Here is a 53,404-nt window from a genome sequence, read left to right as displayed (position 1 = left end):
TGGGCCAGCGGCGCGCCCTGCTCGGCCAGCGCGCCCGCCATCTTCTCCACGAACACCGTCGCCCCGGTGCCGCGGCGGCCCGCCGTGTAGAGGGAGTCCTGCACGGCCACGTCGTCGTCGACCAGCACGCTCACCACCTCGACGTCCTCGACGAGCTCGGCGGCCATCTCGAAGTTGAGCACGTCGCCGGTGTAGTTCTTGACGATGTGCAGGACCCCCGCACCGCCGTCGACCGCCCTGGTCGCGTCGATGATCTGGTCGGGGACCGGGGAGGTGAAGATCTCACCTGGGCAGGCGGCGTCGAGCATGCCGTACCCGACGAAACCGGCGTGCAGCGGCTCGTGCCCCGAGCCCCCGCCCGAGACCAGGCCGACCTTCCCGGCCCGCGGGCCCTCGGCCCGGTAGACCACCCGGTCGCGCACCCGCAGCGAGGGATGGGCCGCGGCCATGCCGTTCAGTGCGTCGTCAACGACGGAGTCGGCCGTGTTGATGAGCTTCTTCATGGTCAGAAGATCTGCCCATTTTCACGAGGGCGCAAGCGTCGTAGCGTGGTCGGGGTGGATGTCGCCTACAACCCCTACGATCCGGCGATCAACGCCGATCCGTACCCCGTCTACGCCCGCTTACGCAGGGAAGCACCGATCTATCACAACGCCGAACTCGGCTTCTGGGCACTGTCGCGGCACGCCGACGTGTCCGCCGCGCTCGGCGACAGCGCCCTGCTCTCCAGCGACCACGGCCCGATGCTCGACCCGGGCGCGTGGGGGCCGCAGGCGCGTACGTACCTGTCGCTCGTGGCCATGGACCCGCCGGAGCACACCCGCATGCGGGCCATCGTCTCCCGTGCCTTCACCCCGCGCCGGGTGGCCGCGATCGAGCCCATGATCCGGCAGATCGCCCGCGGCTACATCGCCGAGGGTCTCGAGCGCGGGACGTTCGACTTCGCCGGTGACTTCGCGGTCAAGCTGCCCCTCGACGTGATCTCCGAGCTGATGGGCGTGCCGCCGTCCGACCGGGCCGAGGTGCGCCGCAGGTCCAAGGGGCTGGTCGACTACGACCAGGACGGGAAGATGACGGACAACGGGCTCAAGAGCGTCCGGTCCCTCGGCGCCTACTACGCCTCGCTCGTCGTCGACCGCCGTGCCACCCCCCGCGACGACCTCGTCTCGGCGCTCGTCGCCGACGGCGGGCTGAGCGTCGAGGAGATCGTGGCGTTCCTGTTCCTGCTGATCGGGGCGGGCTCGGAGACCACCACCCACCTGCTCAGCGCCGCCTGGTACTGGGCGTGGCGCAACCCCGGCCAGCGCGCCGCCGCCTTCGGCGGGGCCATCAGGGAGTGGGCGGAGGAGTCGCTGCGCTACGACACCCCCGCGCACGGCCTCGCCCGCCGCCTCACCGCGCCCACCGAGTGGTACGGCGTCCTCGTCCCCGCCGACGCCAAGGTATGGATCCTGATCGGCTCCGCCAACCGGGACGAGTCGGTCTTCCCCGATCCCGATGTCTACGATCTGCGCAGGGACACGTCGAAGGCCATCAGCTTCGGCGTCGGCCGCCATTACTGCCTCGGCGGCCCGCTGGCCCGGCTCGAGGCGAGGGTGGCGCTGGAGGAGCTGACGAAGGCCGTCTCCCCGTCGTACGAGATCGACGAGGACGGCATCCGGCGCACCTCGCACAGCAACGTGCGGGGGGTGATCAGGCTCCCGACGGCCGTGTCACCTGCCTGAGTAGGCTACCTTCCTGTCATGGCTGAGATCGTGTACCCGCCGGTGATCGCCGCCGCGCGGACCCTGTTTCGCGTGCTCGACGTCCGCTTCCACATGGAGGGTACGGAGCACGTGCCGAGGACCGGGGGAGCGGTGCTGGTGAGCAACCACATCAGCTACCTCGACTTCATCTTCGCCGGGTTCGCCGCCCTGCCCTCTCGCCGGCTGGTGCGGTTCATGGCCAAGCAGGACGTGTTCGACCACCGGATCTCGGGGCCGCTGATGCGCGGGATGCACCACATCCCGGTCGACCGGGGGGCGGGTGCGGGCTCGTACGCCACGGCCCTGCGCATGCTCAAGGCGGGGGAGGTCGTGGGCGTCTTCGCGGAGGCCACGATCAGCCGGTCCTTCACCGTCAAGGAGATCAAGAGCGGCGCCATCCGCATGGCCCAGGCCACGGGCACGCCCGTCATCCCGGTCGCGCTCTGGGGCAGCCAGCGCTTCTGGACCAAGGGCCGGCCGCGCGATCTCATGCAACGGCACATCCCGCTCACCGTCCTGGTGGGCGAGCCCATGCACCCCAAGCGCGGCGAGAACGTCAACGACCACGCGGCCGACCTGCACACCCGGCTGTCGGAGCTGGTGGACCGGGCGCAGCGCACGTACCCGGAGATCCCGCCGGGCGTCTGGTGGCAGCCCGCCCACCTCGGCGGCACCGCCCCGACCCCGGAGGAGGCGGCGGCCATGGACGAGGCCGAGGCGGAGGCCCGGGCCAAGAAGGAGTGACCCGCCGCCCGCCGCACCGGCCCGCGTCGGCGTGGCCGGGCCCCATGACCTGCAATCATCTCGGTCGCCGTGGCGGTAGGGGTGGCGGGACCCGGCAGGTTGAGGGAAGGGTGGTCAGCCCTTCCCTCGATGATGCCTGGAGGGATGTCCGCCCGCGATTACAGGACCGCGCCCGTGCCCTGCCGGTGACGCTTGCGCGGCGCAGGGGGCTGGGGCGGGGGCTGCTTGCTGAAGCGTTCGAGCTCGATCGCGAGCGGCCCGGCCACCAGCGATGAGGACGCGGTCCCGACCATGATGCCGACGATGAGCGCGATGGCGAAGTCCCGCAGGCTGTCGCCGCCGAAGACGGCCAGCGCGGTGAGGATGAACAGGGCCCCGAGGCCGGTGTTGACGGTACGCGGCACGGTCTGCAGGATCGCCGCGTTGACGACGTCGGCGAAGGGTGCCTGCCTCCGGGTCTGCCACAGCTCGCGGACGCGGTCGAAGACCACCACCTTGTCGTTGATGGAATAGCCGATGATGGTCAGCATGGCCGCCAGGAAGACCCCGTCGATGGGTCTGCCCAGCCAGGCGAACAGGCCCAGCACGGCGCCGGCGTCGACGACGAGGGCCAGCACCGCGGCGGCGCCGAAGGTCCAGCGGAACCTGGCGGCCAGGTAGATCAGCTGCGCCGCCAGCGCCACGGCAAGCGCGATGAGAGCGTTGCGGCGCAACTCGTCGCCCAGGCTGGGGCCGATGAGCTCGTCGCGCTGCTTGGTCACCTCCCCGACCCGTGTGTCGAGCGCTCGCTCGATCGCGACGACGTCGTCGGCGCTGATCTGCCCGGCCCGCACCGACACGGTGCTGCCGGAGACCTGTACGCCGGCCTCCGGGTGGCCGGCCTGGGTCACCGCCTGCCGCGCCGCCTCGGCGTTCACCGGCCGTGCGGCCGTGAACTCGGCCATCCGGCCGCCGGTGAACTCGATGCCGAAGTTCAGCCCGTGCACGACCAGGCCGGCGATGGCGGCGGCGACCAGGACGGCGGCCGCGGTCAGCCATCGCCGGCGCCCGGCCATGAGCTGCGGGTCGCGCCGGGTGATCCAGGTCCGCACCCGGCCGTGCGCCGTCAGTCCGGACAACCGGGACAGCCGCGGACCACTCCTGCTCATGAGGAAGTGGGTCAGGACACGGGTGATGAGCATGGCCGATGCGAGCGAGGCGAGGACGCCGACGGCCAGCGTCACGCCGAACCCGCGCACCGGTCCCGAGGCCAGCCAGAACAGCAGCCCCGCGGCCAGGAGCGTGGTGATGTTGGAGTCGGCGATGGCGCTCCAGGCGTTGGCGAAGCCGCGGTCGAGGGCGGCGCGCAGGCCGCGGCGCGGGGCGCGTCCGTACTCTTCGCGTGCCCGTTCGAAGACCAGCACGTTGGCGTCGACCGCCATGCCGATGGCCAGGACGAAGCCGGCCAGACCGGGCAGGGTGAGGGTCGCGCCGAGAGCCAGCAGGGCGGCGTAGGAGATGAGGCCGTACGCCGCCAGCGCGATGGTGGCCATCAGCCCCGACAGCCGGTAGGTCAAGGCGATGAACAGCGCGGTGAGCAGGACGCCGGCGATGCCGGCCTTGGTGCTGGCCTCGATGGCCTGCGCGCCGAGGGTAGGGCCGACGGTGCGCTGCTCGACCAGGGAGAGCGGGACGGGCAGCGCACCGCCCTTGATCAACACGGCCAGGTCCTGCGCCTGCTGGTGGGTGAAGGAGCCGGTGATCTGGGTGGATCCGCCGGGGATGCCGGTCTGGCACGGTACGCCGGCATCGACCTGGGGCGAGGAGATGATCTCGTTGTCCAGGACGATGGCGACGCGCCGCCGGGGATCGCCGGGGCTGTGACAGGCGGCCTCGCCGGTCAGTCGCTGCCAGGCGGCGGCGTCGCGGAAATCGACGGTGACGAACCAGCCGGGGCCCTGCTGCGGGTCGCTGCGGGCGGCGGCGTCGCTCACCCCGTCGCCGGTGATCGCGGCGGGGCCGAGCCGCAGGCGTTGCCCGGATTCATCGGCCAGGACCTGCCCGGTGCCGGGGGTGTCCGGTTGATCCAGCACCGGGTGGAAGGTGAGCTGGGCGGTCTTGCCGATGACGGAGGCGGCCTGGCGAGGGTCGAGGACGCCGGGCAGTTCGACGATGATGCGCCGCTCTCCGGAGCGGAGCAGCGTGGGATCGACCACGCCGAGCGCGTCGGCGCGCCGGCGCAGCACGTCCATGGCGCGGTCGGTGGCCTCGGCGTCGGCCTTTGTCGTGGGGGAGTCGCGGGTTTCGAAGACGAGTTGGGTGCCGCCGCGCAGGTCCAGACCCAGACGTGGCGGCGTGGTGACGGTAAGTAGCAGTGCGGTGGCGGCGAGAAGAAGCGCCGCCACCGCGCGCCAGAAAGGCGCGCGGGACATGAGAGCCTCCACGGGCTGTCGCAGAAGAAAAGGGAACGTCAGCGCGTGGTGGAGGGTGGCGCCCGTGCCGGAGCCCGGCGCGCGGCCGGCTGCGGCGCGGCGGCGCGGGGCGTGGTGAGGGTGGTGATGGGCCGCGCGGGCGGGTCGGGTTGCCCGCAGGACGGCAGCACGGCCGGCCACATCGGCAGCGCCGACAGGCCGCGGGCGAGGTGCGACCGGGGCACGGCCGCGTCCTGGTCGGCGTGCGCATCGGGACTGCTCCACCACGTCCACCAGGCAGCCGGGACTGCGGTGATGGATGCCGCGGTGGCGGGTGGTGCGGTGGCGTTCGGTGCGGTGATGGACGCCGCTGCGGCCGGTGGTGCGATGGCAGACGGATGGAGGCCGCCGGGCGCGGGGCCCAGCAGGAAGGCCGACACCAGCAGGAGCAGGACAGCGGGCAGCCTGCTGCGCACGTCTCCTCCTGGTGGATACGGGTGGGTGGGTGGTGTTGCGGCCACCGTACCCCCAAAGCCGGCGCCAGGCGCGCCCCTCACCCAGCGTGATGGCCTGACATGCCTTTTCCGGCGCTCTCGGCTATGGTCGGCCCTATGAGGGGACCGTGGAGAACACCACAAGGGTCCATCGCGCTCGCCGGCGTGATGGGCCTGGTCCTGCTGTCCCTGATACTGGCCGGCGTCTCGGCCTGGGCGAGCGGCGGCCCCGCCGTCGGGCAGAGCACGGCCTCCGCCCAGGCGTGGAGCACAGGCGGGTGGGACACCGACCTGTCCAGCCTGCCGCCGCAGGCGATCGGCGCCCGCGAGCATCACGTGCTGTCGCTGTGGCCTCCCATGCGCGGCGAACGCCACGCCGAGCACGCCCACCTGGCACTGCTGCCGTCGCCGGGCTCCGGCATGGACCCGCTCCGCGACCCTCAGCAGCTCGCGCACCGCACCGCGGGATCGCGCAGCCCGCCGCGCGCCTAGCCGACGTCCACCCCGTCGAGCTCCGCGGTTGCCACGCGCGCCGCGGAGCCTGACCACGCCGCCGCACGCCCGCCGCCGGACCCTTTCCCGGCGCCGCCGGTGCGTGTGGTCGCCGTACGACGTCACACGACCGTTCCCTTGGCAGGCAAGCGGCAAGACCGTCTTGCCTGGGTGGCCCCTGTCCGGGCTGCCCCTTCTTTGCCGCCGTTCCCTCGGCGTCAGTCAGGAGCCGATCATCGTCATGGTCGTTGTCGCAACAGTTCACGCCTGCCTGCGGCTGGAGCCCGCGTACCGGCCCGCCTGCTACCGGCCCGCCTGCTACCGGGCCACCGTGCGGGCCCACCCGGTGGCGCGTTGGAGCACGGGATGAGCCGGGCCCGGCGCTTGATGGCGCTCGACCTGGGCACCGCCCGCACCCGGTCGCTGGCCCTGGGCGGCCACGCCATCGCCGACCGGCCGTCAGTCATCGTGGGGCGGCGGTCCACCTGCGATGGGACGGATGTGGTACGGCCCATCCGGCACGGCATGGTGGCCGACCCGGCCGCCTGCCGGCGGCTGGTGCGCCGGGTGTTGCAGGACACCCGGCTCTACGACCACCGGCCCGTGGAGCGGGTGCTGGCCGGTGTGCCGGTGGCAGCCTCGCCGAGCGATCGCCGGGCGGTCCGCGCTGCGGTCGCCGAGATCGCCCGGTGCGAGGTGCGGCTGGTGGAGGAGCCACTGGCCGCCGCCGTCGGCGCCGGCCTGGACGTCCTCGATAGCCGGCCCCGGCTGCTGCTCGACGTCGGGGCGGGCATCGTCGAGGCCGTGGCCATCGAGGGCGGGGCCGTCGTGGAGGCGGTCGCGCTCCAGCTCAGCGCCACCACCGGCGTGGGGCTGGCCGCGTACGCGCTGGAGGGCGTCGTCGACATGACGATGGGCCTGCTCCGCAGCCTGCCGGCCGCCTCGCGCCCGGCCGCGCGCGAGCGGGGCCTGGTGGTCACCGGCGGCGGCGCGCAGCAGGAGCTGCTGCTGCGCCGCCTGCGCGCCACGCTGCGGCTCCCGGTCAACGCGGCGCTCCAGCCACAGCACGTCACCGTGCGCGGCCTGATGCGGCTGTGCCTCCAGCCGGCTCTGGCTGCCGCCCACGCTCCGCCCGCCCGCTGACGCGCTCAGGCTGTGCGTGCAGCCGGCTCTGGCTGCGGGCCAGGCAGCGCGCGCCCGCTGACGCGCTGAGGCTGTGCCTGCGGCCGGCTCTGCCTGCCGGCCGGGCGCCGCCGCCCGCTGACGCGCTGCGACCGGCGCGCAGGAAGTCCCTTGCACGGGCTTCCTCCCGCATCACCTTCTTGACGCCCACTCTTCGCGAGAAAGGATCAAACGATCATGACCGACGGTCACGTGAGCACCCACCTCAGCAGCGTGCAGCTGCAGTCGCTCCGCCAGGACCTGCAGGAGCAGCTGGAGCAGCGCCGGCGGCACCTGGACGCGCTGCGCGAGCAGGAGCGAGACAGCAACGGCGGCGACGGCACCTGGCAGGAGCTGGTCGTCTCGGTCACCGCCGCCGAGCGCGCCGTCGCCGAGCTGTCCCAGGCCTTCGACCGGCTGATGGCCGGCACCTACGGCAGCTGCGTGCACTGCGCGGGGGCCATCCCGTTCGAACGGCTCAAGGTCCGGCCGCTGGCGCGGACCTGCATCGACTGCCAGCGGCGGCACGAGGCCGCCTGACACCGCCAAGGGGGGCGGCGCCACCTGCCCCCCTTCGGCCCACCGGGAGCTGATCATGATTACTTTGGACCGTCTGGTGAACGTGCTCGGCGGGTACGGCGTGCGGTTGTGCGGCCGTCCCGAGACGCGCTCGGCATGGCTGCGCAGCGTGGCGATGCCGGAGTCCGGCGACCACCACGTCGCGGGCGACCTGCTCCTCGCCGTGGGCACCTGCTCGATCGCCGAGGCGGTGCGATGGGCAGTCGCCGCCAAGGCCGCGGCGGTCCTGGTCCGCCCCGACGCCCTCACCGAGGACGAGACGGCGGACGAGGCGGCGGACGAGGCGGCGGACGAGGCGGCGGACGAGGCGGATGTCGAGCGAGAGGCCGCCGCGCTCGGAGATCGGCACGGGGTAGCCGTGCTGCTGGCCGACGCCGCCGTCTCGTGGAGCCAGCTCGCCGGCATGGTGTACGGCCTGGTGCTGGAGAGCCGCGAGACCGCCTCGGGGCGCGGCCCGACCGACCTGTTCGCCCTGGCCGACAGCCTGGCCGACGTCATCGGGGGCGCGGTTACCATCGAGGACCGGCACTCGCGGGTGCTGGCCTACTCCCGCTCCCAGCAGGCCGGCGATCCGGCCCGGCTGGAGACCATCCTCGCCCGGCGGGTCCCCGACCGGCTGCGCGAGCTGTTCCAGCAGCAGGGAGTTCTCACCCGGCTGGCGGCGACGGATGAGCCGGTGTTCGTGCCCGCCGATCCCGGCAACGGCCTGACCGGGCGGATGGCGGTGGCGGTGCGGGCCGGCCGCGAGCTGCTCGGCTCGGTGTGGGTGACCTGCGAGCGGCCGCTGACCGGCGCACACCGCCACGCGCTGGCCGACGGCGCGCGCACTGTGGCGCTGCACCTGCTGCGCTCCCGGGCCAGCGCCGACCTGGAGCGGCAGGTGGAATCCGACCTGGTCATCCGGCTGCTGGAGGGCAGCGCCGACGCCGCGACGATGATCAGCCGGCTGGGCCTCGCGCCGCGAGCGATGCGGGTCATCGCGGTCCGCGCGACCACTCCCGATGATCGGCACGCCGCGCTGCTGCTGGCCTTCGAAGCGGCCACCGCCGGCTTCGGCTGGTCCCGGCCAGGGCGCAGCGCGCTGCTCGGCGACACGCTCTACACCATCCTGCCGACCGAGCGCGCCGAGGTGGCCCAGCGGTGGATCATGGCCCTGCACGCCGAGCTGCCCCTCCGGGTACGCGTCACGGCCGGGATCGGCGCGCCCGCCGAGGTCGCGGAGCTGCCCGCCGGCCGCCAGGAGGCCGACGAGTGCCTGGCGCTGCACGAGAGCGCCGAACCCGGCGCCGTCCCGCCCGCCTACGACGAGTCCTGGGACGACATCCTGCTGCGACGGCTGCGCGCGGCCGCGCGTACCGGGCGGACTCCCGCTCGCGGGCCGGTCTCCACGCTGCTGCGGTACGACGCCCGTCACGGCACCCGCTTCGCCGCCACGCTGCGGGCCTGGCTGGAGACCCAAGGCGACCTCGCGCTGGCCGCCGAGCGCCTCGGCGTGCATGCCAACACCGTCCGCAACCGGCTGCGCAAGATGAGCGAGCTCACCCCGCTGGACCTGGGCGACGCCCGGCAGCGCCTGGCCATGACCATCATGCTGGCCGCTTCTGAGGAGGACCCTCATCGGTGACCTGGTCCGGTGTTGTTCCGGATCCACAATCGCGGCGCCGCGATTGTCGCCCGCTCACAACGTCGCCGGTCGGTCTCCAAGCCATGCTGGCTGCGACACCGGCATTCGTACCCGTTGGAGGTTGGACATGGTCGGCAACTGGCCGCGATCGGTGATCGTGGTGGGCGCGGGCATCGTGGGCCTGTCGACCGCGTGGTTCCTGCAGGAGCGCGGCGTAAAGGTCGACGTGGTGGACCGCGGCGGCGTGGCGGCCGGCGCGTCCTGGGGCAACGCAGGATGGATCGCGCCGGGCCTGGCCATCCCGCTGAACGAGCCCGGCGTGCTGCGCTACGGCCTGCGCTCGCTGCTCGACCCGGCCGCGCCGCTGCACGTGCCCGCAAGTCTCGACCCCGGGCTGTGGAAGTTCCTGGCCCGCTTCGCCGCCAACAGCCACTGGCGCTCCTGGACCCGCGCCGCCCGCGCCAACGTGCCGCTCAACGACGAATGCGTCGAGGCGTACGAGGTGCTCGCCGCCAACGGGGTGTCCGCACCGGTCGTCGCGGCGCCGATCACCGCCGCTTTCCGTACGCCCCGCCAGGCCGAGAGCCTGCTGCGCGAGCTGCGCCGGCTCGAGGCAATCGGGCAGCCCGTCGAGCACACCATGCTGGACGGCGAACGGCTGGCCGAGCAGGCCCCGCTCGCCGGCGAGGCACTGACAGCGGGTGTGCGGATCGACGGGCAGCGCTACGTGGACCCGGGCGCCTTCGTGCACGCCCTCGGCAAGGCCGTCATGCGGCGCGGCGCCACCGTGTACGCCCTCGAGGTCGACGAGGTGCGCACCGACGACAGAAAGGTGGTCGTGCGCTCGGCCAAGGGCACCGTTCTGTCCGCCGACGCGGTGGTGCTGGCCACCGGCGCCTGGCTGCCCCGCCTGGCCCGGCAGTGGGGCGTGCGCGTCCCGGTACGGGCCGGCCGCGGCTACTCCTTCACCGTGCCGGTCGACCATGCCGTCCCCGGCCCCCTCTACCTGCCCGGCGTACGGGTCGCGTGCACCCCGTACCGCGACGGGCTGCGGGTGGCGGGCACCATGGAGTTCCGCGACCCGGACGCCCCGCAGGTGCCCGCCCGGCTGGAAGCCGTCATCGCCTCCGCCCGACCGCTCCTGCGTGGGGTGCGCTGGGAGGAACGTACCGACGTCTGGGTGGGGCCCCGCCCCATCACCCCGGACGGGCGACCGCTCATCGGCGCGACGGCGGCTCCCACCGTGTACGTGGCCGGAGGCCACGGCATGTGGGGCCTGGCCCACGGCCCGATCACCGGCCGGCTGCTCGCCGAGCAGATCACCACCGGCAAGCAACCCGCCGCTCTGGCCGACTTCGACCCCCTCCGCTGACGCGGACCGGTAGCCACGATAGTGATTCTAGCGCCGCTAGACAGGGGGTAACAGTGCGCGATAGTGTCGCTCGCGTACATAGCAGCGCTAGCTCCAGTTGGAGGCAACCCCCATGCTCAGGAAGCGCATCGGCACCGCGATGGCCGTCCTCGTCGTCCTCGCGCCGTTCATCTTCGGACTCAACTTCCTGTTCAACGGGTCCGGCGCCGCCTCAGGCTTCGGCATCACCCCGTGGCCCGAGGGTGACGCCGACGGCTACTTCATCGTCAAAGGCGTCCGTGACCTGACGGTGGCCCTCACCGCCCTGACACTCCTGCTGCGCGGCCACCGTCGCACGCTGGGGATCGCCATCTTGATCGCGACGTTGATGCCGCTCGGTGACGCGTACGCGGTGTTCACCCACGGCGGCACGCTCGTGCAGGCCCTCACCATCCATGTCAGCGCCGCCGTGCTCATGCTGATCGGCGCGGTACTGCTGCTGACCGAGAAGCAGCCATAGCCAGGACCGGACGCGATCACCACCGCGCCCGCGCAGATCGCGCCCGATGGTCAGGCCGCCCGGGAGTCCGCGGCCTTGGAGGTCAGGCGGGTGGGCGGCCTTCGAGAGGGTTGGCGGCGATCCGCCCCGCGACGTCGTTCCTGACCGATGCGGCTGCGGCGCTGTCCGGCTTGCGCCTCGCCTGGTCCTCGAAGCACGCCAGGAACTCCGCGCCGAATCCCAGCCGAGGATAGCGGGCGAGCATCCCGGCCCTGGCGTCCGGCGAGAACTCCTCCGGCCGCCGTCCGACCACCTCCCAGCTTGTCGCGACCTGCAGCAGGTGGGACTCGGAGTCGGTGGCCGGGGACACGTCGTCGCGCATGTGCAGCGTGATGATCTCGGTGGCCCTGGCGGCGCGCTCCGCGGGCCAGCCGGCCGCCACGCCGAAGGCCCAGGCCAGCTGCCCTCCCGCCGCCTCGAACGGCAGCCGATGGCTGTCGAAAGCCTCCGTCAGCCCCATGTCGTGGAGCAGCGCCGCGACGTAGTAGAGCTCGTCATCGAAGGCGATCCCGTGCGCCGTGCCGTACGCCGTTCCCCACAGGTAGGAGCGGACGCAGTGGTTGAGCAGGGCGGGCGAGTAGAAACGGGTGGCCACCGACAGCGCCGCCGCGGCGGCGGGAGTCTCCGGAAACATGGGCCCAGGTTGTCATCTGGTCGGCGGGTCTCGATGTCCGACCTTGGCCGCATGCCGGCGGTCGTACCCGATGCGGGGATCGCGCTGATCAAACCCGCGCCGTTGCGGCCGGCCGATGGCCCTACCTTGGCGGATCGTCGACCTTGAGCTTGTCTCCCGTGTTGGAGACGAAGATGACCAGCAGCTTCGCCGGTTGCGTCCGGCTGGTGTTCTCCGTGAGCAGGTGGTGGGCGCCCGGCGGCTCGACCCAGTTCTCGCCTTGGCGGTACGTACGCACCGGCTCGCCACCGAGCCGGCTCCGCACGTTGCCCTCGAGTACGTACGCGTAGACGAAGGCCTTGCCATGCCGATGCGGGACCGCGCGTGCGGCGGGGGGGAAGTTCACGATCATCGAGGTGAACGTCCTGCCCTTGGCATTGGGAAGAGCCTGTTCCAGGAGCAGCGATTGCGTCTCGGACGGTGGCTGCGAAACCGTGGCGGCCACCGGCACCTGGCCGATCGCTCGCTCTGCTGTGGGGGCGCATGCGACGCACGCGGCCACCATGGCGGCAGCCATAAGGCCACCGGCCAACCGTGCTCGGATCATGACGGCTCTCCTAAGCTGCTGCTTGCGCCTTTCAGGCGCACCGGGCGATCGCGAGGCGCCCCGGATTCCGCCCCCACACAGCCGAAGTCGTTCACCTGGTGATGGGTCTCGGTCAGGATGCTGTCCGAGCATGTGCGCGCCTAACCAGGGGCGGATTCAAGCCTTGGTGATCCGCCGCTCAAATGCCGCCGAGCCGACACGACGTCGCCGACGACTGAGCCGGCCTGCCGGCTATCCGCCTTCCACGACCCGGATGATCGTCTTGCCGGGGGTGCGCTGGGCGGGCGCGAACGCGGAGGGCGCCTCAGCGAGCGTCCGGACGGCGCCGACGATCGGGCGGAGCCGTCCGTCCCGGACCCGCCGTGCCAGGTCCGCGAGCCGGGCACGATCGGACTCGACGACGAAGAAGACGGCCTGCCCGTCACGCGGCCGGACCGTGGGCGGCGAGACGATGGTGACGAGCGTGCCGCCGGCGCGGACCAGCGCGGCCGAGCGGTCCAGGATGTCACCGCCGATCACGTCGAACACCACGTCGACCTGACCGGCATCTTCCAGGGGATCGGCCTGCAGGTCCAGGAAGGCATCCACGCCGAGGCCGAGTGCTGTGTCCCTGTCACCGGCCCTGCCGGTGCCGATCACGCGGGCTCCTGCCTCGCGTGCGAGCTGTGCCGCGATTGACCCCACACCGCCCGCGACGCCGTGGATCAGGACGGTCTGGCCGGTAGCCAGGCGGCCGTGGTCGAACAGGCCCTGCCACGCGGTCAGTCCTGAGATCGGCAGTGCGGCGGCCACGGTGTGGTCGACGTCGGCCGGCAGCGGCGCGAGGTTGCGGGCCTCCACCGCCACGTACTCGGCCAGCGAGCCGTTGCGGGTCCAGTCGGTCAGCCCGAACACCCGCTGGCCGACGGTCAGGCCGGTTGTTCCGTATCCCAGCTCGGCGACGACACCCGACACCTCATGCCCGGGAACGCTGGGCGTCCGGTCGTGGCCGGCGCGATCGGACCACGTTCCCGGCCAGTCGAGCTCTCCGGGGGTGAACCCCGCGGCATGCACCCGGACCACGACGTCGTTCTCGGCGGCGTGCGGGTATGGCTCTTCCGTCAGGGAAAGCCCGGCCAGACCGGCGGCGCGGTCTCGAACGGTGATGGCTTGCATGACGGGCCCCCGCCGTGGTGGAGATATCGAACAGGACGAACGTACAGGCGTTCTCCTCCCGAACGTGTCCCTGCCACGATGTGACGCGCGGTGTTGTTCTCAGAAGTGCCGTGCGTGCCACTCCTCGTGGCACATGCCTCAAGCAGCCCCCGAAGGGCGATGCCCGGTAATCGGCTGGGGCGTCAGCTCGTGCTAAGCGGTGCATTCTCCTCGGCATCGAGCTGGTGGTCCGCCCAGACGTAGCTTTCGGGAAGCAGGTCGGTGATGGAGACGGTGCGGAGTGCGTCGCCTGTGCCGACGATGACCTTGATGGCGGGGAAGTAGTCGAGAAGGACCTGGCGGCAGCGGCCGCATGGGGGCACGACACCTCGATCGCGGTCGCCCACGGCGACGAGGGTGTCCAGGTGGTAAATGCCCTGCGCGGCAGCCGTACCGATGAGGACCAGCTCCGCGCAGGGGCCGCCGGTGAAGTGGTAGGCGTTCACCGCCGTGACGATCCGGCCATCCCGGTCGCGGGCGGCGGCCGCCATGGTGTGGTTGTCGCCCCGGCAGCGTGTGGCCGCGACCTGCGCCGCAGCCTGGATCAGTTCATGGTCGACATGGTTGATCTGTGCAGTCATCTTCTCTGCCTTCATGTGGTGTCAGGCGGCGTTTTCGGGGCGACCAGACAATACGTCACAACGGGGCGAACGTTGCCTGATGCGGCACTAGGGCGTGTTTCAGAAGTGGGTTGAAGGTCGGCAACCGCGCGTGTGTGTTGAGTGTCGAAGATCGACAAAAGAAGAGGTCTCCGGTAGATGAGTCAACGACCAAGAAGACCATCTGCACGGAGACCTCGTGGACACCCTATCGGTGGCGGGGCGGGCCGTTCTGACCGATGCGCAGTGGGCGGAGCCGGAGCCGCTGCTGCCCGTCGGACGCAAGCCAGGACGCCCGCCGATCTGGACCAAACGGCAGCTCATTGACGGTATTCGGTGGCGTGTGCGGGTGGGTGCGCCATGGCGGGATGTTCCGGAACGGTACGGACGCTGGCAGACGATCTACGGGTTGTTCCGGCGCTGGTAGCGTGATGGCACCTGGCAGCGGATCTTGACCGCCTTACAGGCCCGGGCGGACGCAGACGGGCTGATCGCCTGGGATGTGAGCGTCGATTCCTCCGTCTGCCGGGCGCACCAGCATGCTGCCGGGGCGCGGAAAAGGGGGATCTGCAGGCCGAGCCCACCGGGCGGGGTGCAGACCGAACCGGCCGATCATGGGCTGGGGCGTTCGCGCGGTGGGTTGTCCACCAAGCTGCACCTGGCATGTGAGCAGGGCCGAAAGCCGCTGTCGATCGTGCTGACGGCCGGGCAGCGTGGTGACAGCCCGCAGTTCGCTGTGGTCTTGGCCGGCATCCGGGTGCCGCGCCTGCATAGTGGCCGGCCCCGTACCCGACCTGACCGGGTGCTGGCTGACAAGGCCTACAGTTCCCGCGCCAACCGCCGCCTCCTACGTCAGCGCGGGATCAAGGCGACCATCCCGATCAAGGTTGATCAGGCCGCCAGTCGGCGCAAGAAGGGGTCGAAGGGCGGGCGGCCACCGGCCTTCGATCCCGAGTTGTACGCCCAGCGTCACGCTGTGGAGTGCGGGATCAACCGGCTTAAAGGCCATCGGGCCGTGGCCACACGTTTCGACAAACTCGCCGTGGCTACGAAGCCACTATCCACATCGCCGCGATCAACGCATGGTTATGAACCCACTTCTGAAACACGCCCTGGTGCCGCTTGCAGAGGCGTGGGACTCCGGCGCCTACGACTGGACCGCCGCCGAGCGCCAGGACTACGCCAACGACCTGCGTGAACCCTGGCATCTGGTCGCGGTCACCGCCCGCTCCAACCGTCAAAAGGCCGACCAGGATCCCTCCATTTGGCAGCCGCCGTACGAGCCGGCCCATTGCCGGTATGCCGCCGAGTGGACCGCGATCAAGCCTCGCTGGCGGTTGTCCATCGACCCCGCCGAGCAGCAGGCCCTGACCGATCTCGCGGCCGCCTGCCCCACCCAGCACCTGCCCACGACGGACGACCAGCGCTGACCCCGCCTCAAGGAGCACTGTCGTGATCAGGACATCACATGCCAGGCCCGTAGCCGTCGCTTTGGTACTGGTGGGAGCGCTGACGGTCGGCACCGCCAGCCCGGCCGCGGCTTCCACGCCCCCGCCTCCGCCAGCCCTCAGCCAGCCACTCAAGGACACCCTAGCGGCGATCAAGGTCGGCTGTGACAAGGCCAGACTCGGCGCACTCAAAAGGGCGGCGGTCAATCACCCGGTGCTCCGTCCTGTCCTGGCAAAGCTCCCTGACTGCAGCGCTCTTGCGCACCTCATCGAACAAGTCCCGCTTGTAGGCGGTTAGCGCCTCACTGGTCTTGTCGGTCACGGGCTTGCCGGTGGGGGAGTGGCAGCTTCGCCGCACGCCGGGTGGCCGTCTTGGGTCGGGTAGGGGAACCCACCGCGAGCAATCACGACAGGCTGGCCGGTCCACGGCCGGGCGGCTTCGTCATCCCGCCGGAGTGGGCCGACGCGCTGGACCGGCACTTCCCCACCGCCGACCGGTAGCGCAGGCCTGCAGCGCGGAAACCGAGCACGTGCGCGGCGGCGAGTTGGTCGCGCACGTCGGCCGAAACGCCAGCGTCTTGTCCCATACACCAAGGTAACGTAAAGTGACATTGCGAATACAAATAGTAATCAGAATCTTCGGGGGGCTTCCCAGTGTCCATCGGCCATCCTGCGCCGGAGCGTCGCCATGACCCTGACGGTGGCTCTGGCGCTCACCATCCTCACACCGGCCGTCGCATCCGCCCGCCCGGCCGTATCCCAGAAGGTGCTGGCCGACACCTGTGATCCCGTCAGCGGCACGCGCACCTACTACTCCCTCTACAAGTGGTCGAAGGCCAACGCGAGGATATGCGTACAGGTCCAGCAGCGCGCCGACGGCAGCAAGGCCCTCTACGTCGATTACGCCGCCGACTTCTTCTACTACTGGGGCGCGGCCTGGTACTCCGACTGCCGAAACGCACAGGAGCAGTGCACGGTAAAGGGACGCTTCACCCTGCGAAGGGGCAATGGCGCCCTCGTGGAGCAGTCCAACTTCCTCAGCCACCCCGCTGGCAGCCGCCATGAGTACGCCGCGAAAACCTTCAACGTCGACAGCGGCCGCTGGCGCGTGGAGGCTACGGCAGAGAAGAGCACGGGGTACTGGGCATTCCACCGCACCCAGCCGGGCGAGGTAGAAGACGTGGTCCCGATGAACGACTTCGCCGTCGAAGTCGACGTCCCCTGACGACTTCCGATGGTGTGATACGGGGGCAGACCAAGTGCGAGAGAACGGGGCAGTAAGGCGCTGAGTTCCTGGTCAGAGCGTTCCGGCTAGGCCGGCGCAGGAACTTTCGGGGGTCCCCGAGGCAGCGCTTTGCGAGCCGGGAAGCCCCTGGTGATCCTCATGCGCTCCCCGGCTCGCTTCAGCTCGGCGGCTGACTTACCAGGTGTGACCTTCCCGGAGGAAGCGCCACAGTCGGTCGGAGGAGTTCTGGTCCCGGTTGAGGTAGAGGGTGTCCCAGCTTCCTGACCCCTGATAGGTGTCCAGGGTCAGCGCGATAGCGGTGTTGACCCGGGGGCGAAAGGCGCCCCACCCGGTGGGCTGACCGATGTCGGACTCCTCCGGGCGACGTGACCAGTCCTGCAACTGCGAGCCGTCGCAGGTACGGATCACGACCTTGGTGCCTGCCACAGGGCCGGCGATGGCGGGTTGCAGGCACTTGTTGGCCGCTTCGTTCTTGATCACGTAGTGGCCGTCCGCCTTGACCTCGAAGGTCCACTTGGCAGTGCGGTACTTCCAGCCCGGGTGACGCAGAGAGATCGCCTCGGCTCCCTCGGCGACGCTGTCGCCGTATGTGGCCAGGCGGCTGCCGTCCATCCGGTTGATGAACTCGCGGTTGGTCTGCGGCTCGGCATGCGCGGCGGGCGTGACTGTCAGCAAGGTGAGAGTCGATGTGGCCGCAGCTGCGGCGAGCGCGGCCATGCGGCCGGTGACGGATGTCACAGGGATGCCCCTTCTCGTGAAGAACTGGAACGGCCCGGGCCAAAGGATCAACGCGCGCAGTTACTGAAAGTAGCAATCAAGCGCAGTGAGTTACAGCATCCACGCTGTCTGGCGAGCCTCTTGCGTCCTTCGTGTCGGCCCCCTCGCGGACGCCTCCTTAGTGGTCTCCCGTGGGCGCGGTGACGGCGGTGAGCAGCGCGGGCAGCCCATCCACGCCAGCGAGGACCTCGCGGGCGCGGCTGCCCCGGGCCGGGCCGACAATCCCGAAGTCCTCCATCCGCTGCATGAACTGCTGCGCGGTCGCGAAATCGACCTTCATCACTCGCTGCCCCGTGCCCGATGAGAGCGGCCGCGGCGCGCAGCGCGTCGGCCAGGGCCACGGTCGGCTCTGGATGGGTCACCGTGAGAACGTCGCACGCCTCCGCCATCCCGAGCGCGCTCTCCCGGTCCAGCCGCGCCTCACCGTCCACGTTCGGGCCCATCGTCAGCACCAGAACCTCCGGCTTCCCGATGGAGACCTGATCGATCCGGCGCACCGCCACGGTGACAGAGAACCCGGGGTCGCACTCGATCCGCTTGAGCGCCCGCTGGTGAATCGTGCCGCCCTCCCGATGATCCGACACAGAGGCGTCACACCACGGCGGACAGGCCGGGGTCGCGCGTGCGCGCGCGTTAGCCTCCCGAAACTCCCTGGGCGGGGTCTGGCCTTTGGTCAAAGCTGCGTGGAGGTGAGCAGTACCGGTGGCCATCAGATGTCACGTCCCGGGCGGAGGTTGCGGAGGTGGGCGGCGACGCGCTGGGCGTCGTACTCGTCGAAGTAGCGGCCCATGGCCTCGACGGTGGCGACGGCGATGGCGATCTGGTCGTCGGGCACGTCGGGGGCCTGGGCGCGGATGAGCTCGGCGGCCTTGTCCTGGGGGACGGGGGTGCGTTCGATCATGCCGCGGTGCGGGTCCACGCTGGCCTTCCGAGCCATGCGGACGGTCTCGGGGTGGCGGGTCTTGAGCTCCAGGCGGACACGGTCAAGGGTGCGGTGGACCAGGACCTCGGGGCGTGCGTGAGGACATAGTCGAGGACGGTCAGGTCGGCGGCGGACACGCCGGCGAACGAGGACACCTGTGTGTCGCTCTTGTTGGGTTCGCCCCAGGGGGCGCGGACGGTGATCTCGCGCGGGTTGTCGCGGGTCGGCTCGTTCATCGGGGGAGTCCCTTCCTGCGTCCGTGGACGCGGACGGCGGCGACGATGAGCGCCGCGGCGGTTTCGGCGTCGCGGGCGCGGGCCGGGGGAGTTCGACGTAGAGGACGGTGGCGTTGGGGTCGGGGAAACCGTCGTACGCCTCGTCGAGGTAGGAGGCGGTGACGTGGCCGGGGAGTTGGTGCTCGGGCCGGCGGGAGTGGTAGGCGATGCCAGAGCCGACCCAGCAGCCGTTGTGGCCGTCGCCGTCCCAGGCGAGCCAGGCGAGGGTGTGGCTGTGGTTGAAGTCGGCGGTCAGGCCGGAGATGCCGACGATCTCCTGGGTGAGCGCGGCGCGGAACGCGGCGTGTGGTTCGGCTCAGATCTCGTCCATGCGTTCGCGGCTGGTGCCGGCGGCCGGGGCCTGGATCGTCAGAACCTGCCATCCGCCACGGACCCGCGTGACCAGGCCCGTGGCGTACAGGGCGCGCACACCTACGACTGGGGCACCGGCCCGCCGCCCCGTTCGCGACCAGAGAGAAAGGAGGAGCGGCGGACCTCGCCCGACGATGAACGCCGTGCCCCGCGATGTGAGGCCGGCGAGAATCGCGGCAGCCGAACTGTCAACACGCCTCCGGAACGCGAAGCGGCGCCCTGCCCCGACCGGTTTCGCTCGTCACCAGTTCCGCACCTCATGGGCCCACGCGGTCAACCCCGCCACGAACCCCTGCCTGTCCTGAGGCGAGAGCTTGTCCAGGACGCGCAGCAGAGGCGCGGCACGGAGGGCGACGAACCCCTCGACCATGGCCCGATGGTGAGGGGCAAGCGACACCAGGGTGCGGCGGCGATTGGCCGGATCCTCCCGGCGCTCGACCAGGCCGGCCCGGCTGAGGTCGCCGACGAGCTCGCTCGCGGTCGTCAGCGACATGCCCATCCTGTCGGCCAGTTCGCTCACGCTCAGTGAGGGTTCGACCGTCAGCTGTGGAATGACCGCGCCGTGCCTGGCGGTGAGCCGATGGCTGCGGAAGAGCTCCCGTAGGGAGTCCGGCATCTCAGCCTGGGCTCGCCGGAAGTAGGCCTCCACCAGGGGCACGAAGCCAAGGGCTTCTTTGACCTCCTCCGGTCGTGGCAGTCGAGGGGGCGGGACGTCATCCATCACAGCCACAGGATACAGTCCTTATATCCAAACAGTTCGGATATCCGAAGTGAGGTAGACGTGATACTGGTGACAGGGGCGACAGGTAACGTCGGCCGCCATCTGGTGAACCTGCTGCTCCAGGCGGGCGAGCAGGTCCGAGCGATCAGCCGGAACCCCGAGCGGGCCGACCTCCCCGAAGGCGTGGAGGTGATCAGAGCCGACATGTCCCGAGAGGAGGACCTGCGTGCCGCGCTGCAGGGAGCGGACCGCGCGTTCCTGTTCCCGGCCGCCGGTCAGGTGCACGGCTTCCTGTCCGAGGCCGCGAAAGCAGGCCTCGGGCACGTGGTGCTGCTGTCCGCGCTGGCGGTGACCATGAAGCAGGCGGGCGTGATCGGCAGCGTCCACGCCGAGTACGAGCAGGCCGTGGCCGGGTCAGGGCTGCCGTGGACCTTCCTGCGCCCTGGCGCGTTCATGGCGAACGACCTGCGGTGGGCGCCCGGCGTCAAGAACGGCGGCGTGGTGCGCGCTCCCTTCGCCGAAGCCGCGACCGCGCCGATCGACGAGCGCGACATCGCCGCGGTGGCCGCACGGACGCTACTCGACGACGGGCACGCGGGCAAGGCATACGCGCTGACGGGGCCCGCCTCCCTGACGACGGCCGAGCGGGTACGGATCCTCGGCGAGGCCCTCGGCCGCGACCTGCACCTCGAGGAACTGTCCCCCGAGCAGGCCCGCGAACAGATGATCACGCAAACCCCCGCAGCGGTCGTGGACTCGATCCTCACGCTGTTCGCCTCGTTCGTCGGCAGGCCCGCGGATGTGTCGCCGGCCGTGCGGGAGCTGACTGGCAGCGCTCCGCACACCTACGCCGACTGGGCGGCCCGGAACGCCGCGGCGTTCCGCTGACACAACCCTTCCGGAGCCTGGCGCCTGATCGTCACGGCCGCCACGACGGCTACGGTCTCGGCCTTTGCCATCGCGGCCGCCGTCACCGAGATCAGCGCCGCCCGCCGACTCCTCGAGCGGCGCGTTGACCGCACAAACAGCCACCCCAGGATCAGGCGGACCGGGCAGGGCTAACAATCGCGTGTACCTGGCGACAGCGTCTTTGACGACAGTCTGTGATCACACCAGCGCGTGACGGCATAGGGGGCTGCGGTTGGCGTTGATGATGGTGGCAGTAACGCCAACGCCGCCGCGTCTTCAACCTGGAGATGCGCTACGACGCCCGGCACCAACGTCGTCGGTCCGCCGCTCTCAGCGCACTCACGCCGCTTTGCCGGACGGTTCGCCGCGTCACGGCACAGGGCCTACCTGGTGGACGTCCCCGCCGAGGAGGCAGCTCTTCGGCCGGTGCGGCGTGAAGTCGCCGGGGGCAGCGTCGCCACTAGGGAAGGTTGAGGAGCGGGGCCGTGGCGTGGCGTGCGCGGATCAGTCGTCGAAGTCGAAACCCGCAGCCTCGGCCGCGGCGATAAGCCCGCGCACCCGGTCACCATCCGTGGCGACCGCGCTCATTAGCTCGGCCAGATCCTGCAGCGCCTTTTGATCGTCGCCGTAGGCCCAGAACATGCCGGCCTCCGAGTCGGACTGGAATCGAGCCTCGAGACCTCGTGGAGGCGAGGTGAACCCCACCGGGAATGGGCGGCGCTCACCTTGCTCGCCGAACACGCGCCCGACCTCGCGCCCGCGCCCGTCGAGGCCGTGCTGGATGCTCACCATCGTGATGACCAGGCTGCCCGGCCGCATCCTGCGCGGCGAGCACGCCACCGGGGAGCAGATCAAGGCCATGGCCGCCGCTCTGAACCGGCTGCATCAGATCCCGGCCCGCGTGGTGAAAGAAGTCTAGCCCGCCCCGTGGGGCCCGCAGCAGCCATAGACAAGGCCCGCTTGTGGGCCGACGAACAGCCGGCCCTCGGCCATCCAGCAAGAGGCCCCATCGGTATGGCTCTTTCCGGGCTACGCGGTCGGAACCCCTCGCTCCACGCAGACCTTGTCGCGCAGACTCCATGCCGCCGGGCTGCCAGCCCAACTAGTCCGTAATGCCGCGCTGCTCAGCCTCGCCGCTGACCTGCCCGCCTCCGTGCTCAGCACGCTGCTGGGCATCAGCATCACCTCAGCGCTGCAATGGACGCGGCGCGCCGCACGCGATTGGAACGCCTATCTGGTCACACGCACGAACGAGGAAGATCGCTGAGAAGGTCGCCGAACGGCGATTCACCGGCGGGCGGTGGCGGCGATGGAGATGGCCACGTCGACCATGCCTTGGGTCTTGGCGCGGCGGGCCAGGGGAGCGGCGTCGGTGATGATGGCGGTGCCGGAGACCAGGCCGAAGTTCCAGCCGAGTCCGAGCAGGGCCAAGGCGAGGGCGAGCAGGGTGACGGAGTCGCCGGGCGCGGTGGCGGCGACGATGCCGGCGGCCAGGAGGGTGAGGCCGGAGGCGGCGACGGTGAGGCGACCGTAGCGGTCGACCAGCCATCCGCTCATGGGTGAGGGCAGGTACATGGCCGCGACGTGAATGGCGATGACGAGGCCGGAGGCGGCGGTGCCGTGGCCATGGTCGTGCATGTGCACGGGCGTCATCGCCATGATCGCGACCATGACGAGCTGGGTGAGGATCATGACCAGGGCGCCCAGCAGTACCCCGGGTGGCCGCCGTTCGGCCTCGTCGAGCTGTCCCTCGAGCATGCCAGAAGTGCCGGGTGTGGTGGTGGTCGTCGTGGACCCGGGGGCCGTGATGATCAAGGTCAACGTTGTTTGGGGCGAGTGGCGAAGCCCGGCGAGCAGGCCGGGCCGGTCTGTTCAGGCGAGGACAGGTTCGCCGCTCAGCGTGACACCGGCCTGGCGCATTTCGTCGAGTGCGGTGCGGGTGGTGTCGGCTGCGACGCCGGCGGTGTAGTCGAGCAGGACCCGCACCGCGAAGCCCGCGCGTGCTCCGTCCAGAGCGGTGGCCTTCACGCAGTGATCGGTCGCGATGCCGACGACATCGAGGTCGGTGATGTCACGGGCCTTCAGCCAGTCTGACAGTTTTGTGCCGTCCTGGGTCGAGCCCTCGAAACCGCTCTTGGAGGCGGAGTGCGCACCCTTGAAGAAGACCTCGTCGACGTACCCGGAGTCGACGGCGGGCGCGAAATCCGGATGGAACTCGCCTCCCTCGGTGCCGGCGACGCAATGCACGGGGAATGAGTCGTGGAAGTCGGGGTTGTCGGAGAAGTGGGCGCCTGGGTCGATGTGGTGGTCACGGGTGGCGACGACGAAGGCGTACTGCCCGTCGGCGCGCCGGACCAGCTCGGCGATGGCGGCAGCTCGGTCCGCGCCGCCCTTCACCGGAACGCTGCCGCCCTCGCAGAAGTCCTTCTGCACATCCACGATGATCAGTGCACGACTCACAAGAATCCCCTTTCTCTGGGCGAACCTCTCCGGTGATCGCCCTTCCGCCGAGAGGCGGGCACGCCACTCGCTGGACGTTTGGCCGGCTCGGTAGGGCGTGCAGGGCGGTTCGCCCCTCCGGATGCAGGCCACCATATCCAACCGATTGTAACTTTAAGTGGAGGCGTATTCACTGTATGTACTCGCATTGTTGGCCCAGAAAGGGCTGGAACCGCACGTCTGCGTCAGCCGGCGCCGGCGCCTGCTCGGGGATGGAAGTGGGCCCGGAGACGTCCAGGGAAGCCGATCTACCCGTAGATTCAGTATGCGGAGGGTAATAGGATAGCAACGTTGAGTTGCCTGCCTCGGGAGGAGAGGCATGCGGGTGGCGGTGCTGGATGTGGACGGCACGTTGGTGCCGGATACCTTGGCCGGGTCGCTGCCCGCCATGCTGGCCGCGCGCGGATGGTGTCCCCCTGACCGGCTGGCCAGGCTGCGCCAGGCCATGGCCGGCAGCGACCCGGAATCGACCGCAGCCGCAATGCGCGCCAACGAACTGTTCGCCGCTTCGCTGACCGACGTGCCCTGCCGGGTGGTGGCTCAGGTGGTCGCCGAGCTGTGGCAGGTCAGACGCGGCCGCGTGTTCCCCTTCGTCCGGCCGATGGTGACCGCGCTGCGCCGGGCGGGCTTCACCGTGATGCTCATCTCCGGCGGCCCGCACGACATGGTCGCGCATCTGGCCGCCGAGCTGGGGATCGAGCTGTTTTGCGGCACCCGGTTCGCTGAGGAAGACGGCCTGTACACCGGCGAGGTCGCCGGTACGGCCCTGTCGGCCAAGCACGACGTGGTGGCCGACCTGGCCGGCGGGCGGAGGGTGAGCTGGTCATCATCGATGGCGCTGGGCAACTCCCTCGGCGACGCCGACGTGCTGCGCCGGGCCGGGCACCCCATCGCCTTCGAAGCCTCCCCGGCCCTGCGCCTGCTGGCCGCCGAGCACGGCTGGCCGCTGGCTGATCGCCACAGCCTGCCTGCGGTCCTGCGCAACAGACTCGGCCTGGACCAGCCGCCTGAACCCGGCCCCGAACCGCAGCCCTACCCGCAGCCCTGCCCGGCGCCTGGGCCGGTGCCGTCCTTGATGCCTGGAGCGGTGCCGGTTGGACGACCAGGCCGGCCGCCAGGCGCCGCTCCGCGCCCAGGTCCTGGCCCTGCGTCCGTCCCTGTACCCGTCCCTGTGTCAGCTGCTGGGTCTGTCGCTGGGCCTGCCGGTGGGCCACGAGTGAGCGGGGAGGCGGTGCGCCGAGCGGCGCAGCGGCTGAGCGAACGCATCCTGGCCGAGGTCTCCGACCGCGGCGCCATCAAAGGCGCCACCGGCAGCCGGGCGATCGAGTCCGCGTTGCTGCTGACCCTGCTGCGCCGCGAAGGGCGGCTGCCGCACCGGCAAGCCCGCCTGCACGCCTACCTGGCCCGGTGCGCGCCGGCGGCCGAGCCGTTCGAGGCCGCCGTCATCAACGCCACCCTGCACGGCATCACCATCGGCGAACGCGAGCGTGAACGGCTCATCGACGCCACCTTCCACCGCGCCGAACAGCATTCCTCGGCCCGCAAGAAGCTCGCCCTGGCCGCGATCCTCGCCGCGGTCGGGCCGGAGCCGTTCCAGGTGCACGCCCCCTCCGAGGCGTTCGAGCACCGCGGCCAGACCACCTGGACCCGGCTGCGGCTGATGGCCATCCACCTGCTCAACACCGCCGACCCGGTGGCGCCCGAACTCACCGCGCGCCTGCTGGCCACCACCGAGCACGGCCAGCGCCGCGGCGTGATCGAGCACATGACCTTCTCCCATCTGTTCGCCCTGCTGGCGCTGCACCGCGTGCTGCCCGGCCATCCGGTGATCAGCGACGGCATCGGCCACCTGGTCGCCGCCCTCAACCCCGACGACGGGCTGCCGTTCATCACCAGCGAAGAGATCTTCGCCACCGCCACCGCCGGACTGGCCCTGACCCGAGCCGGCGCCTGCCCGCCCACCATCACCGCCATGGCCGACTATCTGGCCGGGCAGCAGGCCAGCGACGGAGGGTGGCCGTATGCCGAAGGCGTGCGGCAGACCGACACCGACAGCACCGCCCACGTCCTGGCCTTCCTGCACGCCGTCGACGCCGACCGCTACCGCCGGCCGATCGAAGCCGGCCGCGCCAACCTGTGCCGCTTCATCGGCCCCGGCGGCGGCGTGGCCACCTACCACCCCAGCCACCCGCCGGAAGCGGCGATGACCGCCAACACCGCCCTGGTGCTCACCCCCTACCGGCACGCCCACGCCGCCCCGCTGCACCGCTCGATCAGCTTCCTGCTCGACACCCAGCAACCCGACGGCACCTTCGAACGCAGCTGGAGCCTCAGCGAGGCCAACGCCATGTTCCGCGCCATTCATGCGCTCCGCGCCGCCTACCAGCACCACCCCATGGCCCACCACGGCCGCCTGCAACCCGCCATCACCGCCGCCGAAGGCCGCCTGCTGGCCACCGCCCACACCGACGGCGGCTGGGGACAAACCCCCGCCGAGCCCAGCGACCCGATCAGCACCGCCTATACCCTCACCGCACTGGCACCCGCCCACCAGCACACCGCCACCATCGAGCGCGGCCTGACCTACCTGCTGCGTCACCAGGACGCCGACGGCGGCTACACCACCTCCATCTCCGACCAAGCCGCACCCCGCCCGCTGCGCTACAGCGTGCCCGTCCTGACCAACAACTTCGTGCTGCTGGCCCTGACCTACCTGCATCCCGGCCTGCACCTGAGCAGCCCGCACCGCGGCGGGCGCGGCCCCGCGCGCCAGGATCGTGTTCGGCGGTGATCCCCCCGGGGCCGGGGCCCGGTGGTAATCGCGGATACGGCAGAACGGGCCGCCGCCTGGCATCGGCCCTGGCCCGAGGCGGCCGGACGTCGACGCCGGACGTCGATATCCGCCTGACTTCGGCAATTGCTATCGGGCCCCGAGACGCAAGACAGGGTAGCCGCAGCGGCGAGCCGACGACCGCGACCTGGGTCGAGTTGTCCAGTTGATGTCAGCGGTTGATGTCAGCGGCGGGTCCCGGGCGGGTCACGGAGGTCTTCTCCCAGGTGTGGCCGCAGCCGCCGCCACGGAACGCTAGGTAGCCCCGCTGCGAGGAAGGTCTGACATATGAATCCTTGGCAAGGGGCGTGACCTGCGCATGTCGAACCGCCAATTGAGTGATCTCGCGTGAGAGGCTCGAGGCGATTCGTCCGGCGAGCCAGGGGGGGCTACGTGACCACCGAGACCACTATCGAAGCGCGGGTAAAAGAGATCGTCGCCGAACAGCTCGACCTCACGAGGGAGGTGAACCCCGTGGCCTTGCTCATTGATGACCTCGGAGCCGACGATCTGGCCATGGCTGAGATCATCGCGGCCCTGGAGCAGGAGTACAACCTGGAGATCCCCGCGGGGGACGCCAAAAATATCCGCACTGTCAACGATGCGATCGCATACGTCCGAATGCGAGCACAGCGCTAGGAGTGGTAGCGGTCCGCGTGCACGGAAGTCGGGATCCCGGTCCCGCTTCGCGAGGGGCCACTGGCCCCTTTCTACCGTCCTTGGCGGGCGGGAGCATGTTCGGGAGCGGGCCGCTGCCTACGTCTGCGGCGCCCTCACATCAGGGCAGGCCAGGGCAGGTCAGGGCATATCCGTTGGATTTCCGCGATGACCACCGGAATCGATGTAGCAGCCCGGCTGGTCAGGCCGGGTCATGCCAGCATGCGACCGGCAACGCGGCCGCGTTCCGGGTCCGCCGGCACCGCTCAGCGCTGCTGCAGCCCGGCTCGTCGCCGACCGGCTCGACCGGGACCAAGTGGTGCCGCTTGGCCGGGTCGCCGGCGGCAGCCTCCCACGCCTGGTCGCGCCGATCGCCTTGGTACCGTCCCGGCGACCTCGCCGGTAGGAGCCACGACGTTCCAGCGGTGGCGGTCGTGGTCGGCCTGGGTTGGGGCCAGCCGCGAACTGGGCGCGCCGTCCTGCACCACGTCGGCGGCACGGCGGTCAGTGTCTTGATCTTGGAGGGGGTAGGCGCCACGCTTGCCCGCGCCTGTGGTGATCGGGTGTCGGTTTCCGAAGTCGGATGCGCGAAGTGGTCTGCACGCTGCGGCACACCCTGGACGCGGTCAGGGCCCGCGTGGCGCGGGCGCTTGGGTGAGCGGTGGTGAGGAATCACTGCCCATCACGGATAGTAGTGATATTACTACACATTGTGATGCCATGGGGAGTGTTCGATCCTGCGACACCCGATCGAGAGGATCCCCCCGCAATGTGGGCCCAGACCAGCCTGCTCAGCTTCAACCACGCCTTGACCGGCCAAGACCGCGCCTACGAGCAGATCACCGACGTTCCTCCGCTCACCATCCCCACCGTCGGCGGCTTGTGGTCGGTCTCCTACCACGTCCGCCCCTCGATCAGCGTGCCCACGACCGCGCAACTGTGGGTCACCACAGCCCTGTTCAAGAACGGACAACTCCTCGCCGGCACCGAGGCCCTGAGCGGCATCGAGAACTCCGACGCGGTGGTCCAGGACACGATCGGGCAGACCTTCCTGCACACCTTCGCCGTAGGGGACGTCCTGACCCTCCACGCCTACCGCATCGGGCAGGCCGGTTCGGCCGCCATCATCAGCAACGGAGACGGACGCACCACAATCGCGGCGCACTGGGTGAGGTGACCTGAGCAGAACCGCAAAGCCCCCCGAACCTGCGACCGCCGCCCCGAGGGATCAGCACTCTCCATCACGAGTCAGAGCGTCGTTGACATCACGCTACGCCGCCTGGAGCCTTCACAAGGTTACGGTCGATGGCGTTCCGGGGCGTTGATCTTCCGACACCCCGGAACGCCTTGCGGGTCGTCATCGGCGCGAGAGTTCGCCGGTCGCCGTCGTTGAGCCGATCGGTGCTGACCGCGGCGTCGTCGGCTCGGATCTGGCTCAGCTTCGATGAACACAAAGAGTGATATATAAATCACTATAGGTGATATCTGAAAAGTGAAGCAAACATGCACAAAACCCCCGGATTTTACGCTCTGATCGTGGGAGCCAGCGCAGCAGCCGCCCTGCTGGCGCCCAGCACGACCGCCACCGCCCAGACGGCCTCAGTAACGGCGGCCAGTGTCGACTGCGGCGTACACCCCCAGGGCTGGTCCGGATGGAGCAGCCGCTGGAAAGAGGGCCAGTTCGGCACCATCGACGGCCAGATCTACGTGTGTCGGGACGGCCAGCTCGTGAAGTGGTGAGCCATTGGTGCCGGCTTCCTTTCGCTCGCATCGCTGATGGGAAGTCGGCACCCCGGTGCTCTGATGAACGGCGCCCACCACGATGGGGATCGAGGAGGAGTCCGCAGGAATCAGCGGTAGTGCACCACGCCTGTTGCCTGGTGCCCAGGTGGACCGTCTCAGTGGAGTAAACGGTAGCCCATCGATGGGATCCGCTGGCGGTTGCGGGTGGGTGCGCCGTGGCGGGACGTGCCGGAGTGCTTCGGTTCCTGGCGGGCGGTGTACGGGTTGTTCGTCCAGGATCGCCACGGCCGGGTGGCGGCCGGTTTGCGCGGGGTGTTGGTTCAGGGGATGTTGACGGTGACGTTCAGGGTCTTCATCGAGATGCGGGAGCTGTCGACGTGGCCCTCGTTGCGCCAGTAGCCGCCTTCCTTGGTGACGCCGGCGGTGATCTTGTAGTGGCCGCTGGTCAGGCCTTCGAAGGTGTGGGTGGCGGTGCCATGGCGGCCCTTGAGCGTGGCGCTGATCTCGCCGGGGACGGGGGCGCCGGTGGGCTTGTTCAGCCAGAAGTGACCCGTCAAGTGGCAGCCGAAGACGCACTTGTTCTCTTCGTACCAGGCGAGGCCCCAGTAGTAGAAGAAGTCGCCGCTGAAGGTGGCCTGGATGGCGTGGGTGCCGTTGGCGCGCTTGAGCACGCTGGCGCACATGTGCACGTTGCCCTTGGACGACTTGTCGGAGGAGTAGAAGGTCTGTGAGCCGCTGCCGGGGTCGCAGGTGGCGGCCAGGACGCGGTGGAGGGCATCTGGGCCCGCGGCGGCCGCGGCCGCCGCGGGGGCGACGGCGGGGACGGGGGCGGCAGCGAGGATGGCTGCTGCGGCTGCGAACGCCAGAGCCGCCAAGCCATGGGCGGTCTTCCGGTCGTCGTTGCGGGGCCCGCGGCCGGCGGGCCGGTGCCGCGGACCCCCCTGACCCAGATTGTTGCTTGATGAAGTCACATCGTGACTCTAAGTGATATCACTGGTGGTGGCCAGTCCCGCACCGGCCGGCTTGCGTCCCAGCGTGAGACCTCACAAGCCAAACGTGGGCCTGGTCTCGATCGAGAAGCCGAACGCGCCCGCGCTGACGCAGGCCCGCCTGCAGCAGTTCGACCAGGGGTACCTGAGCGCGGAGACGATCTCGGCGGCCAACGCCCGGCTGAGGGGCTGCACCCCTTCCACGATCCGGCCCGCGATGTCCCCGCTCCGCAGTCCTGATGCGGGTTCTGCCTGAGACTTGGGCTCACGCCTACCTCAGAACACCGGGGAGTCAGCAGGGTTCGCGAGCTGTTGCACAGTTGCGGTTACCCACGCTTTGGGGATTGGGGACCAGGGGGCCGTGCCGGCTGCTTTCCCGCCCGCCGTGCGGCACCTGCTGGTGGCCGCTCTCGGCGCCCGCGGCTGTCTCGGCGGTCGGCAACGGTTCCGCCTCGGCCAGGGCGCGGTAGACGCTGGCCACCGAGGGGTGCCGGCCCTTGTTCTTCCCGGTGGGGATGACCAGCTTGCGGGCGATGTCGGGCACGCCCACTCCTCGTTCGCGCAGCGATCGCGCGTAGGCGATCATGTCGTCGTCGAACACCTTCGGACGGCCGCCGTGTCGGCCCCGCTCCCGGGCTGAGGCCTGGCGCTCGGTGCGTGAAGGAGGCGACACAAGACCAAGCGGTCACGGAGATCCCTAGCGTTGCCTAAGCGGTATGTCGAAGCGCTCAAGATGCACCAGCAGCAGCAGCAGTGAAAGGACAAGAAGGAGGCAGGCGCGAAGTGGAAGGATCATGGGCTTGTCTTCGCCTCGCTCGTCGGCACGCCGCTCGACGCCCACAACGTCCGACGAGCCTTCCAAAAGATCGTTAAGAACGCCGGGGTGCCCGCCTACCAATGGACTCCGCGCGAGATGCGGTACAGCTTCGTCTCGCTGCTCTCCGACTCAGGCGTCCCCCTGGAGGACATCGCCCGGCTCGCCAGCCACAGCGGGACTGCGGTCACCCAAGCCGTCTACCGCAAGCAGATCCACCCCGTACTCCTACAAGGAGCTGCGACAATGGATGATCTCTTCGCCCGGTAGTCACTCACCAATGCGAAAGGGTGCCACCCTAGAGAGTGACACCCTGCTCGACCAGCGAAAACCTGGTCGGGACGACAGGATTTGAACCTGCGACCCCTTGACCCCCAGTCAAGTGCGCTACCAAGCTGCGCTACGTCCCGGTCGTGTCCGTCGCCCCCTGCGGAGCGGGACGTCATAACCTTAGCGCACATCGGAGGTACACGCGTACACGGAGAGCTGGGAGCGGAGGTGCCCGGGTGGGGCGGAAGCCGACCATCGATCGGCGGGAACTGGCCAGGCTGGTCGCCGAGGGGATGAGCGTGCAGGACCTGGCCGCGCACTTCGGGGTTAGCGAGTCCGGGGTGCTGCAGGCCAAGCGGGCCGCCGGGCTGGCCAAGCCGATGCTCGACCACAGCCGGGCCGTGCCGTGGAAGCTGGCCCGCGCGCACGCCCAGTCCGGGCCCGCCACCAATCTGCGTAACCTGTCGGCGGCCGCGCAGGGGAAGCCGCCCGCGGACGAGCGGTTGAACACGGCTCTGCGGTGGGCTCAGCGCCTCGTGGATGCGGGGCTCGACGTGCGGTACGACGCGGCTGAAGGGTTCAGTGAGGTCCCCGCTCCACCAGGGGGCTCACATGTCGCAGCGGTGCTGGCCGCGGCGCGGGAGGCACTCGAAACCCGCTGAGGCGGCAAGTTTCGACATGCCTGTTCGAGGGCAGTCGCTGGTCTCAACACAGAGACCGGAGGCGAAGATCATGACCACCTCTATCTGGGTGGCCGTCGTGGTCGTGGTGGTGGCGCTCGCCGCAGTCGCATATCTCGTGCTGCGACAGCAGCAGCGGCGCAGCCATCTCCGCGAACGGTTCGGCCCGGAGTACGAGCGCACAGTCGCGGAACACGACAACCGCCGCGAGGCCGAGGAGGAGCTGCTCGACAGGGAGCGGCGGCATGCCGAGCTCGACATCCGCCCCCTCACGGAGGAGTCCCGCGAGGCGTACGCGAACCGGTGGACCGAGGTGCAGGAGCGCTTCGTGGACGCCCCCGGGTTCGCGGTGACCGAGGCCGATCAGCTGGTCACGGCGGTCATGGCGGAACGGGGTTACCCGACGCAGGACTTCGAGGAGCGGCTGTCCACCCTGTCGGTGGGACACGCGGCCACCCTCGACCACTACAGGACGGCTCACGAGATCAGCGGGCGGGCGGCCAGGAAGGAGGCCTCGACCGAGGAGCTGCGGCAGGCCATGGTGCACTACCGCGCGCTGTTCGAGGAGCTGCTGCATGAGACCGCGCGAGGACGGTGAAGAAGATCATGAGCACCCCCACTCCCAGCAGTGGCGCCGAGGAACGCGCGCGCCACGACTACCCCAACGATCATTCGGCAGACGGCGGGCGCCCTCTCGCCGGCGATGGCACTCACCGTGCCGCGGCCGACGACGGGCTGGAGTCGGCCGGCCGGCGCGCCGACGATGACGAGCTCGTGGCGCGTGATGCCCGTGCCGACGGCGACGCGCTGGCGGCGCGTGATGGCCGGGCCGACGACGATGACGAGCTGGTGGCGCGCAATGGCCATGCTGACGGCGACGCGCTGGTGGCGCGTGATCCGCGTGCCGACGATGACCGGTATGCGGCGGCTGTGCCCGGTTCCGGGCCCGGTGGTGTGACGGGCTCCGACGACGAGCGCGACGGCCCGTACCGCGAGCCGTACGCGGGAACCGGCGGCGGCGACATGCTGGCAGAGCCGGACCTGGAGCCGGACGCGGACCCGGTGGCGGCAGGGGAAGCCCCCGCGCACGCCGCCGGCCCCGAGGAAGTCGTCCTGTTCGACCAGGACCCCGACCAGGTTCAGGCCCGCTGGCGCGACCTGCAGACGGCGTTCGTCGACGACCCCGGCGAGGCTGTACGGCGGGCCGACGGCCTGGTCGGCGAGGTGGTGGAGGCCCTCACCAGCAGTCTCACCAACCGTACGGACGCCCTGCGCGACCGCTGGAAGGACGCCGACTCCACCGACACCGAGCAGCTGCGCCTGGCGCTGCGCGATTACAGGAGCGTCCTGGAGAGCCTGCTCACCCTTTCCGGGAGGAGGTGACATGACATGCTCGCGGTAGTCGCAGCGATCATCTTCGGGCTGGGATTCCTGCTCGACCTGGTCAACGTGAGGATTCCCGGCGGGTTCTCCGGCATGACGTTCGCCCTGCTGGGCCTGACGCTACTGGCCCTGCACCAGGCAGGCGTCGGTACGGCCAGCATCCGCAGCGGATACGGGAACTGGCGCGGCCGAGTCCGCCGATAGCCGGCGGAAGCCGGTAACCCCAGCGGAAGCCGGTAATCCGAGCGAATGCCGGTAATCCGAGCGAATGCCGGTAATCCGAGCGGAAGCCGGTAACCCCCAACGCAAGTTGATAACTCCAGAAACGGCCAGACAGGCGAGACAGGAGCGGGAGGCCGCCGGCGATGCGGTCTCCCGCCCGAGCGAACCGAAGGCCAGGGTAGCGAAGCGAGGGCCAGGGCAGAGCGTCACTCCTTGCCGGGGAAGCGCATGGTGACGGTGCTGCCCTCGCCGTACCCGACCCGCAGCGTCAGATCGGACGCCAGCAGACGGGCCACCCACAGCCCCATCCCGCCCACGGCGCCGGGCTGAGGTCCCGGTTTCCACGTGCCGTCGTCGTGCACCTCCACGACCAGGTCGCCGTTGACCAGCCAGGTACGCAGGGAGGCCCGGTCCGCCCCGTGAGTGACGGCGTTGGTCGCCACCTCGTTGACCGCGATCACGAAGTCTCCGACGGCCTCCTCCGGCATCCCGGCGCAGCGGGCCTCCTCCTCGGCGAACTGCCGGACCTGCGGCAGGTCCGGCAGTCCGAAGTGCAGCTCTTTCACGGGCGCGCCGGGCGGCGGGCTCGTGTAGCCCGACTGAGGCTCTGTGTCCTCGTTCACCCGGCAGACCTTCTTCTCAGCCGACCAGCTCGCTGCGCAGCTGGTCGAGGACCTTGCGGAGGATACGTGAGACGTGCATCTGGGAGATCCCGAACTCGGCCGCGATCTCGGCCTGCGTCATGTTGCCGAAGAAGCGCAGCAGCAGGATGTGCTTCTCCCGGGACGGGAGCGCGTCGATGAGCGGCTTGACGGCCTCCCTGTCGACCATGGTGCTCAGCGTGTCGTCGACTTCGGGGATGACGTCGCCAAGAGAGGCGGCGTCGTCGTCGGTCCCGAGCGGCGCGTCGAGCGACAGGGTGCTGTACGCGGCGGAGGCGTCGAGCGTCAGCAGGACGTCCTCCTCGCTGATGTTCATCTTGGCGGCCAGCTCGGCCACGGTCGGCGACCTGCCGAGGTCCTGGCTGAGGTCGGCGACGAGCCGGTTGAGCTCCGAGCGGCGCTCCTGGTAGAGGCGCGGCACCCGGATCGCCCACGTGCGGTCGCGGAAGTGACGCTTGACCTCGCCGGTCATCGTCACGACGGCGTAGCCCCTGAACGCGTGCCCGAGGGTGGGATCGAAGCCGTTGACGGCTTTCATCAGGCCAACATACGCGGCTTGGAGGAGATCCTCCAACGGCTCGCCGCGGTAGCGGTATCGCCGGGCGATCTCCATGGCGAGCGGCCGGTGCATCTCGACGATGCGCTCGCGCAGGCGCTCCCTCACGCTGTCGGGGGTGTCTTCCCTGACCATCTCGGCCAGGAGTTCTTCGGCTGTCATCTCCTCGAGGACGTATTCCTGCACAGCCATCGCTGCTCCTCCATATGGATCGCAGGCGGCCTCTCCAAGGAAAAAAGCCCATGCAGAGGCACGCCTCGGTCTACTTCGAGACGAAAGCCCGCTGCTGGACTCCGCAACAAGTGTCCCCCGTATCGCCGGAAGTATTCCTCCCATGTTCGGTGACAGTAGGGTTGCTCCGTGACAATGCCGGATAGCGGCGAGGGGCCCATGGCCGCCCTGAGCCTGACGTCGTCGACGGTGGACGAGATCACCGTGATCCGTGTCGACGGCGTGCTCGACGCCACGACCCGCGAGCAGTTCGCCGATTACCTGTCCATGGCCGGGGCAGACCTGATCCTTGACCTGGCCGGCGTGACGTTCATGGACTCGCGGGCGCTCGGGCTCATCGTCCACCACTGGCAGACGAGCCTGGCCTCGGGCGCCAAGTTCGCCCTCATAGGGGTCGAATACTCCAAGTCCAGGGTGATGTGGATCACAGGACTGGCGCAGCGCCTGCCGCTCTACGACACGCTCGACGACGCGCTGGCCGCCATCGGCTGACCCCCGCGCAAGAGCGTGCCAGAGCGGCTAGGAGCGCCTCGACTTGCGTTGGTGCTCGTCGACCAGGAGCCTGGCCAGGTCGGCCACCTTGACCTGGTGGTGCTGGGAGATCCTGCGCAGCTCCTCGAACGCGGCCTCGGCGGTGCATCCGCTGGTCTGCATGATGATGCCTTTGGCCTGGTCGATCACCGACCGCCCGGCGAGGGCCTCCTGGAGCTGGGCGGCGTCGGTGCGCACCTCCTCGAACTCCCACATGTTCGCCATGGCCACCCCGACCTGCTCGGTGAGCATCTCGGCCAGCGAGTGGGCGCCCTGCGGGGAGAACGCCCCCGGGCGTACCGAGTAGAGGCCGACCAGCAGCAGCGCGGGCGCGATGTCGATGGGGACGATGAGCACGGAGCGTACGCCGCACCGGGTCGCCAGCGCGTCGTAGCGGGGCCAGCGGGTCTCGGTGAGCACGTCTGTCACGCTGGCGCGGCCGCCGCTCTGCCTGGCCTCGATGGACGGGCCCTCGCCGAGCACGCGCTCGCCTTCGACGAGCAGGATGAGCTCGCTGTGCGAGCCGGACACCAGCACCCGGTGGTCGCGCCAGTGCTCGGCAGAGGCTCCCGAGCAGCCCGGAACGCCGTCGGCCAGGGCCGCCGTGAGGCCGCGCAGTACGCTCTCCGTCGAGTTGTCCTCGCCCAGTCGGCCCAGCGCGGCGAGGTCGCGGGCGAGACCCGGGGTGATCATCGCGATTGATTCCATAGCAAGAAGCCCCTACCCGATATGGCTACCGATATCCCATGTGACGTAGCGTCAGAGGGTGACCATGCCGGACCTCGAACAAGCGCTGGACGCTCTGGCCGGGCGCGTGGCGTCGTTGCGTGAGGCGAGGACGGCCTATCCCGCCGACCTCGCGCCCACGCTCGACGCTGCCCTCGCCGAGCTCGACACTGCCGCCGAACTGCTGGCGGAGGCCCGGGAGGCATTGCAGAAAGCGCCCAAACGGCCGGGCGGCAAGAAGGACGGCACACAGCGTGAACTGAAGCTGCTGCGCCAGGTATTCCGTGCCTTTCCCGTGCCCGTCATCGTGCTCGACAGCGGCGGCGTGGTCAGGCGGATCAATCCCGAGACCTCCCGGGTGCTCGGCAGCCCCGACGGCTACCTGGTGGGCCGCTCCTTCCCGCTGCTGGTGGACGTGTCGCGGCGGGCGGCGTTCCGGTCTCATCTGACGGCGGTGCTGCAGACCGGGCAGCCGTCGGCGTTCGAGACCCGGCTGGCGCACCAAGGACGTACGCACGTCGTACGGGTGGCGCTGACCAGGATGACCATGCCGGGAGAGCCGCAGCAGATGGTGGCGGCGGTGGCGCTGCCGATCGAGGTGCAGCTGCCCGAGCCGGGCGCGCGGCGGGTCGAGCAGTCCGACGGCGCGCTGCTGCTGGCGGCGGCCAAGCGGCAGGACCTGCTGGTCAGGATGGCCAATCTGCTCCTGGACGAGGAGGCGCTGCTGCGCCCGGTGGCGCTGCCGAGGGCGACGCGGCTGCTGGGGGCGCAGTGGGCGGACTGGGTGATCGCCGACATGGTCCGTGACGGGGCGCCGCACCGCTCCGTCGTGGTGGCGCCGAAGAACCAGCCCCTGGGCGAGCTCGTACGCCAGGTGGAGTCGGCCGACCCGGCGAGCAGCCAGGCCGTGATGCAGGTGCTGGAGCGCCGCTCCGGCGTGGTCCAGGAGATGGTGGACGACGAGACGCTGCTCGGGTTCTGCGCGGACGGGCCGCTGCTGACGGCGATGGGCGCGGGCTCGATGCTCTCCGTGCCGATCGGCTCCGCCGACGGCGTGCTGACGCTGGTGCGCACGCACGACAAGCAGCCGTTCACGCTGGCCGATCTGGCCGTCATGCAGGAGGTGGGGCTGCAGCTCGGCCTGGCGGTACGCGCCCAGAGCAGTTTCCAGAGCCGCTCGAGGGCCGCGGACGCGCTCTCGGCGAGCGTGGCGCCGCGCAAGCTGCCCGACGTGCCCGGCTACGAGGCGGCGGCCGTCTACCATCCGGGCTCCTCCGTGGGGGCCGAGTTCTACGACGTCTTCCCCGTGTCGACCGGGTGGGGGTTCGCGCTGGGCGGCGCCGCGGGCAAGGGCGAGGAGGCCGCGTCGGTCAGCGCGATGGTACGCGGCGGGCTGCGGGTGCTCAGCGTCTGGGAGTCCGACCCCGACCTGGTCATGCGCAAGGTCAACCAGGCCCTGGTCGCGCAGGGCACCGGCATGTTCGTGATGGCCGTCGCCGGCTTCGTGAAGGGGCGCGAGATCAGGCTGTCGTCGGCCGGGCACCACCCCGCCGCGCTGCTGCAGGCCGACGGAGGCGTGCGCTTCGCCGCCGGCGGCGGCGTGCCGCTCGGCATCGCGCCCGAGGCGGAGACCGGCGTCGAGCGGCTGATTCTCGCCGCGGGCGAGACCCTGGTGCTGTACTCGGAGGGGCTGATCTCCTCCAGGAACGAGCGCGGCGAGCCGTACGGCGAGGAGCGCCTGGCCGACGTGCTCGGCCGGTGCGCGGGCCAGTCACCCTCCACCGTGGTCAAGACCGTGGAGGCGGACCGGCACGCGTTCTCGGGCGGTCAGGTGTGGGACGAGATCGTGATCCTCGCGCTACGAGGCGTCTGACCTGGTTCGTCACGATTTCTGATCTGCAGGGGTTTGCGATTGGCTCAAACCTGGGTATGGTCGGAGTCGTAGATAGACGTGCCTAAGACGCAGGCACACCTTTCAGGCTTTTTTTCCACGCTGAGGTGTGCCATGAATATCGCTATCGTCGCCACCGCCGGAGACGCCCGGCGCCACCACATCCTTTCCGTCGCACGCGAGCTGGGTCGCGGGCACCATGTCACCATCTACTCCCGCCGTGACAACGCCGAGGGCAAGCCCAAGACGCGGGTGGCCCCGGGGGTCACGCTGGAGCAGATCGACGTGGGCCCCGCCAAGGAGCTGGCGGACGACGACATGGCGCCGTTCCTGAACGATGTCGGCGAACACTTGATGAAGCGGTGGAGCCAGGATCGGCCCGACGTGATCCACGCGCACTCGTGGACGGGCGGGCTGGCCGCCGTGGCGGGTGCCAAGGACCTGGGGGTGCCGGTCACGCAGACGTTCCACACCGTTGACCCTGTGCACAAGGACCTGGAACGGGCGCTCGGCCGCCGGGCCAACGCGGTCATCGCCGGTTCTGGTGACGAGGAGTCGGCCCTGATCAGGCTCGGCGTGCCTCGCTCCAACATCGCCGTCGTCCCGTACGGCGTCGACACCGAGCGTTTCCAGCGTCGCGGCGCCGTGGCCACGCGGGGCGCGCGCAAGCGGCTGGTGCACGTCGGCCCCCTCTCGCCGGATCGGGGCGCGCACACCATCGTGCGGGCGCTGCAGGGGCTGGGCGACGTCGAGCTGGTCATCGCGGGCGGGCCGGAGCCCGAGGACCTCGAGAACGACAGGGACGCCCGCCGGCTGCGCGCCCTGGCCGAACAGCTCGGCGTCGCCGACCAGGTGACGCTGCTGGGCCAGGTCAAGCGGGCCTCCGTACCGAAGCTGATGCGCAGCGCGGACGCCGTGGTGACGGTGCCGCGCGAGGCCGCGACGGGGATCGTCGCGCTGGAGGCGATGGCCTGCGGCGTCCCGGTGATCGCCTCGGCCGTCGGCGCGCACCTCGACTCCGTCATCGACGGCGTCACCGGGCTGCTGGTGCCGCCGGACCGCCCGGCCAGCACCGCCCGGCTGGCCCGCGAGCTGCTGTCGGACCCGACCCTGCGCACCGCGCTCGGCTACGCGGGGGCCGACCGGGCGCGCTCGCGCTACTCCTGGGAGCGGGTGAGCCAGGAGCTCGTACGGGTCTACGAGTCGGCCTGCGCCTGACCAACATGGAGACTTCCGGCAGGTGGCAAGAGCCGCCTGCCGGCACCATGTTCAGGCGCTGACTCCCTCGACGCCCGGCCCGTGCCCATTTCCCCGAAGGCCCATTACTGCAGTGACATTTTTGCTTCCATTGACCCCATGACTACACGCAGTCAGATCCTGGTCACGGTGACGCTCTTGGGTGTCGCCGTGCTTCCCCAGCCCGCGCGGGCGCAGGCGCCGGGCTGGGGCGCCCCGGTCCTCGTCGAGAACTTCGGCGGCGCCACGATCGACACCGGCAAGTGGATGATCTACCACTCCCCGCAGGCGCAGCGGAACCCCCGTACCGGGAGGGCGGCGACGGTCGCGAACGGCATGCTGCGCCTCAAGGGCGGCATGTACGGCGGCAAGGACCTGTCCGGCGGGGTGGCCACCCGGCTCGCCCAGCGGTACGGCAGGTGGGAGGTCAGGTTCAGGGCCGAGGCGGGAGCCGGGTACACGCCCGTGGCGCTGCTGTGGCCGACCGAGCAGGGCGCCGGCGACGACTACGCCGAGGTGGACTTCGCCGAGATCGTGGATCCCGAGCGGCAGGGCGGCGGGATCTTCGTGCACGGCGGGCATGACCGGGCGCAGCGGCAGCTGCGGGCCGACTTCACCAGGTGGCACACGGTGGCGATGGACTGGCTGCCGGGGCGGCTGACGTTCTGGCTGGACGGCCGGAGGCTCTGGGACTACCGGGGCGCGCAGGTGCCGCGGGGCCGTGCGATGGGCCTCGCGCTGCAGAACGACGTCGTGTGCGAGCCGCGCTGCCGCGACGCCGGCACGCCGGAGACCGTGTCGATGTACGTGGACTGGGTCAAGGTCTACCGCGCCCCCACAGCAGACCCCACAGCGGACCTCACAGCGGACCTCACCGCAGCCCCTACAGCAGCCGGGCGGCCTTGAGGCCCAGGTGGACGGCCAGCCGGTCGTCGCCGTCCGACAGGTCCCTGTGCGTGAGGCGCTCGGCCTTGCCCAGCCGGTAGTAGAGCGTCTGGCGGTGGATGCCCAGCTCGGCGGCCACCTTCTGGGCGTGGCCGCCGTGGTCGAGATAGACCTCCACCGTCTCGGCCAGCTCGGCGTCCAGGGCGGCGATCTCGGCCGCCAGCTCGCGCAGGTCCTGCCGGGCGAGCCTGGCCAGCAGGCGGTGCACGCCCAGGTCCTCCCAGCGGGCGATGGGGGAGTAGCGGGGGAAGTGCTCGGCGACGCGCAGCGCGTGGCGGGCCTCGCGCCAGCTCAGCCAGGCGTCGGCCGGATCGGGCCGGGGAGCGCCGATCCCGGCGGCGGTGCCGTACGCGCTCTGCAGGGTCTGCGCGACCTCGCCCGCGAGGTGGGCCGGGGTGAGCAGGGCGACGGGCGAGCCGGTACGGGCCAGGACGCCGCGCGGGAGCGTCCACAACGTGGCGACACGCTCGGCCGACTCGCGTACGGCGACCGCCGCCACCGGCCCCGGCACCTCGATGGACGCGCTCGCGCGCTCCGCCGGGTCGGCCGAGAACAGGGCGAGCAGCCCACGGCCGAGGTCCTGCCTGCTCCTGGCCTCCTGGGCGAGCTCGGCGGCGGCCCTGGCCACCAGCGGCGCGACGGAGTCGAGGGCCGTGAGCGCGCCCGAGTCGAGCAGCCACAGGTAGCCGTAGGTGACGTCGCCGTGGCGCAGCGGCCAGCAGACCCTGGCGAGGACCCCCAGCTCGGCGTCCGCGGGGATCCGGACCGGGCCGGTGGCCCTGGCGATGCCGTAGCGCTCGAAATAGTCGCGTACCTCGCCGGTGGCGCGCCTGCGCAGGATCGACTCCTGGCGGACGGTGTCGATGTCGCCGTGCTGCGCCCCGTAGGCCAGCAGCCGGAACGAGCGGTCCTCCAGCGTCACGGACGCCCCCAGCCGGGCGGCGATCTCGTCGACGATCTCTTGTAGGTCTGCCGTGTTGTGCATTTGTATGACAGCCTGCCACACGCGCCGTTACGCCCGTCGATGGCCCCCTCTGAGCTGCGTTTTTAGACTTGGAGCATGCTGGGTCAAGTGCTCCTCGCCGCGTCAGGGAGCGGCGTCGTACGCCGTGCCGTGTCGGGCTTCCCGCTCACCAGGAAGGTCGTCGACCGGTTCGTCGCGGGCGAAAGCGTCGCCGAGGCGCGCGACGCCATCGAGCGGCTGCGCGATGCGAAGCTGGCCGTCACCGTCGACCACCTCGGCGAGGAGACGCGCGACGCGCGTGCCGCCGAGGCCGTCACGGACGCCTACCTCACGCTGCTCCAGGCCCTGGGGCCGCTCGATCTCGGGACCCGGGGCGAGGTGTCGGTGAAGCTGTCGGCCGTCGGGCAGCGGCTCGACGACGCGATGGCGCTGGAGCACGCCCGCGAGATCTGCGCGGCCGCCGCGATGAACGGCTCGACCGTCACGCTCGACATGGAGGACCACACCACCGTCGACTCGACGCTGGCCATCCTGCGCAAGCTGCGCGAGGACTACCCGTCGACGGGCGTGGCGATCCAGGCGTACCTGTTCCGCAGCGAGGACGACTGCCGCGACCTGGCCGCGGAGGGCTCCAGGGTGCGCCTGGTCAAGGGCGCCTACCGCGAGCCCGCCGCCGTGGCCCACCAGGGCAGGAGCGCCGTGGACAAGGCGTACGTGCGATGCCTGCGGATCCTCATGGCGGGGAAGGGGTACCCCATGGTGGCGACGCACGACGATCGCATGATCGCGATCACGGAGCTGCTCGCCGACCGGTTCGGGCGGACGATCGGCGACCACGAGTTCCAGATGCTCTACGGGATCCGGACCGACCTGCAGGAGTCCCTGGCAGGTGCCGGCCACACGGTCCGCGTCTACGTCCCCTACGGCGACGACTGGTACGGCTACTTCATGCGCCGCCTGGCCGAGCGGCCCGCCAACGTCGCCTTCTTCCTTCGTGCCCTGGGGGGTAAGTAATGGATGCCATCAGCAACGTCCCCGTTCCGGCCAACGAGCGCGTCTTCGGGTACGCGCCGGGCAGCGCCGAGCGGTCCGCGCTGGAAGACCGCATCAAGGAACTGGCCGGGTCGTCGCTCGACCTGACCATGACCATCGACGGCGAACAGCGCCTCGGCGGCGGCACCCCCATCGACGTGGTGCAGCCGCACAACCATGCCTCCGTTCTGGGCCGTACCAACGACGCTACGGCCCAGGACGTGCAGGACGCCGTCGACGCCGCGCTGCGGGCGGCTCCCGCCTGGCGGGCGCTGTCGTTCGACGAGCGGGCGGCGATCTTCCTGAAGGCCGCCGACCTGCTGGCCGGGCCGTGGCGGGCCACGCTCAACGCGGCGACCGTCCTGGGCCAGTCGAAGTCGGCGCAGCAGGCGGAGATCGACTCGGCCTGCGAGCTGATCGACTTCCTGCGGTTCAACGTGGCGTACGCGCGCCAGCTCTACGCCGACCAGCCGATCTCGTCGCCCGGCGTGTGGAACCGGATGGAGTACCGGCCGCTCGAGGGCTTCGTGCTGGCCATCACGCCGTTCAACTTCACCGCCATCGCCGGAAACCTGCCGACTTCTGCCGCTTTGATGGGGAATGTCGTTGTCTGGAAGCCGTCGCCCACGCAGCAGTTCGCCGCGCACTTCACGATGCGGCTGCTGGAGGCGGCCGGGCTGCCGCCCGGCGTGATCAACATGGTCACCGGCAACGGCCAGGCCGTCTCCGAGGTGGCGCTCGGGCACCCGGCCCTGGCCGGGATCCACTTCACCGGCTCCACGGCGACGTTCCAGCACCTGTGGAGCACCGTCGGCCGGAACATCGCCTCCTACCACGGCTACCCGCGCCTCGTCGGCGAGACCGGCGGCAAGGACTTCGTGCTGGCCCACCCGTCCGCCGACCCGGCCGTGCTCTCGACGGCGCTGATCAGGGGCGCGTTCGAGTACCAGGGGCAGAAGTGCTCGGCGGCCTCGCGGGCGTACGTGCCGCGCTCGGTCTGGAGCCGGATGCGTGACGACTTCGTCTCGGTGGCCGAGTCGCTGAGCGTGGGCGACGTGTCGGGCGACCTGTCGACGTTCATGGGCGCCGTCATCGACGCCCGGGCGTTCGCCAAGCACAAGGAGGCCATCGACCGGGCGCGGGCGGCCGCGAACATCGACGTCCTCACCGGCTCGTACGACGACGGCGTCGGCTATTTCGTGAAGCCGACCATCCTGGAGTGCGCCGACCCGACCGACGAGATCTTCGTCAAGGAGTACTTCGGGCCCATCCTGGGCGTGCACGTCTACGAGGACCGCGACTTCGACGCGGTGCTCGACCAGATGGAGGGCATCGCGCCGTACGCGCTGACCGGCTCGATCATCGCCCAGGACCGGTACGCCATCGCGTCCGCGTCCGAGCGGCTGCGCTTCGCGGCGGGCAACTTCTACGTCAACGACAAGCCGACGGGCGCGGTGGTGGGCCAGCAGCCGTTCGGCGGCGCCCGCTCCTCCGGCACCAACGACAAGGCCGGCTCGATCTTCAACCTGATCCGCTGGGTGAACGCCCGCACGATCAAGGAGACGTTCGTGCCGCCGACCGACCACCGTTACCCGCACATGGGCTGATGTTTCTGCCCATTTCGCGCCATGGGCCCCCGGTCCTGCCCCGGGGGCTCATGGCGTTTTCAGCCGAGCGCACGGTTGACGGCCGCCACGTACCTGTAGAAGGCCTTCGTGCGGTTGGCCGGGTCCTCGATCCAGGCGCGGCTCAGCTTCCCTCCGTCGAAGAACCGCTCCCGCTGCCCCCGGCTGATCTCCAGCTGCACGCCCATGCCCCTGCGGTTCTTGTTCGCGATGTTGCTGGGGCTGTCGCCGCCGATCTCCTCGGGCACGGACGTCGAGACGGCGAATCCGGCGGCGCGCAGCTCGGCCTTCACCTTCTTGACCAACCTCGTGTCCCGCCCGCCGACGTAGGTGGTGGCGTCGGAGCCCGACGCGGCGTGCCAGGAGACGGTGTAGTCGACCGCCGCCACCACGTTGAGCGCCTTGGGCTCGTCGAAGTGCGTGGCGGTGATGTGCAGGGCGCTGTTGCCGGACTCCTTGATGCCTTCGAACGCGTAGAAGGCGTACTTGCTGCCCGCGGCCTCGTCGGCGAGCTGCGACGTCGGCGCCTCGATGGCGCCGCCGTGGATGGCGATGTGCGCCACCTTCGCGCCGCGGGGGACGCGCTGGACGCGGCGGTAGTCCCTGCCCTCGACCTCGTGGGCGGACAGGTCGGCGTAGTCGGCGTAGACGTCGCTCGCGGAGCGGGCGGACTCCGCGTGAGCGGCAGGGGCGAGGCCGATCAGGAGTAAGTTCGCGACGGCGATGGTCAGGACCTTCTTCACGTGACACCTTTCGACGATCTTCTTTGACCGCCCCCCATCATGCCGCCTGACGGCCGGAGCCACCCCTGCCTGCCGCTCATGGCGTAATGTGCAATATTCGTGTCATTGACGCCATATAGGGCCTGCGACCAGCATGAAAGCATGCAGCGACGAGTCCTGATCGTCGTCTTCCCCGGCTTCCAACTGCTCGACATGGCCGGTCCCGCCGATGTGTTCGCCACCGCGGACCTGCTGGTGTCCGCAGGCGGGTACCGGGTCGAGGTGGCGGCGGTGGGCGGCGGCCCCGTGCCCGCCGGGAACGGCGTCACCGTCACGGCCTCGGCGCTCGCCGACGTCGCGGGGCCGATCGACACGCTGCTGGTGGCGGGCGGGCTCTCCGTACCGGAGCGGCTGGCGGACCGGGAGCTGGTCGGGCGCATCGCCGGGCTGGCGGGCGGCGCCCGGCGGGTCGCGTCCGTGTGCAACGGCGCGTTCCTGCTGGCCGAGGCGGGGCTGCTGGACCACCGGCGGGTCACCACGCACTGGCTGGCCGCCGGCGAACTCGACGCCCGCTACGCGTGCGTCGAGGTGGACGCCGACCCGCTCTACATCGAGGACGGCAACGTCTGGACCTCGGCGGGCGTGCTGTCCGGCGTGGACCTCGCGCTCGCGCTGGTGGCCAGGGATCATGGCCACGCGCTGGCCAGGGACGTCGCCCGGGGCCTCGTGGTGTACCTGCACAGGCCGGGCGGGCAGAGCCAGTTCAGCACGCCGATGCGGGCGCTGACACCGCGCAGCGAGCCGCTGAGGGAGCTTCAGGCGTACATCGACGCGAACCCCGCCGCCGACCTGAGCGTGCCCGCCCTCGCCGCGCGGGCCGGGATGAGCGAGCGCCACTTCTCCCGCGTCTTCACCGAGCAGACGGGCCTGTCACCCGGCCGGTACGTCGAGCGCAGCCGGGCCGAGGCCGCCAGGCGGCTCCTGGAGGTCACCGGCCATCCGCTGGACAGGGTGGCCAGGGAGTCGGGGCTCGGCACGCCGGAGACCCTCTACCGCGTCTTCCGCCGCCACTGGCGGATCTCACCCGGCGACCACCGTCGCCGGTTCCGATCGAAGGAGAAGTAGGCATGCATGTGGCCATCCCGCTCTATCCGCGTTTCACCGCGCTCGACGCGGTCGGGCCGTACACGGTGCTGGCCTTCGCGCCCGGCTGGACGGTCACGTTCGTCGCGGCCGAGGCCGGGCCCGTGACCGACGACCAGGGGACGCTCACGCTCACCGCCACCGCCTCGTACGAGGACGTGCCCCGCCCTGACGTGATCGTCGTCCCGGGCGGCCCGGGGACGATGGCGGCCATGGCCGACGAGGCCCTGCTGGGGTGGCTCCGGCAGGCTCACGAGCACGCCCGGTGGACCACCTCGGTGTGCAGCGGCTCCCTGGTGCTGGCGGCCGCCGGGCTGCTGGAGGGGCTGAAGGCGACCAGCCACTGGTCCATCCTGGACGCGCTGCGGCAGTACGGGGCCGAGCCGGTGAGCGAGCGCGTCGTCACCCAGGGGAACGTCGTGACCGCGGCCGGGGTGTCGGCGGGGATCGACATGGCGCTGACCCTGCTGGCCCAGGCCGCTGACCTGACGACGGCGCAGGCCGTGCAGCTGGTCATCGAGTACGATCCGCAGCCGCCGTTCAACGCGGGGTCGCCCAAGACGGCTCCGGAGGGGCTGTCCGAGCTCGCGCTCAAGCTCATCTCCTAGGGCGCCTCCCGGCCCGTGGTGGCCCGGCCGGCTCCCACCGGCAGCACGTCGAAGTGGATGACCACGTGCCCGATCGACGGATCACGGGGGGCGGACGACTCCCGCTCCCTGCGGTCCGACAGCGCCCGGTACCTCTCCAGCACCTCGAACACCTCATCCTGCAGCGCGCGCGTCTCCTCCGGCGTGAGCCGCACTGACCGCCGCCCGAAGACGCTCGCCCGCACCCACTCCTCGGGCGCCGTCGCCTCCTCCTCGCGCCACCGGGCCAGCTCCGCGCCGCGCTGCCGCACCAGGTCGTCGAGCACGGCCTCCAGCGCGCTCGCCGTCTCGGGATCGCCGGGATCCGGCTCGCCGTAGGAGAAACCCCCGGCTGCGATGCGCCAGTACTTCTCCTTGCCGCGCCCCATCCCCGGCACCACCTCGATCATGTCGTGCCTGGCCAGCTCTCTGAGGTGGTAGCTGGTCGCGCCGGTGTTCTGGCCCAGCAGCGCGGCGAGTCCGGTGGCCGTGGCGGGCCCGTGCTCGTCCAGCAGCTCGTAGATCCGCAGCCGGAGCGGGTGGGCGAAGGACTTCAGGGCGTTGGCGTCGAGCGTCCGGGCGGAAAAGCTCTTGCTCTGCATGACTGTGCAAGCCTATCTTTGCAAAGGAATCTATGCACACTTTCTCTTACACACTATCGGAGTGCAGCGGTGGGGCGTTCGTTCGGTTTTCTCTGGTCATCCACCGCGCTGTCGAACCTGGCCGACGGCGTGCTGAAGGTCGGCGCGCCGCTGCTGGCCGTCTCCATGACGCGCTCTCCCACCCTGGTGTCGCTGGTGGGGGCCGCCGCGACGGCGCCGTGGTTGCTGTTCGCGCTGCACGCCGGGGCCATCGCCGACCGGTCTGACCGCCGCCGGATCATGGTCCTCGCCAACGCCGCCCGCACGGCGATCCTCGCCCTGGCGGGCCTGCTGGCGCTCCTGGGCCTGCTCGACCTGTGGCTGCTGCTGGCGGCCGTGCTCGTGGCCGGGGTGGCCGAGGTCTTCGCCGACACCTCGGCGCAGGCGATCCTGCCCATGACCGTGCCCCAGGACCACCTCACCCGGGCGAACGGCCGTGTCTCCAGCGCCCAGATGATCGGCAACGACTTCGTCGGCGCCCCGCTCGCGGGCCTGCTCGTGGTGGTCCTCCCCGCCGCGCTCTTCGGCGCCCCGGCCCTCCTGTACGGTGCCGCGGGCCTGCTGCTGCTGGTCATGCGGGGCACGTACCGCCTGCCCGCGGACGCCGGAGAGCGGAGGCCGCTGCGGCGGGACATCGGCGAGGCGCAGCGCTACCTCTGGTCGCACCGGGTGCTGCGGAGCCTGGCCGTCACCGCCGGGATGCTCAACCTCGCCAACGCCGCCTACTTCGCCGTCTTCGTGCTCTGGGCGGTCGGCGACGGGTCGCGGATCGGGCTGGAGCCGCGCGGGTACGGCCTGATGATGACCGCCTTCGCCGCCGGGGCGGTGCTCGGGTCCCTGCTGTCCGGGCGGGCCGCGGCGATCTTCGGAGAGGTCCGCACGCTGGTGGGCTCGTGGCTGATCAGCAGCCTGCTGCTCCTCGTGCCGGTGGTCGTGCCGACGCCGTGGACGCTCTACCCGACCGCCGTCCTGTGGGGCGTGGTGGGCGCGGCGGCCAACGTCCTGGTGATCTCGACCCGGCAGCGGCTGATCCCGGCCGAGTTGCTGGGCCGTGTCAATTCGGCATACCGCCTCGTCGGCATGGCCGGGATGCCGCTCGGGGCGGCTCTGGGAGGCGTGGTGGCCGAGTTCGCGGGGCTTGGCGCCGTCCTCGTGGGCGCCGCTGGAGTATGTTTGGTGGGTGTCGGACTGGTGTGGCGCGCATTGTCTGATCGAATTTCTAGGCCGTTGACCAGCGCACCCGCACTTTCCGACATATCCGGATCACGTTAGGCACCCTACGGCCGGTGCTGAAGTGACATGATTATCCCCGAGCATGAGGGGATGGTATGCGGGAGATCGGCGGACGGTACCTCCTGAACGAGGAGGCCGGTCGTGGGGGTATGGGCGTCGTCTGGCGTGCGTTCGATCAGCTCCTCCACCGTACGGTGGCGCTGAAGGAGCTGACCTTGGCCGGTGAGGCCGAGATGGTGCGCCGCCGGGTGCTGCGTGAGGCCAGGATGGCTGCCGGCCTGACGCACCCGAACATCGTCACGGTGCACGACCTGATCGAAGAGGGCGGCAAGCTCTGGATCGTGATGGAGTACCTCGACGGGCTCTCGTTGCACCAGTTGCTCTCGCAGGTGGGCACATTACCGGCGCAGTCGGTGGCCGCGATCGGCCAGCACCTGCTCGCCGCGCTGCGCACCGCGCACAAGGCCGGGGTGCTCCACCGCGACGTGAAGCCCGCCAACGTCATGCTGACCGGCGATCGGGTGGTGCTCACCGACTTCGGCATAGCGACCGCCGAGGGCGACATCCGGATGACGACGTCCCGGCGGCTGCGGGGCACACCCGCCTTCATGGCGCCCGAGCGGCTGCACGGGGGACCGGCCAGCAAGGAGGCCGACATGTGGTCCTTCGGCGCCACCCTCTACAGCGCCGTCGAGGGCCAGCCGCCCTACCCCGGGCAGGACGCGGCGACGGTGCTCGGGATGGCGCGCAGTGGCCCGTACCCGTCGCCCCGGCGGGCCGGCGTGATGCGGCCACTGATCGAGGGCCTGCTCCACCACGACCCGGTGCGGCGCTTCACGCCTGAGCAGACGGCGGGACTGCTGGCCGGCATGCGCGCCAGCGCCTACCAGACGGCCATCTGACCCACTACGCGGCGGGGCCGGTCTGGAAGCCGATGGCGGCGGGCATGGCCGGTTCCGGCCTCGCCGTAGGATGCCTCGGTGATCGACGGCGATGGTTGCACGTACGAGATGATCTTCTCTGAGGCCGAAGAGGCGATCGACGAATTCTGGACCAAGCTCGGCGGTCAGCCTGTCTGGCTCGAGAAACCGCAATGGCCGCTCTGCTACCGGCACGAGCGTCCGATGGGGTTCATCGGGCAGTTCCGGCTGCCTGGCAGGTCGACCCGGATGGCCTACCTTTTCATGGACGACGAATCCGAGGAGTCGTTCCTGCCTGAGGGTGGCGAGAACGCGCTCATCGTGCAGCCGGGCAGAGTGCCGCCCTTTGTGGAGACGACCGATGCCGCGTGCGGCCCACGCCTCGTCGGCGAGACGTTCGTCGATCTGGAAGAGGTCGAGCAGCTGGACCCTGGTTGGTGGGGGTCGCGCGTGCTGGGCGCTCCGACGTGGTTGCAGTACGAGGAGTATCCGGCCGGTGGTCCGTGGACGTTCTTCTTCCAGCTCCGGGAGCTGGACTCCTTGATGTTCGGCGACAGCGGGATGGGCTACGGCTTCCTCAGCGCCGACGAACAGGAGGGCCGCTTCCTGTGGCAGTGTTGACCGGTTGTCGCCTCCAGGAATAGGCGCCTCTTCCTACGCACCCGACGGCATAGGGAGAACGACGTGCTCGCTGCCTCGCCTACGACGCCTGCAGTACCGAGCGGACACAGGCTGGGCATGCCCGAGTCGCCTGGGGTGAGAACGGCATCGACCAACCACAGATCGGCAGCGGATGTGTTGGCTCCCCACAGAGGCTCGTCCTGCTGCCATCCTGTACGGCATGCTGCACGGCGTCCCGTACGAGACCAGACGGACCCAGTCGGTAGCCGTCTTTGATGGTCACCCGCCCAGCGTCCCCCATGGACACCAGCAGGTCATCCCAGTGGATGGTCCAGCGTCGTACTCCGCCGAGCAGTTCATTTTGCTCACCGTCGAGCTTCACAAGTGCCAGAGTGCCGTTACGCAGGATGTTCACTACCGTGCCGCATTGCCCTATAAGCCAGGATGCGAAGGCTCGCGTCGTGGCCGGGCTATGGAGCATGTCCACGATCTTGACTCGACTGCCGATGGTCCTCTCAGCCGTAGTCATGGCAGGTTTTCCGCTGGCGAGGCGCCGGAAGCCAGGTCCCTGATCATCGGGGAGAGCGGGTGGCTGGCACGTAGATCGGCATACCGGAAGGCGACGCGACGGGCGGCGCGCCCAGGTTCGATGGCTGGATGCCAGGCGTAGACGGCGCGCTTGCGAACGGGGTCCCAGCCGGTGCGCCACCAGAACCGGTAGCCGTCGCACCACACGATCAGCCCCACCCAGACCGACACCAGCGCGAGCCCGTAGCCGTCGTGAACGTCTGCGGCGATGTCTCGCTCTTCGAGAGCCTTCTGCAGGAGTTGGGCGTGGAGCCGTTGCGTGGTGTCCTCAGCTGGATCGGTGTGCGTCGTAACTCGTGAAGGATTCATCACGTAAAGGAAAGCGACCCCGCGTTCACCGGGCACGATGACAATAGGAGACAGCCGAGGAGACGGCGTATCCGCGAATATCCGGAGGTGAACGATGGGCACCCCAGGAACACCGCCCCTGTGGGCTGTACGGCTTCGGGCCGAGCGTAAGACTGAGGTCGGTACCGTCGCGGACATGGCCAGGAGGCTCAAGGCGGTGGCGGAGGGTCCGTTGCCCACGGTGGCGGATTTGACGCGGATGATCCGAGGGTGGGAGCGGGGCGATCACTATCCCAGCGAGCGCTACCGTCTCCTGTACGCTCGCGCGCTGAAGAGCACGGAGGCCGACCTGTTCGACCTGGACGAGCGGCCCAGCGTACCTGTCCCCTCCTTGCCCCTGGAGACCGTCGCCCCTGACGCGGATCTCTATGAGCGCGTCACCCGTACGATCCAAGAACCTCGCCGTGTCGATCAGAGCACTGTGGACTGGCTTGCTGCCTGCCTCGCCGAACATCGGAAGGTCGAAGACACCATCGGCTCACGTCCCCTCTTGGGCGTCGTTCGGCAGCAACTCGGCATCGTGGTCGAACTGGCGCAGAGCGCTCGAGGCAGCATCGCCGACACCGTGGTGGATCTGGCCGCGCAGTACGCTCAGTTCGTCGCGTGGATGTCTCTCGACATCGACGACCAGGCCGCCTCCCTTGCCTGGTACGACCGCGCCCACGACTGGGCGCTGGAGATCGGCGACGTCAACATGGCCACCACCACGCTCAGCATGAAGGCCCACCAGGCATGGAGCGCCGGCAACGCCCGCAGGACCGTCCGGCTGGCTCAAGCTGCGCGCTGGCACGACGGACAGGTGACTCCCGGCGTGCGCGGCATGGCCACCCAGATGGCGGCGCGCGGGTACGCGCTCGCGGGAGAGGCTCGTCCGGCCCGCACGCTTCTGGACGAGGCCGAGGCGCTCATCCGCCAAGCCGCCGACCACGCCGACAACGAGCCCGCGTGGATGTACTTCTACGACGAGACCTGGTTCCGCCTCCAGCGTGGGATGACAGAGCTGTACCTGTCGAACTGGCCCAAAGCCATCGACATGCTGACGGCCGGATTGGCGCGCCTGCCCGCCGCCTACAAGCGCGATCGCGCGTGGTACGGCTCATGTCTGGCCAAGGCTCACGCCCAGGTGGGGGACGCGGAGACGGCACTCGAGGTCAGTCTGCCCATCGTTGCCGACGCCATCACGCTGAACCGCCATGCCCGTAAGGAGCTGGTCGATGTCGCAGCCTTGTTGGCTCAACACACGTCGAGCCAGGCCGCCGCTTTGCGGGATGCTCTCGCTGACGCCGGTCGTATGGGTAGCTGAGATTGGATTGCCGGGTGCTGATATATGAGCACATCGCTGATCGTCTCGTCAGCGAGATACCCGAGTTCCGCTCGGTGCTGCGTGAGCATGTCATTGACAACCACGAAGTCCTGCCGCACGTCCTCTTCGGAGATCTCACCAGGTTCGTTCTACACGCCCACCAGCAGGGACGTGAACAACTGGTCGGACGGTGCCTGACATTCCTAGCGGTAGCAATGAAATCTGCCGATGTCCGCCTGCGCGAACTCGTGGCTGTCTCGTTCGTGGAGAACGTCGGCCCTTGGGATCCGGCGATGGTGGACTTCATCGCCTCCTGGCCAGAGGCACTGCGTAATGAGGTAATCGATCAAGCTGGGGGACCCTGATGAAGGCTCCGGGTGACTAATCCGAAATCTGGCCAGCTGGAATCGGCGGCTGTCGTACTAGATCTCCGTTCTCGCCTGCTCGATTTGCCGCACGATGGCATGGGCGCCATGCGCCTGGGCGAGGGCGTGCGCCTCGTCGAGTGTCGCGAGCGCGTCCGCCCGGCGGTCCTGGGCGGCGGCGATGTAGGCCAGGCCGACCATGTTGGCGGCCACGCCCGGCAGGGCCCCGAGCTCCCGGCGCAGCCGCGACGACTCCTCCAGCCGCTCGCGCGCTTCGTCCAGCCGACCGGCCATGTGTGCCGCGATGCCCAAGTGCCGCAGGGCCTCGGCCTGGGTCGGCTTGTCGCCGGCCTGCGCGGCGAGCTGGCAGGACCGCTCCAGTTGCGGAACCGCGGTCTCGTTGTCACGCCGGATGACCTGATGTAAGCAGCCGATCCAGAACAGCGCCTCGGCCTCGCCGCGCGTGTCGCCCAGCGCCCGGTACAGCTCGATCGCGCGCTCGAACAACGGCAGTTCGGCCGGGTCCTCGACGGGTGACGAGCCGGCGCCGGCGCGCTCGCTGAGAAACCGCGCATGCAGGATCCGCCCACGAGCCAACGCGGCATCGGCCTCCACCGCGTCCAGGGCCCGTTCGGCGTCGGTCAGCACGCCGGCGTCGCCGGTGAACACCGCCCGTTCATAGAGCGTCTTGGCCCGTTCGATCCTGTCTTCGGCGCTCATCGCCGCCCCCGCCCTGGCATCGCCACTACGTGTAGATCAGCAGTACAGTACTCCGGCCCAGGATCGTCATATGGACGGTCAGCGAGGAGTGGGTCGGTCCGCTCTTCATAGGTGGTCTGACGGTTCCCCGGCCGGCTCCGCGCCGAGGAACCGCAGGGCCAGCAGGTCGCGTGTGAACGGGACGCCGGTGATCCGGCTCGCCAGGGCGAACGCACGGGGGATCGGGGATTCGATCTCCGGGCCCTCGAAGTCATGGTCAGGGTCCAGCCCCACGTCACGCATCGCGTCAGCGAAGCGGTCGAGGTCCCTGCCCGACCGGTCTTGCGGGGCCATCGGATCGAAGCAGACGATCGTCTCGCCGTCGATCTCATGGACGAAGGTGTCCACGGCGTAGTCATGGCGGCAGACCGACACCACCTCGGCTCCCCGCGAGACGCGGGTCCTCACGTCGTCGTCCGCCGCGATCTGCCATCCTCCCGGTTCGATGACCAGCGTCCAGCCCTCGATCTCCGTAGCGCCGATGTAACCGGCCGCGTCCTCGGCGTTCTCTGCCGAGCGCTCGTCCATCTCCTCGAACGTCACCTCCTCCATCGTGCTCTCGTCCACGCCGAATCGCCGTAACGCCTCCTCCGGCGAGATGTCCCGGACGAAGGACACGCAGTAGAGGTCGCCCAGGGGTTCCGTGTCTTCCAGCCAGCTGAAATCCCCGCTGCGGTGTGTCATCGTCGCTCCCTTGATCGGTTGCGCGTCATCGTGACTCCTCCGCTCCCTGAAGGAAGCGGCTTCTCGCTAAGCCGCTTGCGCAGCCTCACGAAGGGCAAGCCCTGCCCTCAAGATGTTGATCGCCGCGTTCACGTCGGCGTGTG

At 70.1% G+C, this 53,404-nt stretch carries 63 protein-coding genes, 1 tRNA gene and 2 pseudogenes (1 of these 66 cut by a window edge); 40 read left to right on the top strand and 26 right to left on the bottom strand.

Annotated elements, in window-relative coordinates:
* Positions 1-503, bottom strand: partial view of a dihydroxyacetone kinase subunit DhaK gene (gene dhaK / locus AB0H84_RS04610; RefSeq protein ID WP_344984987.1) — the 5' portion only. Its footprint begins 478 nt before the window's first position; 503 of the gene's 981 nt are visible here — the first part of the coding sequence; its start codon is at positions 501-503; its stop codon lies off the left edge, out of view.
* 54 nt (positions 504-557) lie between these two features.
* On the opposite strand from dhaK, the gene AB0H84_RS04605 reads away from it, so the two are divergent.
* Together AB0H84_RS04605 and AB0H84_RS04600 are read left to right on the top strand one after the other, a co-directional pair.
* Positions 558-1,724 (top strand): cytochrome P450, encoded by a 1,167-nt coding sequence (locus tag AB0H84_RS04605; RefSeq protein ID WP_357598087.1) that lies wholly within the window; start codon positions 558-560, stop codon positions 1,722-1,724.
* Between the two features lie 18 nt (positions 1,725-1,742).
* A complete protein-coding gene (locus AB0H84_RS04600; protein WP_357598084.1) occupies positions 1,743-2,489 on the top strand; it encodes a lysophospholipid acyltransferase family protein in 747 nt (248 codons plus the stop codon).
* 158 nt (positions 2,490-2,647) lie between these two features.
* Here the strand turns inward: AB0H84_RS04600 and secD are convergent, their stop codons facing one another.
* Positions 2,648-4,900 (bottom strand): protein translocase subunit SecD, encoded by a 2,253-nt coding sequence (gene secD / locus AB0H84_RS04595; protein ID WP_357598081.1) that lies wholly within the window; start codon positions 4,898-4,900, stop codon positions 2,648-2,650.
* 38 nt (positions 4,901-4,938) lie between these two features.
* A complete protein-coding gene (locus tag AB0H84_RS04590) occupies positions 4,939-5,355 on the bottom strand; it encodes a hypothetical protein (RefSeq protein ID WP_357598079.1) in 417 nt (138 codons plus the stop codon).
* Between the two features lie 135 nt (positions 5,356-5,490).
* Here AB0H84_RS04590 and AB0H84_RS04585 point away from each other — a divergent pair, with 135 nt between their 5' ends.
* The 7 genes from AB0H84_RS04585 to AB0H84_RS04555 all read left to right on the top strand — a co-directional run bounded on the left by AB0H84_RS04585 (position 5,491) and on the right by AB0H84_RS04555 (position 11,100).
* Positions 5,491-5,865, top strand: coding sequence for a hypothetical protein (locus tag AB0H84_RS04585; protein WP_357598076.1), 375 nt, complete (start codon positions 5,491-5,493; stop codon positions 5,863-5,865).
* A 241-nt stretch (positions 5,866-6,106) separates the two neighbouring features.
* Positions 6,107-6,235, top strand: a complete 129-nt coding sequence (locus tag AB0H84_RS04580) for a hypothetical protein (protein ID WP_357598073.1) — start codon at positions 6,107-6,109, stop codon at positions 6,233-6,235.
* Positions 6,232-7,008, top strand: coding sequence for a rod shape-determining protein (locus tag AB0H84_RS04575; protein WP_357598070.1), 777 nt, complete (start codon positions 6,232-6,234; stop codon positions 7,006-7,008). Before AB0H84_RS04580 ends, AB0H84_RS04575 begins: the two co-directional genes overlap by 4 nt.
* A gap of 216 nt (positions 7,009-7,224) precedes the next feature.
* Entirely contained in the window at positions 7,225-7,566 is a 342-nt protein-coding gene (locus AB0H84_RS04570) for a TraR/DksA family transcriptional regulator (protein ID WP_357598068.1), read from the top strand.
* A gap of 55 nt (positions 7,567-7,621) precedes the next feature.
* Complete coding sequence (locus AB0H84_RS04565; RefSeq protein WP_357598066.1) at positions 7,622-9,229, top strand: helix-turn-helix domain-containing protein; 1,608 nt, start codon at positions 7,622-7,624, stop codon at positions 9,227-9,229.
* A gap of 127 nt (positions 9,230-9,356) precedes the next feature.
* Positions 9,357-10,601, top strand: coding sequence for an FAD-dependent oxidoreductase (locus tag AB0H84_RS04560; RefSeq protein WP_357598063.1), 1,245 nt, complete (start codon positions 9,357-9,359; stop codon positions 10,599-10,601).
* Between the two features lie 112 nt (positions 10,602-10,713).
* On the top strand, positions 10,714-11,100 hold the full coding sequence (locus AB0H84_RS04555; RefSeq protein ID WP_357598060.1) for a DUF4267 domain-containing protein: 387 nt from the start codon (positions 10,714-10,716) through the stop codon (positions 11,098-11,100).
* Between the two features lie 82 nt (positions 11,101-11,182).
* On the opposite strand, the gene AB0H84_RS04550 is transcribed toward AB0H84_RS04555, so the two are convergent.
* The 4 genes from AB0H84_RS04550 to AB0H84_RS04535 form a co-directional block, all read right to left on the bottom strand.
* On the bottom strand, positions 11,183-11,773 hold the full coding sequence (locus tag AB0H84_RS04550) for a cyanamide hydratase (protein WP_357598057.1): 591 nt from the start codon (positions 11,771-11,773) through the stop codon (positions 11,183-11,185).
* Positions 11,774-11,894: 121 nt separating this feature from the next.
* Entirely contained in the window at positions 11,895-12,359 is a 465-nt protein-coding gene (locus AB0H84_RS04545; protein ID WP_357598054.1) for a cupin domain-containing protein, read from the bottom strand.
* A gap of 231 nt (positions 12,360-12,590) precedes the next feature.
* Positions 12,591-13,514 carry an NADP-dependent oxidoreductase gene (locus AB0H84_RS04540; RefSeq protein WP_357598052.1) on the bottom strand — a complete coding sequence of 308 codons (924 nt, stop codon included), beginning with the start codon at positions 13,512-13,514 and terminating at the stop codon, positions 12,591-12,593.
* 182 nt (positions 13,515-13,696) lie between these two features.
* A complete protein-coding gene (locus AB0H84_RS04535; protein WP_357598049.1) occupies positions 13,697-14,149 on the bottom strand; it encodes a hypothetical protein in 453 nt (150 codons plus the stop codon).
* A 217-nt stretch (positions 14,150-14,366) separates the two neighbouring features.
* Between AB0H84_RS04535 and AB0H84_RS04530 the strand changes: the two are divergent.
* From AB0H84_RS04530 to AB0H84_RS04515, 4 genes and pseudogenes are all read left to right on the top strand, one after another.
* Positions 14,367-15,244: pseudogene (locus AB0H84_RS04530) on the top strand (IS5 family transposase).
* Entirely contained in the window at positions 15,241-15,582 is a 342-nt protein-coding gene (locus tag AB0H84_RS04525; RefSeq protein WP_357598046.1) for a DUF1524 domain-containing protein, read from the top strand. Before AB0H84_RS04530 ends, AB0H84_RS04525 begins: the two are co-directional and overlap by 4 nt.
* A 390-nt stretch (positions 15,583-15,972) precedes the next feature.
* Positions 15,973-16,101 (top strand): hypothetical protein, encoded by a 129-nt coding sequence (locus AB0H84_RS04520; protein WP_357598043.1) that lies wholly within the window; start codon positions 15,973-15,975, stop codon positions 16,099-16,101.
* A 187-nt stretch (positions 16,102-16,288) separates the two neighbouring features.
* Complete coding sequence (locus tag AB0H84_RS04515; protein WP_357598040.1) at positions 16,289-16,825, top strand: hypothetical protein; 537 nt, start codon at positions 16,289-16,291, stop codon at positions 16,823-16,825.
* A 195-nt stretch (positions 16,826-17,020) separates the two neighbouring features.
* On the opposite strand, the gene AB0H84_RS04510 is transcribed toward AB0H84_RS04515, so the two are convergent.
* The 4 genes from AB0H84_RS04510 to AB0H84_RS04495 form a co-directional block, all read right to left on the bottom strand.
* Positions 17,021-17,584, bottom strand: a complete 564-nt coding sequence (locus AB0H84_RS04510; RefSeq protein ID WP_357598037.1) for an RICIN domain-containing protein — start codon at positions 17,582-17,584, stop codon at positions 17,021-17,023.
* A 157-nt stretch (positions 17,585-17,741) separates the two neighbouring features.
* Positions 17,742-17,903: a hypothetical protein gene (locus AB0H84_RS04505; protein ID WP_357598034.1), complete on the bottom strand. Its 162-nt coding sequence runs from the start codon at positions 17,901-17,903 to the stop codon at positions 17,742-17,744.
* Between the two features lie 429 nt (positions 17,904-18,332).
* Positions 18,333-18,560, bottom strand: a complete 228-nt coding sequence (locus AB0H84_RS04500; RefSeq protein WP_357598032.1) for a hypothetical protein — start codon at positions 18,558-18,560, stop codon at positions 18,333-18,335.
* 873 nt (positions 18,561-19,433) lie between these two features.
* A complete protein-coding gene (locus tag AB0H84_RS04495; RefSeq protein ID WP_357599613.1) occupies positions 19,434-19,913 on the bottom strand; it encodes a MarR family transcriptional regulator in 480 nt (159 codons plus the stop codon).
* 60 nt (positions 19,914-19,973) lie between these two features.
* Here AB0H84_RS04495 and AB0H84_RS04490 point away from each other — a divergent pair, with 60 nt between their 5' ends.
* On the top strand, positions 19,974-20,801 hold the full coding sequence (locus tag AB0H84_RS04490; RefSeq protein ID WP_357598029.1) for an NAD(P)H-binding protein: 828 nt from the start codon (positions 19,974-19,976) through the stop codon (positions 20,799-20,801).
* A gap of 525 nt (positions 20,802-21,326) precedes the next feature.
* Here the strand turns inward: AB0H84_RS04490 and AB0H84_RS04485 are convergent.
* The gene (locus AB0H84_RS04485) at positions 21,327-21,614 is read right to left on the bottom strand and encodes an Imm51 family immunity protein (RefSeq protein WP_357598026.1); all 288 of its coding nucleotides are present in this window, start codon (positions 21,612-21,614) and stop codon (positions 21,327-21,329) included.
* Here AB0H84_RS04485 and AB0H84_RS04480 point away from each other — a divergent pair.
* Both AB0H84_RS04480 and AB0H84_RS04475 read left to right on the top strand, forming a co-directional pair.
* On the top strand, positions 21,604-21,741 hold the full coding sequence (locus AB0H84_RS04480; RefSeq protein WP_357598023.1) for a phosphotransferase: 138 nt from the start codon (positions 21,604-21,606) through the stop codon (positions 21,739-21,741). The genes AB0H84_RS04485 and AB0H84_RS04480 overlap by 11 nt on opposite strands.
* Positions 21,742-21,885: 144 nt before the next feature.
* Positions 21,886-22,089, top strand: a complete 204-nt coding sequence (locus AB0H84_RS04475; protein ID WP_357598021.1) for a hypothetical protein — start codon at positions 21,886-21,888, stop codon at positions 22,087-22,089.
* A gap of 20 nt (positions 22,090-22,109) precedes the next feature.
* Here the strand turns inward: AB0H84_RS04475 and AB0H84_RS04470 are convergent, their stop codons facing one another.
* On the bottom strand, positions 22,110-22,637 hold the full coding sequence (locus tag AB0H84_RS04470) for an MFS transporter (protein WP_357598018.1): 528 nt from the start codon (positions 22,635-22,637) through the stop codon (positions 22,110-22,112).
* Between the two features lie 57 nt (positions 22,638-22,694).
* On the bottom strand, positions 22,695-23,282 hold the full coding sequence (locus AB0H84_RS04465) for an isochorismatase family protein (RefSeq protein WP_357598015.1): 588 nt from the start codon (positions 23,280-23,282) through the stop codon (positions 22,695-22,697).
* A 358-nt stretch (positions 23,283-23,640) separates the two neighbouring features.
* Here AB0H84_RS04465 and AB0H84_RS04460 point away from each other — a divergent pair, with 358 nt between their 5' ends.
* The 5 genes from AB0H84_RS04460 to AB0H84_RS04440 all read left to right on the top strand — a co-directional run bounded on the left by AB0H84_RS04460 (position 23,641) and on the right by AB0H84_RS04440 (position 28,950).
* Complete coding sequence (locus AB0H84_RS04460; protein ID WP_357598013.1) at positions 23,641-26,112, top strand: haloacid dehalogenase-like hydrolase; 2,472 nt, start codon at positions 23,641-23,643, stop codon at positions 26,110-26,112.
* A 432-nt stretch (positions 26,113-26,544) separates the two neighbouring features.
* The gene (locus AB0H84_RS04455) at positions 26,545-26,790 is read left to right on the top strand and encodes an acyl carrier protein (protein ID WP_357598010.1); all 246 of its coding nucleotides are present in this window, start codon (positions 26,545-26,547) and stop codon (positions 26,788-26,790) included.
* A gap of 787 nt (positions 26,791-27,577) precedes the next feature.
* The gene (locus AB0H84_RS04450) at positions 27,578-27,985 is read left to right on the top strand and encodes a hypothetical protein (protein WP_357598007.1); all 408 of its coding nucleotides are present in this window, start codon (positions 27,578-27,580) and stop codon (positions 27,983-27,985) included.
* Positions 27,986-28,344: 359 nt separating this feature from the next.
* Complete coding sequence (locus AB0H84_RS04445) at positions 28,345-28,548, top strand: hypothetical protein (protein WP_357598005.1); 204 nt, start codon at positions 28,345-28,347, stop codon at positions 28,546-28,548.
* 180 nt (positions 28,549-28,728) lie between these two features.
* The gene (locus AB0H84_RS04440) at positions 28,729-28,950 is read left to right on the top strand and encodes a transposase (RefSeq protein ID WP_357599610.1); all 222 of its coding nucleotides are present in this window, start codon (positions 28,729-28,731) and stop codon (positions 28,948-28,950) included.
* Here AB0H84_RS04440 and AB0H84_RS04435 read toward each other — a convergent pair.
* Positions 28,872-29,426 carry a hypothetical protein gene (locus AB0H84_RS04435; protein WP_357598003.1) on the bottom strand — a complete coding sequence of 185 codons (555 nt, stop codon included), beginning with the start codon at positions 29,424-29,426 and terminating at the stop codon, positions 28,872-28,874. The genes AB0H84_RS04440 and AB0H84_RS04435 overlap by 79 nt on opposite strands.
* Positions 29,427-29,586: 160 nt before the next feature.
* On the opposite strand from AB0H84_RS04435, the gene AB0H84_RS04430 reads away from it, so the two are divergent.
* Positions 29,587-29,796 (top strand): hypothetical protein, encoded by a 210-nt coding sequence (locus tag AB0H84_RS04430; RefSeq protein WP_357598000.1) that lies wholly within the window; start codon positions 29,587-29,589, stop codon positions 29,794-29,796.
* Between the two features lie 36 nt (positions 29,797-29,832).
* Here the strand turns inward: AB0H84_RS04430 and AB0H84_RS04425 are convergent, their stop codons facing one another.
* Positions 29,833-30,141: a hypothetical protein gene (locus tag AB0H84_RS04425; protein ID WP_357597997.1), complete on the bottom strand. Its 309-nt coding sequence runs from the start codon at positions 30,139-30,141 to the stop codon at positions 29,833-29,835.
* Between the two features lie 246 nt (positions 30,142-30,387).
* On the opposite strand from AB0H84_RS04425, the pseudogene AB0H84_RS04420 reads away from it, so the two are divergent.
* A pseudogene (locus tag AB0H84_RS04420) lies at positions 30,388-30,624 on the top strand (site-specific integrase); the annotation flags it as partial.
* A gap of 63 nt (positions 30,625-30,687) precedes the next feature.
* On the opposite strand, the gene AB0H84_RS04415 reads toward AB0H84_RS04420, so the two are convergent.
* A tRNA-Pro gene (locus tag AB0H84_RS04415) sits at positions 30,688-30,764 on the bottom strand.
* Between the two features lie 96 nt (positions 30,765-30,860).
* Between AB0H84_RS04415 and AB0H84_RS04410 the strand changes: the two genes are divergently transcribed.
* The 4 genes from AB0H84_RS04410 (at position 30,861) to AB0H84_RS04395 (ending at position 32,891) form a co-directional block, all read left to right on the top strand.
* Positions 30,861-31,286 carry a helix-turn-helix domain-containing protein gene (locus AB0H84_RS04410; RefSeq protein ID WP_357597994.1) on the top strand — a complete coding sequence of 142 codons (426 nt, stop codon included), beginning with the start codon at positions 30,861-30,863 and terminating at the stop codon, positions 31,284-31,286.
* A 70-nt stretch (positions 31,287-31,356) separates the two neighbouring features.
* Positions 31,357-31,902 (top strand): hypothetical protein, encoded by a 546-nt coding sequence (locus AB0H84_RS04405; RefSeq protein WP_357597991.1) that lies wholly within the window; start codon positions 31,357-31,359, stop codon positions 31,900-31,902.
* An 8-nt stretch (positions 31,903-31,910) separates the two neighbouring features.
* A complete protein-coding gene (locus tag AB0H84_RS04400; protein WP_357597988.1) occupies positions 31,911-32,687 on the top strand; it encodes a hypothetical protein in 777 nt (258 codons plus the stop codon).
* Positions 32,688-32,693: 6 nt separating this feature from the next.
* Positions 32,694-32,891, top strand: coding sequence for a hypothetical protein (locus AB0H84_RS04395; RefSeq protein ID WP_357597985.1), 198 nt, complete (start codon positions 32,694-32,696; stop codon positions 32,889-32,891).
* 224 nt (positions 32,892-33,115) lie between these two features.
* Here the strand turns inward: AB0H84_RS04395 and AB0H84_RS04390 are convergent, their stop codons facing one another.
* A complete protein-coding gene (locus AB0H84_RS04390; protein WP_357597982.1) occupies positions 33,116-33,532 on the bottom strand; it encodes an ATP-binding protein in 417 nt (138 codons plus the stop codon).
* Between the two features lie 16 nt (positions 33,533-33,548).
* Positions 33,549-34,319: a SigB/SigF/SigG family RNA polymerase sigma factor gene (locus AB0H84_RS04385; RefSeq protein WP_357597980.1), complete on the bottom strand. Its 771-nt coding sequence runs from the start codon at positions 34,317-34,319 to the stop codon at positions 33,549-33,551.
* Between the two features lie 174 nt (positions 34,320-34,493).
* Between AB0H84_RS04385 and AB0H84_RS04380 the strand changes: the two genes are divergently transcribed.
* Complete coding sequence (locus AB0H84_RS04380; RefSeq protein ID WP_357599607.1) at positions 34,494-34,850, top strand: STAS domain-containing protein; 357 nt, start codon at positions 34,494-34,496, stop codon at positions 34,848-34,850.
* Between the two features lie 27 nt (positions 34,851-34,877).
* On the opposite strand, the gene AB0H84_RS04375 is transcribed toward AB0H84_RS04380, so the two are convergent.
* Entirely contained in the window at positions 34,878-35,597 is a 720-nt protein-coding gene (locus AB0H84_RS04375; RefSeq protein WP_357597977.1) for a GAF and ANTAR domain-containing protein, read from the bottom strand.
* A 64-nt stretch (positions 35,598-35,661) separates the two neighbouring features.
* Between AB0H84_RS04375 and AB0H84_RS04370 the strand changes: the two genes are divergently transcribed.
* The 3 genes from AB0H84_RS04370 to AB0H84_RS04360 all read left to right on the top strand — a co-directional run bounded on the left by AB0H84_RS04370 (position 35,662) and on the right by AB0H84_RS04360 (position 39,648).
* The gene (locus AB0H84_RS04370; RefSeq protein ID WP_357599604.1) at positions 35,662-37,488 is read left to right on the top strand and encodes a SpoIIE family protein phosphatase; all 1,827 of its coding nucleotides are present in this window, start codon (positions 35,662-35,664) and stop codon (positions 37,486-37,488) included.
* 132 nt (positions 37,489-37,620) lie between these two features.
* Positions 37,621-38,724 carry a glycosyltransferase gene (locus AB0H84_RS04365; protein WP_357597974.1) on the top strand — a complete coding sequence of 368 codons (1,104 nt, stop codon included), beginning with the start codon at positions 37,621-37,623 and terminating at the stop codon, positions 38,722-38,724.
* A gap of 138 nt (positions 38,725-38,862) precedes the next feature.
* On the top strand, positions 38,863-39,648 hold the full coding sequence (locus tag AB0H84_RS04360; protein WP_357597971.1) for a glycoside hydrolase family 16 protein: 786 nt from the start codon (positions 38,863-38,865) through the stop codon (positions 39,646-39,648).
* On the opposite strand, the gene AB0H84_RS04355 is transcribed toward AB0H84_RS04360, so the two are convergent.
* On the bottom strand, positions 39,626-40,672 hold the full coding sequence (locus AB0H84_RS04355) for a helix-turn-helix domain-containing protein (protein WP_357597969.1): 1,047 nt from the start codon (positions 40,670-40,672) through the stop codon (positions 39,626-39,628). The genes AB0H84_RS04360 and AB0H84_RS04355 overlap by 23 nt on opposite strands.
* Positions 40,673-40,747: 75 nt before the next feature.
* Between AB0H84_RS04355 and AB0H84_RS04350 the strand changes: the two genes are divergently transcribed.
* Entirely contained in the window at positions 40,748-41,665 is a 918-nt protein-coding gene (locus AB0H84_RS04350; RefSeq protein ID WP_357597966.1) for a proline dehydrogenase family protein, read from the top strand.
* Positions 41,665-43,290 (top strand): L-glutamate gamma-semialdehyde dehydrogenase, encoded by a 1,626-nt coding sequence (gene pruA, locus AB0H84_RS04345; protein WP_357597963.1) that lies wholly within the window; start codon positions 41,665-41,667, stop codon positions 43,288-43,290. Before AB0H84_RS04350 ends, pruA begins: the two co-directional genes overlap by 1 nt.
* Positions 43,291-43,349: 59 nt before the next feature.
* Here pruA and AB0H84_RS04340 read toward each other — a convergent pair whose 3' ends face one another.
* A complete protein-coding gene (locus AB0H84_RS04340) occupies positions 43,350-44,051 on the bottom strand; it encodes a poly-gamma-glutamate hydrolase family protein (protein ID WP_357597960.1) in 702 nt (233 codons plus the stop codon).
* A gap of 141 nt (positions 44,052-44,192) precedes the next feature.
* Here AB0H84_RS04340 and AB0H84_RS04335 point away from each other — a divergent pair, with 141 nt between their 5' ends.
* Both AB0H84_RS04335 and AB0H84_RS04330 read left to right on the top strand, forming a co-directional pair.
* Positions 44,193-45,155: a GlxA family transcriptional regulator gene (locus AB0H84_RS04335; RefSeq protein WP_357597958.1), complete on the top strand. Its 963-nt coding sequence runs from the start codon at positions 44,193-44,195 to the stop codon at positions 45,153-45,155.
* A 2-nt stretch (positions 45,156-45,157) separates the two neighbouring features.
* A complete protein-coding gene (locus tag AB0H84_RS04330) occupies positions 45,158-45,781 on the top strand; it encodes a DJ-1/PfpI family protein (protein ID WP_357597955.1) in 624 nt (207 codons plus the stop codon).
* Here the strand turns inward: AB0H84_RS04330 and AB0H84_RS04325 are convergent.
* Positions 45,778-46,401: a helix-turn-helix domain-containing protein gene (locus tag AB0H84_RS04325; RefSeq protein WP_357597952.1), complete on the bottom strand. Its 624-nt coding sequence runs from the start codon at positions 46,399-46,401 to the stop codon at positions 45,778-45,780. The two genes, AB0H84_RS04330 and AB0H84_RS04325, sit on opposite strands and share 4 nt — an antisense overlap.
* A 69-nt stretch (positions 46,402-46,470) precedes the next feature.
* Between AB0H84_RS04325 and AB0H84_RS04320 the strand changes: the two genes are divergently transcribed.
* The 3 genes from AB0H84_RS04320 (at position 46,471) to AB0H84_RS04310 (ending at position 49,214) form a co-directional block, all read left to right on the top strand.
* The gene (locus AB0H84_RS04320) at positions 46,471-47,712 is read left to right on the top strand and encodes an MFS transporter (protein WP_357597949.1); all 1,242 of its coding nucleotides are present in this window, start codon (positions 46,471-46,473) and stop codon (positions 47,710-47,712) included.
* Between the two features lie 56 nt (positions 47,713-47,768).
* Positions 47,769-48,575, top strand: a complete 807-nt coding sequence (locus AB0H84_RS04315) for a serine/threonine-protein kinase (RefSeq protein WP_357597946.1) — start codon at positions 47,769-47,771, stop codon at positions 48,573-48,575.
* Between the two features lie 78 nt (positions 48,576-48,653).
* Positions 48,654-49,214 (top strand): hypothetical protein, encoded by a 561-nt coding sequence (locus AB0H84_RS04310; protein ID WP_357597943.1) that lies wholly within the window; start codon positions 48,654-48,656, stop codon positions 49,212-49,214.
* A 525-nt stretch (positions 49,215-49,739) separates the two neighbouring features.
* Here AB0H84_RS04310 and AB0H84_RS04305 read toward each other — a convergent pair.
* Positions 49,740-50,147 (bottom strand): hypothetical protein, encoded by a 408-nt coding sequence (locus tag AB0H84_RS04305; protein ID WP_357597941.1) that lies wholly within the window; start codon positions 50,145-50,147, stop codon positions 49,740-49,742.
* A gap of 139 nt (positions 50,148-50,286) precedes the next feature.
* Here AB0H84_RS04305 and AB0H84_RS04300 point away from each other — a divergent pair, with 139 nt between their 5' ends.
* Both AB0H84_RS04300 and AB0H84_RS04295 read left to right on the top strand, forming a co-directional pair.
* A complete protein-coding gene (locus AB0H84_RS04300) occupies positions 50,287-51,453 on the top strand; it encodes an XRE family transcriptional regulator (RefSeq protein ID WP_357597938.1) in 1,167 nt (388 codons plus the stop codon).
* Between the two features lie 14 nt (positions 51,454-51,467).
* Complete coding sequence (locus tag AB0H84_RS04295; protein WP_357597935.1) at positions 51,468-51,818, top strand: hypothetical protein; 351 nt, start codon at positions 51,468-51,470, stop codon at positions 51,816-51,818.
* 57 nt (positions 51,819-51,875) lie between these two features.
* Here AB0H84_RS04295 and AB0H84_RS04290 read toward each other — a convergent pair whose 3' ends face one another.
* Complete coding sequence (locus AB0H84_RS04290) at positions 51,876-52,538, bottom strand: tetratricopeptide repeat protein (RefSeq protein ID WP_357597932.1); 663 nt, start codon at positions 52,536-52,538, stop codon at positions 51,876-51,878.
* Between the two features lie 105 nt (positions 52,539-52,643).
* Entirely contained in the window at positions 52,644-53,261 is a 618-nt protein-coding gene (locus AB0H84_RS04285; RefSeq protein WP_357597930.1) for a DUF6461 domain-containing protein, read from the bottom strand.
* Between the last annotated feature and the right edge of the window lie 143 nt (positions 53,262-53,404).

The organism is Nonomuraea sp. NPDC050786 (genome assembly GCF_040654115.1).
Taxonomy (GTDB): Bacteria; Actinomycetota; Actinomycetes; order Streptosporangiales; family Streptosporangiaceae; genus Nonomuraea.
This window is presented reverse-complemented; position numbering and strand designations above follow the sequence as displayed.

Bases quoted from the DNA above. Each gene is read 5' to 3' on its own strand.
- AB0H84_RS04600 (WP_357598084.1), top strand. From the start codon at position 1,743: ATGGCTGAGATCGTGTACCCGCCGGTGATCGCCGCCGCGCGGACCCTG.
- secD (WP_357598081.1), bottom strand. From the start codon at position 4,900: ATGTCCCGCGCGCCTTTCTGGCGCGCGGTGGCGGCGCTTCTTCTCGCC.
- AB0H84_RS04585 (WP_357598076.1), top strand. From the start codon at position 5,491: ATGAGGGGACCGTGGAGAACACCACAAGGGTCCATCGCGCTCGCCGGC.
- AB0H84_RS04580 (WP_357598073.1), top strand. From the start codon at position 6,107: ATGGTCGTTGTCGCAACAGTTCACGCCTGCCTGCGGCTGGAGCCCGCG.
- AB0H84_RS04575 (WP_357598070.1), top strand. From the start codon at position 6,232: ATGAGCCGGGCCCGGCGCTTGATGGCGCTCGACCTGGGCACCGCCCGC.
- AB0H84_RS04570 (WP_357598068.1), top strand. From the start codon at position 7,225: ATGACCGACGGTCACGTGAGCACCCACCTCAGCAGCGTGCAGCTGCAG.
- AB0H84_RS04565 (WP_357598066.1), top strand. From the start codon at position 7,622: ATGATTACTTTGGACCGTCTGGTGAACGTGCTCGGCGGGTACGGCGTG.
- AB0H84_RS04560 (WP_357598063.1), top strand. From the start codon at position 9,357: ATGGTCGGCAACTGGCCGCGATCGGTGATCGTGGTGGGCGCGGGCATC.
- AB0H84_RS04555 (WP_357598060.1), top strand. From the start codon at position 10,714: ATGCTCAGGAAGCGCATCGGCACCGCGATGGCCGTCCTCGTCGTCCTC.
- AB0H84_RS04550 (WP_357598057.1), bottom strand. From the start codon at position 11,773: ATGTTTCCGGAGACTCCCGCCGCCGCGGCGGCGCTGTCGGTGGCCACC.
- AB0H84_RS04545 (WP_357598054.1), bottom strand. From the start codon at position 12,359: ATGATCCGAGCACGGTTGGCCGGTGGCCTTATGGCTGCCGCCATGGTG.
- AB0H84_RS04540 (WP_357598052.1), bottom strand. From the start codon at position 13,514: ATGCAAGCCATCACCGTTCGAGACCGCGCCGCCGGTCTGGCCGGGCTT.
- AB0H84_RS04535 (WP_357598049.1), bottom strand. From the start codon at position 14,149: ATGAAGGCAGAGAAGATGACTGCACAGATCAACCATGTCGACCATGAA.
- AB0H84_RS04525 (WP_357598046.1), top strand. From the start codon at position 15,241: ATGAACCCACTTCTGAAACACGCCCTGGTGCCGCTTGCAGAGGCGTGG.
- AB0H84_RS04515 (WP_357598040.1), top strand. From the start codon at position 16,289: ATGACCCTGACGGTGGCTCTGGCGCTCACCATCCTCACACCGGCCGTC.
- AB0H84_RS04505 (WP_357598034.1), bottom strand. From the start codon at position 17,903: ATGAAGGTCGATTTCGCGACCGCGCAGCAGTTCATGCAGCGGATGGAG.
- AB0H84_RS04500 (WP_357598032.1), bottom strand. From the start codon at position 18,560: ATGGCTCGGAAGGCCAGCGTGGACCCGCACCGCGGCATGATCGAACGC.
- AB0H84_RS04495 (WP_357599613.1), bottom strand. From the start codon at position 19,913: ATGGATGACGTCCCGCCCCCTCGACTGCCACGACCGGAGGAGGTCAAA.
- AB0H84_RS04480 (WP_357598023.1), top strand. From the start codon at position 21,604: ATGCTCACCATCGTGATGACCAGGCTGCCCGGCCGCATCCTGCGCGGC.
- AB0H84_RS04485 (WP_357598026.1), bottom strand. From the start codon at position 21,614: ATGGTGAGCATCCAGCACGGCCTCGACGGGCGCGGGCGCGAGGTCGGG.
- AB0H84_RS04460 (WP_357598013.1), top strand. From the start codon at position 23,641: ATGCGGGTGGCGGTGCTGGATGTGGACGGCACGTTGGTGCCGGATACC.
- AB0H84_RS04450 (WP_357598007.1), top strand. From the start codon at position 27,578: ATGTGGGCCCAGACCAGCCTGCTCAGCTTCAACCACGCCTTGACCGGC.
- AB0H84_RS04405 (WP_357597991.1), top strand. From the start codon at position 31,357: ATGACCACCTCTATCTGGGTGGCCGTCGTGGTCGTGGTGGTGGCGCTC.
- AB0H84_RS04400 (WP_357597988.1), top strand. From the start codon at position 31,911: ATGAGCACCCCCACTCCCAGCAGTGGCGCCGAGGAACGCGCGCGCCAC.
- AB0H84_RS04395 (WP_357597985.1), top strand. From the start codon at position 32,694: ATGCTCGCGGTAGTCGCAGCGATCATCTTCGGGCTGGGATTCCTGCTC.
- AB0H84_RS04385 (WP_357597980.1), bottom strand. From the start codon at position 34,319: ATGGCTGTGCAGGAATACGTCCTCGAGGAGATGACAGCCGAAGAACTC.
- AB0H84_RS04380 (WP_357599607.1), top strand. From the start codon at position 34,494: ATGCCGGATAGCGGCGAGGGGCCCATGGCCGCCCTGAGCCTGACGTCG.
- AB0H84_RS04375 (WP_357597977.1), bottom strand. From the start codon at position 35,597: ATGGAATCAATCGCGATGATCACCCCGGGTCTCGCCCGCGACCTCGCC.
- AB0H84_RS04370 (WP_357599604.1), top strand. From the start codon at position 35,662: ATGCCGGACCTCGAACAAGCGCTGGACGCTCTGGCCGGGCGCGTGGCG.
- AB0H84_RS04365 (WP_357597974.1), top strand. From the start codon at position 37,621: ATGAATATCGCTATCGTCGCCACCGCCGGAGACGCCCGGCGCCACCAC.
- AB0H84_RS04360 (WP_357597971.1), top strand. From the start codon at position 38,863: ATGACTACACGCAGTCAGATCCTGGTCACGGTGACGCTCTTGGGTGTC.
- AB0H84_RS04355 (WP_357597969.1), bottom strand. From the start codon at position 40,672: ATGCACAACACGGCAGACCTACAAGAGATCGTCGACGAGATCGCCGCC.
- AB0H84_RS04350 (WP_357597966.1), top strand. From the start codon at position 40,748: ATGCTGGGTCAAGTGCTCCTCGCCGCGTCAGGGAGCGGCGTCGTACGC.
- pruA (WP_357597963.1), top strand. From the start codon at position 41,665: ATGGATGCCATCAGCAACGTCCCCGTTCCGGCCAACGAGCGCGTCTTC.
- AB0H84_RS04335 (WP_357597958.1), top strand. From the start codon at position 44,193: ATGCAGCGACGAGTCCTGATCGTCGTCTTCCCCGGCTTCCAACTGCTC.
- AB0H84_RS04330 (WP_357597955.1), top strand. From the start codon at position 45,158: ATGCATGTGGCCATCCCGCTCTATCCGCGTTTCACCGCGCTCGACGCG.
- AB0H84_RS04325 (WP_357597952.1), bottom strand. From the start codon at position 46,401: ATGCAGAGCAAGAGCTTTTCCGCCCGGACGCTCGACGCCAACGCCCTG.
- AB0H84_RS04315 (WP_357597946.1), top strand. From the start codon at position 47,769: ATGCGGGAGATCGGCGGACGGTACCTCCTGAACGAGGAGGCCGGTCGT.
- AB0H84_RS04300 (WP_357597938.1), top strand. From the start codon at position 50,287: ATGGCCAGGAGGCTCAAGGCGGTGGCGGAGGGTCCGTTGCCCACGGTG.
- AB0H84_RS04290 (WP_357597932.1), bottom strand. From the start codon at position 52,538: ATGAGCGCCGAAGACAGGATCGAACGGGCCAAGACGCTCTATGAACGG.
- AB0H84_RS04285 (WP_357597930.1), bottom strand. From the start codon at position 53,261: ATGACACACCGCAGCGGGGATTTCAGCTGGCTGGAAGACACGGAACCC.